The sequence below is a fragment of the Fodinicola feengrottensis genome, assembly GCF_010993775.1.
GTDB classification, from domain to species: domain Bacteria; phylum Actinomycetota; class Actinomycetes; order Mycobacteriales; family HKI-0501; genus Fodinicola; species Fodinicola feengrottensis.
In genome coordinates this window covers 112638-169276 of sequence record NZ_WOTO01000003.1, presented here as the reverse complement: position 1 = coordinate 169276, position 56639 = coordinate 112638, and the positions used below count along the sequence as shown (strand labels likewise).

The 56639-nt window shown below is 67.8% G+C and carries 53 protein-coding genes and 16 pseudogenes (2 of these 69 cut by a window edge); 21 read left to right on the top strand and 48 right to left on the bottom strand.

The window, feature by feature from the left end; all coding sequences use genetic code 11:
- On the bottom strand, positions 1-65 hold the start of the coding sequence (locus tag GNX96_RS48530; RefSeq protein ID WP_279579271.1) for a hypothetical protein. The gene continues 472 nt to the left of window position 1, outside the view; the window shows 65 of its 537 coding nt (coding positions 1-65); the start codon lies at positions 63-65; its stop codon lies beyond the left edge, outside the window.
- Positions 66-725: 660 nt separating this feature from the next.
- Here GNX96_RS48530 and radA point away from each other — a divergent pair.
- Together radA and disA are read left to right on the top strand one after the other, a co-directional pair.
- Positions 726-2122: pseudogene (gene radA, locus GNX96_RS67045) on the top strand (DNA repair protein RadA).
- A 437-nt stretch (positions 2123-2559) separates the two neighbouring features.
- Positions 2560-3637 (top strand): annotated as a pseudogene (gene disA / locus GNX96_RS03655) (DNA integrity scanning diadenylate cyclase DisA).
- Between the two features lie 161 nt (positions 3638-3798).
- Here disA and GNX96_RS03650 read toward each other — a convergent pair.
- Positions 3799-4503, bottom strand: coding sequence for a hypothetical protein (locus GNX96_RS03650; protein WP_163566995.1), 705 nt, complete (start codon positions 4501-4503; stop codon positions 3799-3801).
- A gap of 57 nt (positions 4504-4560) precedes the next feature.
- On the opposite strand from GNX96_RS03650, the pseudogene GNX96_RS03645 reads away from it, so the two are divergent.
- The 5 genes and pseudogenes from GNX96_RS03645 to GNX96_RS03625 all read left to right on the top strand — a co-directional run bounded on the left by GNX96_RS03645 (position 4561) and on the right by GNX96_RS03625 (position 9021).
- A pseudogene (locus GNX96_RS03645) lies at positions 4561-5475 on the top strand (A/G-specific adenine glycosylase).
- Positions 5472-6116, top strand: a complete 645-nt coding sequence (locus GNX96_RS03640; RefSeq protein ID WP_163566994.1) for a hypothetical protein — start codon at positions 5472-5474, stop codon at positions 6114-6116. Before GNX96_RS03645 ends, GNX96_RS03640 begins: the two are co-directional and overlap by 4 nt.
- A complete protein-coding gene (locus tag GNX96_RS03635; protein ID WP_163566993.1) occupies positions 6083-6727 on the top strand; it encodes a polysaccharide deacetylase family protein in 645 nt (214 codons plus the stop codon). The genes GNX96_RS03640 and GNX96_RS03635 overlap by 34 nt, the downstream gene beginning before the upstream one ends.
- A gap of 173 nt (positions 6728-6900) precedes the next feature.
- Positions 6901-7737: a polysaccharide deacetylase family protein gene (locus GNX96_RS03630; protein ID WP_163566992.1), complete on the top strand. Its 837-nt coding sequence runs from the start codon at positions 6901-6903 to the stop codon at positions 7735-7737.
- Positions 7738-7842: 105 nt separating this feature from the next.
- Positions 7843-9021, top strand: a complete 1179-nt coding sequence (locus tag GNX96_RS03625; protein WP_163566991.1) for a polysaccharide deacetylase family protein — start codon at positions 7843-7845, stop codon at positions 9019-9021.
- Here the strand turns inward: GNX96_RS03625 and GNX96_RS03620 are convergent.
- From GNX96_RS03620 to lysS, 4 genes and pseudogenes are all read right to left on the bottom strand, one after another.
- Positions 8979-11531 (bottom strand): annotated as a pseudogene (locus tag GNX96_RS03620) (ATP-dependent Clp protease ATP-binding subunit). The gene GNX96_RS03625 and the pseudogene GNX96_RS03620 overlap by 43 nt on opposite strands.
- A 347-nt stretch (positions 11532-11878) precedes the next feature.
- Positions 11879-12229, bottom strand: coding sequence for a histone-like nucleoid-structuring protein Lsr2 (locus tag GNX96_RS03615; RefSeq protein ID WP_163567080.1), 351 nt, complete (start codon positions 12227-12229; stop codon positions 11879-11881).
- 304 nt (positions 12230-12533) lie between these two features.
- Entirely contained in the window at positions 12534-12959 is a 426-nt protein-coding gene (locus tag GNX96_RS03610; protein WP_279579270.1) for a hypothetical protein, read from the bottom strand.
- Positions 12960-13298: 339 nt separating this feature from the next.
- Positions 13299-14822 (bottom strand): annotated as a pseudogene (gene lysS / locus GNX96_RS03605) (lysine--tRNA ligase).
- A 51-nt stretch (positions 14823-14873) separates the two neighbouring features.
- Between lysS and GNX96_RS03600 the strand changes: the two are divergent.
- Positions 14874-15659, top strand: a complete 786-nt coding sequence (locus tag GNX96_RS03600) for a class I SAM-dependent methyltransferase (RefSeq protein ID WP_163566989.1) — start codon at positions 14874-14876, stop codon at positions 15657-15659.
- Positions 15660-15767: 108 nt separating this feature from the next.
- Here the strand turns inward: GNX96_RS03600 and GNX96_RS03595 are convergent, their stop codons facing one another.
- From GNX96_RS03595 to GNX96_RS03575, 6 genes and pseudogenes are all read right to left on the bottom strand, one after another.
- On the bottom strand, positions 15768-16532 hold the full coding sequence (locus tag GNX96_RS03595) for a type III pantothenate kinase (RefSeq protein WP_163566988.1): 765 nt from the start codon (positions 16530-16532) through the stop codon (positions 15768-15770).
- Positions 16533-16546: 14 nt separating this feature from the next.
- Positions 16547-17407 (bottom strand): pantoate--beta-alanine ligase, encoded by an 861-nt coding sequence (panC, locus tag GNX96_RS03590; RefSeq protein WP_313885573.1) that lies wholly within the window; start codon positions 17405-17407, stop codon positions 16547-16549.
- A 208-nt stretch (positions 17408-17615) separates the two neighbouring features.
- Positions 17616-18302 (bottom strand): annotated as a pseudogene (locus GNX96_RS03585) (Rossmann-like and DUF2520 domain-containing protein); the annotation flags it as partial.
- A gap of 283 nt (positions 18303-18585) precedes the next feature.
- Positions 18586-19560 (bottom strand): sensor histidine kinase, encoded by a 975-nt coding sequence (locus GNX96_RS03580; protein ID WP_279579269.1) that lies wholly within the window; start codon positions 19558-19560, stop codon positions 18586-18588.
- The gene (locus tag GNX96_RS48525) at positions 19557-20009 is read right to left on the bottom strand and encodes a hypothetical protein (protein WP_279579268.1); all 453 of its coding nucleotides are present in this window, start codon (positions 20007-20009) and stop codon (positions 19557-19559) included. Before GNX96_RS48525 ends, GNX96_RS03580 begins: the two co-directional genes overlap by 4 nt.
- Positions 20006-20701: a response regulator transcription factor gene (locus GNX96_RS03575; RefSeq protein WP_163566987.1), complete on the bottom strand. Its 696-nt coding sequence runs from the start codon at positions 20699-20701 to the stop codon at positions 20006-20008. The genes GNX96_RS48525 and GNX96_RS03575 overlap by 4 nt, the downstream gene beginning before the upstream one ends.
- A 92-nt stretch (positions 20702-20793) precedes the next feature.
- Here GNX96_RS03575 and GNX96_RS03570 point away from each other — a divergent pair, with 92 nt between their 5' ends.
- The 5 genes from GNX96_RS03570 (at position 20794) to GNX96_RS03560 (ending at position 23835) form a co-directional block, all read left to right on the top strand.
- The gene (locus GNX96_RS03570; RefSeq protein WP_279579267.1) at positions 20794-21636 is read left to right on the top strand and encodes a LolA family protein; all 843 of its coding nucleotides are present in this window, start codon (positions 20794-20796) and stop codon (positions 21634-21636) included.
- The gene (locus tag GNX96_RS48520; protein ID WP_279579266.1) at positions 21633-21998 is read left to right on the top strand and encodes a hypothetical protein; all 366 of its coding nucleotides are present in this window, start codon (positions 21633-21635) and stop codon (positions 21996-21998) included. Before GNX96_RS03570 ends, GNX96_RS48520 begins: the two co-directional genes overlap by 4 nt.
- Entirely contained in the window at positions 21995-22591 is a 597-nt protein-coding gene (locus tag GNX96_RS48515; protein WP_279579265.1) for an ABC transporter ATP-binding protein, read from the top strand. Before GNX96_RS48520 ends, GNX96_RS48515 begins: the two co-directional genes overlap by 4 nt.
- Before the next feature lie 32 nt (positions 22592-22623).
- Entirely contained in the window at positions 22624-22989 is a 366-nt protein-coding gene (locus tag GNX96_RS48510) for an ATP-binding cassette domain-containing protein (RefSeq protein ID WP_279579264.1), read from the top strand.
- Positions 22990-23085: 96 nt separating this feature from the next.
- Positions 23086-23835 carry an ABC transporter permease gene (locus GNX96_RS03560; protein WP_279579263.1) on the top strand — a complete coding sequence of 250 codons (750 nt, stop codon included), beginning with the start codon at positions 23086-23088 and terminating at the stop codon, positions 23833-23835.
- A 344-nt stretch (positions 23836-24179) separates the two neighbouring features.
- Here GNX96_RS03560 and GNX96_RS03555 read toward each other — a convergent pair whose 3' ends face one another.
- The 5 genes and pseudogenes from GNX96_RS03555 to hutH form a co-directional block, all read right to left on the bottom strand.
- Positions 24180-25490 carry a hypothetical protein gene (locus GNX96_RS03555; protein WP_163566986.1) on the bottom strand — a complete coding sequence of 437 codons (1311 nt, stop codon included), beginning with the start codon at positions 25488-25490 and terminating at the stop codon, positions 24180-24182.
- Positions 25420-26052 (bottom strand): hypothetical protein, encoded by a 633-nt coding sequence (locus tag GNX96_RS03550; RefSeq protein WP_163566985.1) that lies wholly within the window; start codon positions 26050-26052, stop codon positions 25420-25422. Before GNX96_RS03550 ends, GNX96_RS03555 begins: the two co-directional genes overlap by 71 nt.
- An 86-nt stretch (positions 26053-26138) precedes the next feature.
- Positions 26139-27334, bottom strand: a pseudogene (gene hutI / locus GNX96_RS03545) (imidazolonepropionase).
- A pseudogene (hutU, locus tag GNX96_RS03540) lies at positions 27331-28973 on the bottom strand (urocanate hydratase). Before hutU ends, hutI begins: the two co-directional pseudogenes overlap by 4 nt.
- A gap of 10 nt (positions 28974-28983) precedes the next feature.
- Positions 28984-30543: pseudogene (gene hutH, locus GNX96_RS03535) on the bottom strand (histidine ammonia-lyase).
- A 107-nt stretch (positions 30544-30650) separates the two neighbouring features.
- Between hutH and GNX96_RS48505 the strand changes: the two are divergent.
- Both GNX96_RS48505 and GNX96_RS48500 read left to right on the top strand, forming a co-directional pair.
- Positions 30651-30920: a helix-turn-helix domain-containing protein gene (locus tag GNX96_RS48505; protein ID WP_279579262.1), complete on the top strand. Its 270-nt coding sequence runs from the start codon at positions 30651-30653 to the stop codon at positions 30918-30920.
- Between the two features lie 157 nt (positions 30921-31077).
- Positions 31078-31416 (top strand): IclR family transcriptional regulator domain-containing protein, encoded by a 339-nt coding sequence (locus GNX96_RS48500; RefSeq protein ID WP_279579261.1) that lies wholly within the window; start codon positions 31078-31080, stop codon positions 31414-31416.
- A gap of 139 nt (positions 31417-31555) precedes the next feature.
- Here the strand turns inward: GNX96_RS48500 and lysA are convergent.
- The 10 genes and pseudogenes from lysA to GNX96_RS48485 form a co-directional block, all read right to left on the bottom strand.
- A pseudogene (lysA, locus tag GNX96_RS03525) lies at positions 31556-32893 on the bottom strand (diaminopimelate decarboxylase).
- Complete coding sequence (locus tag GNX96_RS03520) at positions 32890-33219, bottom strand: Lrp/AsnC ligand binding domain-containing protein (RefSeq protein WP_163566984.1); 330 nt, start codon at positions 33217-33219, stop codon at positions 32890-32892. Before GNX96_RS03520 ends, lysA begins: the two are co-directional and overlap by 4 nt.
- A 216-nt stretch (positions 33220-33435) precedes the next feature.
- Positions 33436-33630 carry a helix-turn-helix transcriptional regulator gene (locus tag GNX96_RS03515; protein ID WP_163566983.1) on the bottom strand — a complete coding sequence of 65 codons (195 nt, stop codon included), beginning with the start codon at positions 33628-33630 and terminating at the stop codon, positions 33436-33438.
- The gene (locus GNX96_RS03510; protein WP_163566982.1) at positions 33627-34007 is read right to left on the bottom strand and encodes a hypothetical protein; all 381 of its coding nucleotides are present in this window, start codon (positions 34005-34007) and stop codon (positions 33627-33629) included. Before GNX96_RS03510 ends, GNX96_RS03515 begins: the two co-directional genes overlap by 4 nt.
- Before the next feature lie 10 nt (positions 34008-34017).
- On the bottom strand, positions 34018-34542 hold the full coding sequence (locus GNX96_RS03505) for a YhfC family glutamic-type intramembrane protease (RefSeq protein ID WP_279579260.1): 525 nt from the start codon (positions 34540-34542) through the stop codon (positions 34018-34020).
- Positions 34543-34903: 361 nt separating this feature from the next.
- Complete coding sequence (locus GNX96_RS62380; RefSeq protein WP_390623896.1) at positions 34904-35581, bottom strand: NAD(P)/FAD-dependent oxidoreductase; 678 nt, start codon at positions 35579-35581, stop codon at positions 34904-34906.
- Positions 35582-35591: 10 nt separating this feature from the next.
- Positions 35592-36011 (bottom strand): annotated as a pseudogene (locus GNX96_RS62375) (NAD(P)/FAD-dependent oxidoreductase); the annotation flags it as partial.
- A gap of 54 nt (positions 36012-36065) precedes the next feature.
- Entirely contained in the window at positions 36066-36476 is a 411-nt protein-coding gene (locus GNX96_RS48495; protein WP_279579259.1) for an aldehyde dehydrogenase family protein, read from the bottom strand.
- Positions 36473-37009 (bottom strand): aldehyde dehydrogenase family protein, encoded by a 537-nt coding sequence (locus tag GNX96_RS48490; protein WP_279579258.1) that lies wholly within the window; start codon positions 37007-37009, stop codon positions 36473-36475. The genes GNX96_RS48495 and GNX96_RS48490 overlap by 4 nt, the downstream gene beginning before the upstream one ends.
- The gene (locus tag GNX96_RS48485; protein ID WP_279579257.1) at positions 37006-37599 is read right to left on the bottom strand and encodes an aldehyde dehydrogenase family protein; all 594 of its coding nucleotides are present in this window, start codon (positions 37597-37599) and stop codon (positions 37006-37008) included. The genes GNX96_RS48490 and GNX96_RS48485 overlap by 4 nt, the downstream gene beginning before the upstream one ends.
- Before the next feature lie 274 nt (positions 37600-37873).
- Between GNX96_RS48485 and GNX96_RS03490 the strand changes: the two genes are divergently transcribed.
- The 3 genes from GNX96_RS03490 to GNX96_RS48475 all read left to right on the top strand — a co-directional run bounded on the left by GNX96_RS03490 (position 37874) and on the right by GNX96_RS48475 (position 39966).
- Positions 37874-38380 carry a PadR family transcriptional regulator gene (locus GNX96_RS03490; protein WP_279579256.1) on the top strand — a complete coding sequence of 169 codons (507 nt, stop codon included), beginning with the start codon at positions 37874-37876 and terminating at the stop codon, positions 38378-38380.
- Positions 38381-38600: 220 nt separating this feature from the next.
- Positions 38601-39524 carry an FAD-dependent oxidoreductase gene (locus tag GNX96_RS48480; protein ID WP_279579255.1) on the top strand — a complete coding sequence of 308 codons (924 nt, stop codon included), beginning with the start codon at positions 38601-38603 and terminating at the stop codon, positions 39522-39524.
- Between the two features lie 10 nt (positions 39525-39534).
- Positions 39535-39966 carry an FAD-dependent oxidoreductase gene (locus GNX96_RS48475; protein WP_279579254.1) on the top strand — a complete coding sequence of 144 codons (432 nt, stop codon included), beginning with the start codon at positions 39535-39537 and terminating at the stop codon, positions 39964-39966.
- Here the strand turns inward: GNX96_RS48475 and GNX96_RS03480 are convergent.
- From GNX96_RS03480 to GNX96_RS03440, 10 genes and pseudogenes are all read right to left on the bottom strand, one after another.
- Positions 39963-40616: a hypothetical protein gene (locus GNX96_RS03480; protein WP_163566980.1), complete on the bottom strand. Its 654-nt coding sequence runs from the start codon at positions 40614-40616 to the stop codon at positions 39963-39965. The two genes, GNX96_RS48475 and GNX96_RS03480, sit on opposite strands and share 4 nt — an antisense overlap.
- Before the next feature lie 97 nt (positions 40617-40713).
- A complete protein-coding gene (locus tag GNX96_RS03475; protein ID WP_163566979.1) occupies positions 40714-40956 on the bottom strand; it encodes a hypothetical protein in 243 nt (80 codons plus the stop codon).
- Between the two features lie 120 nt (positions 40957-41076).
- Positions 41077-41634 (bottom strand): thioredoxin domain-containing protein, encoded by a 558-nt coding sequence (locus GNX96_RS03470; RefSeq protein ID WP_163566978.1) that lies wholly within the window; start codon positions 41632-41634, stop codon positions 41077-41079.
- A complete protein-coding gene (locus GNX96_RS03465; RefSeq protein ID WP_163566977.1) occupies positions 41631-42173 on the bottom strand; it encodes a MauE/DoxX family redox-associated membrane protein in 543 nt (180 codons plus the stop codon). Before GNX96_RS03465 ends, GNX96_RS03470 begins: the two co-directional genes overlap by 4 nt.
- Positions 42174-42175: 2 nt before the next feature.
- Positions 42176-42508 (bottom strand): hypothetical protein, encoded by a 333-nt coding sequence (locus tag GNX96_RS03460; RefSeq protein ID WP_163566976.1) that lies wholly within the window; start codon positions 42506-42508, stop codon positions 42176-42178.
- A 20-nt stretch (positions 42509-42528) separates the two neighbouring features.
- On the bottom strand, positions 42529-42687 hold the full coding sequence (locus GNX96_RS03455) for a twin-arginine translocation signal domain-containing protein (protein WP_163566975.1): 159 nt from the start codon (positions 42685-42687) through the stop codon (positions 42529-42531).
- A 297-nt stretch (positions 42688-42984) separates the two neighbouring features.
- Positions 42985-43494: a glycine betaine ABC transporter substrate-binding protein gene (locus GNX96_RS48470; RefSeq protein WP_279579253.1), complete on the bottom strand. Its 510-nt coding sequence runs from the start codon at positions 43492-43494 to the stop codon at positions 42985-42987.
- A gap of 142 nt (positions 43495-43636) precedes the next feature.
- Positions 43637-43942 (bottom strand): annotated as a pseudogene (locus tag GNX96_RS48465) (glycine betaine ABC transporter substrate-binding protein); the annotation flags it as partial.
- Positions 43943-44142: 200 nt separating this feature from the next.
- A complete protein-coding gene (locus GNX96_RS03445) occupies positions 44143-44856 on the bottom strand; it encodes an ABC transporter permease (protein WP_163566974.1) in 714 nt (237 codons plus the stop codon).
- A gap of 22 nt (positions 44857-44878) precedes the next feature.
- Complete coding sequence (locus tag GNX96_RS03440) at positions 44879-45610, bottom strand: ABC transporter permease (RefSeq protein WP_279579252.1); 732 nt, start codon at positions 45608-45610, stop codon at positions 44879-44881.
- 3 nt (positions 45611-45613) lie between these two features.
- Here GNX96_RS03440 and GNX96_RS60815 point away from each other — a divergent pair, with 3 nt between their 5' ends.
- Both GNX96_RS60815 and GNX96_RS60810 read left to right on the top strand, forming a co-directional pair.
- The gene (locus GNX96_RS60815; protein WP_313885572.1) at positions 45614-46111 is read left to right on the top strand and encodes an ATP-binding cassette domain-containing protein; all 498 of its coding nucleotides are present in this window, start codon (positions 45614-45616) and stop codon (positions 46109-46111) included.
- Positions 46111-46623: an ATP-binding cassette domain-containing protein gene (locus GNX96_RS60810; protein WP_313885571.1), complete on the top strand. Its 513-nt coding sequence runs from the start codon at positions 46111-46113 to the stop codon at positions 46621-46623. The genes GNX96_RS60815 and GNX96_RS60810 overlap by 1 nt, the downstream gene beginning before the upstream one ends.
- A 45-nt stretch (positions 46624-46668) precedes the next feature.
- On the opposite strand, the gene GNX96_RS03430 is transcribed toward GNX96_RS60810, so the two are convergent.
- Entirely contained in the window at positions 46669-48042 is a 1374-nt protein-coding gene (locus tag GNX96_RS03430; RefSeq protein WP_279579251.1) for a serine hydrolase domain-containing protein, read from the bottom strand.
- Positions 48043-48292: 250 nt separating this feature from the next.
- Here GNX96_RS03430 and GNX96_RS48460 point away from each other — a divergent pair, with 250 nt between their 5' ends.
- Positions 48293-48721, top strand: coding sequence for a hypothetical protein (locus GNX96_RS48460; RefSeq protein WP_279579250.1), 429 nt, complete (start codon positions 48293-48295; stop codon positions 48719-48721).
- Here GNX96_RS48460 and GNX96_RS03420 read toward each other — a convergent pair.
- The 10 genes and pseudogenes from GNX96_RS03420 to GNX96_RS03375 all read right to left on the bottom strand — a co-directional run.
- Positions 48637-49356, bottom strand: coding sequence for a 4'-phosphopantetheinyl transferase family protein (locus GNX96_RS03420; RefSeq protein ID WP_163566973.1), 720 nt, complete (start codon positions 49354-49356; stop codon positions 48637-48639). The two genes, GNX96_RS48460 and GNX96_RS03420, sit on opposite strands and share 85 nt — an antisense overlap.
- Positions 49340-49498: a DUF3180 family protein gene (locus GNX96_RS48455; protein WP_279579249.1), complete on the bottom strand. Its 159-nt coding sequence runs from the start codon at positions 49496-49498 to the stop codon at positions 49340-49342. Before GNX96_RS48455 ends, GNX96_RS03420 begins: the two co-directional genes overlap by 17 nt.
- Complete coding sequence (locus GNX96_RS48450; protein ID WP_279579248.1) at positions 49495-49869, bottom strand: DUF3180 domain-containing protein; 375 nt, start codon at positions 49867-49869, stop codon at positions 49495-49497. Before GNX96_RS48450 ends, GNX96_RS48455 begins: the two co-directional genes overlap by 4 nt.
- Positions 49866-50248: pseudogene (folB, locus tag GNX96_RS03410) on the bottom strand (dihydroneopterin aldolase). The gene GNX96_RS48450 and the pseudogene folB overlap by 4 nt, the downstream one beginning before the upstream one ends.
- Positions 50184-51046 (bottom strand): annotated as a pseudogene (gene folP, locus GNX96_RS03405) (dihydropteroate synthase). Before folP ends, folB begins: the two co-directional pseudogenes overlap by 65 nt.
- 40 nt (positions 51047-51086) lie before the next feature.
- Positions 51087-51694: pseudogene (gene folE / locus GNX96_RS03400) on the bottom strand (GTP cyclohydrolase I FolE).
- A 37-nt stretch (positions 51695-51731) separates the two neighbouring features.
- Positions 51732-53817, bottom strand: a pseudogene (gene ftsH, locus GNX96_RS03395) (ATP-dependent zinc metalloprotease FtsH); the annotation flags it as partial.
- 278 nt (positions 53818-54095) lie between these two features.
- Positions 54096-54641: a hypoxanthine phosphoribosyltransferase gene (gene hpt / locus GNX96_RS03385; protein WP_163567075.1), complete on the bottom strand. Its 546-nt coding sequence runs from the start codon at positions 54639-54641 to the stop codon at positions 54096-54098.
- 77 nt (positions 54642-54718) lie between these two features.
- Positions 54719-55672, bottom strand: a complete 954-nt coding sequence (gene tilS / locus GNX96_RS03380) for a tRNA lysidine(34) synthetase TilS (RefSeq protein ID WP_163566971.1) — start codon at positions 55670-55672, stop codon at positions 54719-54721.
- Positions 55644-56639: the 3' portion of a zinc-dependent metalloprotease gene (locus GNX96_RS03375; protein WP_163566970.1), read on the bottom strand. The gene runs 66 nt beyond the window's last position; only the last 996 of its 1062 coding nucleotides appear in the window; its start codon lies beyond the right edge, outside the window; it ends in the stop codon at positions 55644-55646. The genes tilS and GNX96_RS03375 overlap by 29 nt, the downstream gene beginning before the upstream one ends.

The following is a 56639-nucleotide window of genomic DNA, read 5'->3' as shown; positions in this document are numbered from 1 at the left end:
ACGCTGACCTTCCAGAACGCCGGCGTGGTGACTCTGCAGCTGCCCTTCGAGCCCGGCGACCGCACTGCCCCGTACGCCCGTGTCCGGGTTCGCTCCCGACAACGGCTGATTCCTCTCTTTTCCTGGTTAAAGGCAGTGTGTGGTGCGGAAGTGAGCGCCTTGGTTAAGGGCGTTTACTGCGGAGGTGAGCGTCCTGGTTAAGGGCGTTTGCTGCGAGGGTGCGGCGTCTCGTCTACCAGGCACGAGAAAACCCCACCCCGACACCAAAAGACGGTGTCGGGGTGGGGTTTTCTCGTGCTTACTGCCGATTCGCCCTGTGTTTCTGGCGCCTTCGGCGCGGGGCGCCGTCGACTACGGCTACGAGAGTCCGCCTTTGTAGGCCCGCAAAGACCGCGGGCCTACAAAGGCGGACGCTCCTGCCGGAGGGGCGACTATCGGCCTGGCGGCCGATGCGCCGGACGGGGCTGGGTCCGTCTAAGTGTGCCGACTCTGGTTTAGAGGTGACGGTCTCGCACGGGGTGAGAACACGGGGCTGGGTCTCGCACGGGTGAGGACACGGGGCTGGGTCTCGCACGGGGTGAGGACGCCGGGGCTGGGTTTCGTCGAAGTTGGCCGACTTTGGTTTAGAAGTGACGATGCGCACGGGGGTAGAACGTGGGGCTGGGTTCCGTGCTGGTGGGCGCGGCGGGGGTGGGAGCGTCGTACCTGGTGGCTACGGTCGGGTTATGGCTAGAGAGCGCACGGCGTATCACTGCGATCAGTGCGGGTTCGTGGTGCCCAAGTGGGTGGGGCGGTGTCCGGACTGCAAGGCGTGGGGGTCGGTCGTCGAGGCCGGGCCCACCGCGACTCGGAAGGTGCCGGCTGGGCCAGTCTCGGCGCCGGCGTTGCCGATCGCGCAGGTCGAGGTGGAGGCGGCCCGGGCGCGGCCGACCGGGGTGGCGGAGCTGGATCGGGTGCTCGGGTCCGGGCTGGTGCCGGGCGCGGTGATCCTGTTGGCCGGCGAGCCCGGGGTGGGCAAGTCGACGCTGCTGCTGGAGGTGGCGCAGTCGTACGCGTCGTCCGGCACTGGCCGAGCGCTGGTGGTGACCGGTGAGGAGTCGACCGCGCAGGTGCGGCTGCGGGCGGAGCGCACGGGCGCGCTGTCCGAAAAACCTCTACCTGGCGGCCGAGACCGAACTGACCGCGGTGCTGGGCCACCTCGACGACGTTTAAGCCGGGGCTGTTGATCCTGGACTCGGTGCAGACGTTCGCGGCGCCCGGCATCGAGTCGGCCGCCGGCGGGGTGACCCAGGTGCGGGCGGTGGCGAGCGCATTGACCGCGGTGGCCAAGGCCCGCGGGATGGCGGTCGTGCTGGTCGGGCACGTCACCAAGGACGGCAGCATCGCCGGGCCGCGGGTGCTGGAACACATCGTGGACGTGGTGCTGCAGTTCACCGGTGAACAGCATTCGCCGCTGCGGTTGGTGCGGGCGGTGAAGAACAGGTTCGGCGCGGCTGACGAGGTGGGTTGCTTCGAGATGCACGAGGGCGGCATCCGTGGGCTGGCCGATCCGTCCGGGCTTTTCCTGAACCGGCACAGCGAGCCGGTGATCGGCACCTGCGTGACGGTCACCATGGAGGGCCGCCGTCCGCTGCTGGCCGAGGTGCAGTCGTTGGTCGCCGCCTCGACGCTGCCGTCGCCGCGGCGGGCCGTGAGCGGCTTGGACCACGCGAGGGTGGCGATGACGCTGGCCGTCGTCGAGCGGCACGCCGAGTGCGTACTGGGCAACAAAGACGTCTTCGCCGCCACCGTCGGCGGTCACCGCATCACCGAGCCGGCCGCGGACCTCGCCGTCGCGATGGCGGTGATGTCTTCCGCCTTCACCCGGCTGCTCCCGCCGGATCTGGTGGCGGTGGGCGAAGTAGGCCTGTCCGGCGAGCTCCGCCGAGTCAGCGGCGTCGGCCGCCGCCTCGCCGAGGCCTACCGCCTGGGCTTCCGGCACGCCCTCGTACCAGCCGGCTCCGAAGACCTCCCCCCCCGAAATGAAGGTCTACCCGGTCGCCGACCTCCCCGCCGCCATCGCCGCCGTCCGCCACATGAACATCCAGGACGGCCGCCCCCCATCCGCCCCCCCGCCCCCTAGAAACACCAACCCTGCCGCCCCACCACGCCCCCACGTCACACACCAAACGCGAGCCCCCGCCAGCCAACAACGCAGCCCAGCCCAGCAAAACTCGGCCCCGGCCGAGCTGCCGTCAGGCAGCGGCCGCGCGAGGCACTCGCGCCACGGCACCGTACTCGCGCCATGACACCGCAGCCCAGGCACGGCACGGCACGGCCGAGGCGCCGAAGGCGCCCGCGGGCCCCACGGCGGTGGGCCGCCCCGGTCTTGGGGGCGTCCCGGCGACGTGGGTGCACCGGCCCGTCCCAGCGGCCGCCAGGCCGCTGGATATGCGGCGGTAGGCCCGCCCGGTCTTGGGGCGGGTCTGGCGACGCATATGCGTTGGGACGCGCGGCAGGCACTGCCGCAACGAACTCAGTACACTGCTGTTGTCAACGCCGACGCTTTCGGGAGGACGTGTGCCGCCGGACCGCGAGGACCGTCTTCGGTCCACTTTGGGTCTTGTCGCGCCAGGCACCGCCCTTAGGGACGGGTTGGAACGCATTCTGCGCGGAAACACTGGTGCTTTGATCGTGCTGGGGTACGACAAAGTGGTGGAAACGCTTTGTACGGGCGGGTTTCCGATGGATGTGGAGTTCGCCGCGACGAGGCTTCGTGAGTTGGCCAAAATGGACGGCGGCGTGGTGCTGTCCACTGATGGCGCTCGGATCGTCCGGGCGGCTGTGCATTTGGTGCCAGATCCGAGCATTCCGACGGAGGAGTCCGGGACTCGGCATCGGACCGCGGAGCGGGTCGCTCGGCAGACGGGTTTCCCGGTGTTGTCGGTGAGCCAGTCGATGCGGATCATCAGTTTGTACGTGGCCGGGATGCGTTATGTGCTGGACGAGTCGTCGGCGATCCTGTCGCGGGCGAACCAGGCGCTGGCCACTTTGGAGCGATACAAGCTCCGGGCTGGACGAGGTTGCCGGCACCCTTTCCGCGCTGGAGATCGAAGACCTGGTGACCGTCCGGGACGCCATGGCGGTCGTGCAGCGGCTGGAGATGGTGCGCCGGATCGCCGACGAGATCTCCGGATACGTGATCGAGCTCGGCATCGATGGGCGGCTGCTGTCTCTGCAGCTGGACGAGCTGATGGCCGGTGTCGACGAGGACCGCACGTTGATCGTCCGGGACTACGTGCCGACCGGGCGGCGGGCCCGCTCGCCGGAGGACGTGTTGGCCGACCTTGACGAGCTGTCCAGCCTGGATTTGCTGGACCTCACGCTGGTGGCCCGATGTTGTGGCTTCCCGCCCACTCAGGACGCGCTGGAGGCGGCGGTCAGCCCGCGGGGCTACCGGCTGCTCGCCAAGGTGCCCCGGCTGCCGGGCACCGTGATCGACCGGCTGGTCGAACATTTCGGTGGCCTGCAACGACTTCTGGGCGCCACCGTGGACCACCTGCAGGCCGTCGACGGGGTCGGCGATGCCCGCGCCCGGAGCGTACGGGAAGGCCTTTCCCGGCTCGCCGAGTCATCCATCCTCGAGCGGTATGTCTAGTGTCCTGCGCCCGAGGTTCATTACTTTCTCCGGCGCCCAGACAGCGATCTGAAAGCATCGGAGAATCGCCCACATACGCACCGGTATGAGGGCGATCCTCCGGCGCACTCAGATCACCGCCTGGATCACCGGATAAAGCAACGAACCTCAGACGCAGGACACTAGGACTTCTTCGCCGCGATGGTGAAGGGGGCCGGCTGGCTCAGGATCGTCGACCACAGGGTGACCAGCTGATACTGCCCCGGGCCGACCCGGGTGCGCTGGCCGGCGCAGTTCCGGGATGAGCTCAGGCCGGACCAGGTCAGGGTGAAGGCGTACGCCTTGCCGGGTTGCAGCAGAGCCGGCTGGGTGCCGCGGTCGGGCTGGCAGTCCGACGAGGACCACAGCCACGATCCGCCGCCCATCACCCGGAATTCGCGCTGTGTCGCGCCGAGGTCGCCCTGGCAGGCGGTGGTGCCGTGGTTGATGACGGTCAGTTTCAGTCGCGGGCTGCTGCCTACCGTCCACTTGGTCGCGTCCAGCGCGGCCGTCACCTGCACCACCGCGGCCGTACAAGCGCCCGGCGCCGACGGGTTGGCCGTCGCGGCCGCGCCGACGGCCGGCGCGCTGGGGCTGGGGGGCGAGGCGGGCGGCAAGCTGGGTGACGGCGTCGGAGCGACTGTTGGGCTGGGCTTGGCGACAGCACTGGGCGAGGCCTTCGGGTGGACCGTGTCGGCCGCCTGCTGGGCTTTGGGAGAGCCGCCACCGAAGGCGCATGTGGTGAGCGTCACCAAAAGCACCAGGATGACGGCAGCGACCAGCCCCCGTCGCCGCCAGTAGACGACGGGTGGGAGCGGCCCGACCGTCAGTTTCATGGTGATTCGCACGGTAACGCGCCGTGGCGCGGCAAAGCGGGAGGACGCGCCGTGCGACCATGTCACGCGATGAACACGCCCTCTGCTCCGGAAGGCGATCGGCTCCCGATCGACGCGTTGCTGGAGTGGTACGACACCAACGCCCGCGACCTGCCCTGGCGCGCTCCTGACGCGTCCCCCTGGGCGGTCCTGGTCAGCGAGTTCATGCTGCAGCAGACCCCGGTCAACCGGGTGTTGCCGGTGTACGAGTCGTGGCTGCGACGCTGGCCGGCGCCGGCCGCGCTGGCCGCCGAACCGGCCGGCGAGCGCGATCCGGGAGTGGGGCCGGCTCGGCTACCCGCGCCGGGCGCTGCGGCTGCACGCCTGCCTGCGCCGGCACGCTCGTGGAGCTGCATGGCGGCGAGGTCCCCGATGACGTGGACGCGCTGCTGGCGTTGCCCGGCGTCGGCACGTACACCGCGCGGGCGATCGCCGCCTTCGCCTATCGCCAGCGAGTGCCGGTCATCGACACCAACGTCCGCCGGGTGCTGACCCGAGTTTTCGACGGAGTGGCTGATTTCGAGCGCTAATGTCACGAATTTAGATCTCGATCGTGCAAAATCTTTGCTGCCGCTACAACCGGAGAGGGCTGCTCGGACGTCTATCTCGTTGATGGAACTCGGAGCCCTGAACTGTGTAGCCCGTACGCCCCGGTGCAGCGATTGCCCGCTGGCGACGCAATGCCGCTGGTTGCTGGCCGGATTCCCAGACAACGCCGGACCGGTCCGCCGGCCGCAGGCGTTCGCCGGGACCGACCGGCAGGTCCGTGGCCTTTTGATGGCTGTCCTGCGCGAATCACCGGCCCCGGTGCCGGCCGGCGATCTCGACGTGGTCTGGCCGAAGGCGGCGCAACGTGCGCGGGCCTTGGACGGGCTGGTCGCCGACGGCCTGGTCGATCCGCTGCCGGACGGCCGCTTCGCGCTGCCAGGCGTGGTGACCCGGTGACCCGCGGTCAGGCACCGGCCGGCGACCCGATGCCGGCCGACGGCGAATCGCTGAACGACTACCTGTTCGACGCGCCGCCGAACGGCCGCCCAACCACCGCCCTGCCGCAGGTCGACGCGGTGCCGACCCCGCGCGGACGGCACGAGCAACTGGCGCCGAACGGTGCGCCGGCGCGCCCGGATCCGCTGCTACAAACCCCGTTGAACGCCGGTGACGAGGCCTTCGCCGCGTACGACCAGAACCCGCTCAACCAGAACCCGCCGCACCAGCGGCCCCTAAACCAGGGCCCGCTCGGTCAGAGCCCGCTCCGGCAGGGCCCACCGGCGCCGCCGAAAGGCCCACCGATCCAGGGTCCGCCGGATCGCCGGCCGCCGCGCCGGCGTGGTCGCCGGGGCTGGCTGATCGCGACCGTGCTGGGCGCGGTGGCGGCCGTCGCGGCGGTGCTTTTCGCGGTCGTGCCGGCGAACGGCACGGGCGGCGACACTCCGCCGCCGCCCAGCGGCGGCAAGGTCGTCGCGCCGATCACCCAGCCGGCTGGCGGCGAGGATCCGGGCATCTGGCCACCGCCGCGGTCCCCAACGTGTCGGCCACCGGCCCGCTCCCGGTGGTGCCACTCGCACCCCCGCCGGACGGGCCGCTGAAGCTGGACCAGTCCGGCCCGTACGCGCCGCTGGTCACCCGGATCCCGACCGACAAGAAGATCGTGTTCATCACGATGGACGACGGCACCACGCAGGCGCCGGTCGCGCAGGACCTGTTCCGGGAGAGCAAGCTCCCGGTCACGATGTTCCTGATCAGCCACACCGCCGCCAGCAACCCGAAATACTTCAAAGGTCTGGTGCAGAAGGGCGCCCGGGTCGAGGACCATACCGTCACCCACCCGATGATGAACTTGAACAAGCGCTCGGCGCTCTATCAGAAGAACCAGATCTGTGGCGCGAGCAAGCAGTTGAAGGGCATCTTCGGCATCCAGCCGACGCTGTTCCGGCCGCCGTACGGGCTCTACAACGAGACCACCCTGAAGATCGCCCACGACTGCGGCATCCACGCCGTGGTGATGTGGGAGGGCTCGATGATTGGCGGCGGACTGTTCATCAACCAGCACGAGGTCGGGCCGCGCAACCCGCTCAAGCCCGGGATGATCCTGCTGATGCACTTCACTCCGCACTTCAACGAGGACTACCGGGTGCTGCTGGCCGCGATAGCCAAATCCGGCTACTCGGTCGGCCGGCTCACCGACTACCTGCAGTAGGCCAGGTGTCGGTTGGGTCACAATTGCCCGACCAGCCAACTCAGCGGGTCGGTCGACCGTCTTTGCTGTGAAGGGCCTGTGCGTTGTTCGCAACGCCCCGTTGCTTGCGTCCGGCGCAGGCAACGGGCGTTGCGGACCACCATCCATCGCAGGGAACGCCCGGAAAGGGATCCGTGTACCGTCACCGCGCCGTCGCCGCCGCACTCGTGTCCATCTGCCTGCTGGCCGCCGGTTGCGGCGCCACCAAGCCCAGCGGCGGGGGTACGCCCAGCGGCAGCGCTGCCGGCCAGCCCACCGTGCAGCCGAGTCCCACGCCCAGCCGGGCCGATCCCGGCTCCACCGCCGACGGGCTCCCGGCCGTACCAGCCTTCGACCCGGCCCCGCCGGCGCAGCCGACCAAGCTGACCGCGCCGCCCGGCGAGGTGCCGGCGCTGCACGAGATCACCACCACCCAGAAGGTCGCGTTCATCACGATGGACGACGGGGCCGTACGAACCCCGAAGGCCGCCGCGATGCTGCGCAAGGCCGGCGTGCCGGTGACGCTCTTCCTGATGGGCAACGACGTCGATCCCGATCCGGCCTATTTCCGCGGCCTGCAGGACGCCGGCGCCCGGATCGAGGACCACACCCAGACCCACCCGGAGATGCCGAAGCTTTCGGCGGCCCGACAGAAGCAGGAAATCTGTCCCATCGCGGACAAGTATCAGAAACTTTTCGGCAAGCGCCCGACGCTTTTCCGGCCGCCGTACGGCGACTACAACTCGACCACCCAGAAAATGGTGGCCGCCTGCGGGCTGAGCTATCTGGTGCTGTGGCGGGAAACCACCGACAACGGCAAGGTCTTCTACCAGCGACCGGACCAAAAGGTGCATGCCGGCGACATCATTCTGATGCACTTCCGGGTCGCCTTCGTACGTGACTTCGCCGCGGTGTTGTGGGCAATCAAGAAAGCCGGCCTGACGCCAGCCGTTCTACAGGACTACCTGCCAGTCCCCGCAAAGACTCCGTGAGCGCTGCGTATCATCGCGAGAAACGAAACTCCATACCGGAATGGCAGTGAATGTTTTGGTGACTATTCTTTTACCGCCCGGTGCCGACAAACAATGCGGCCGGAAATGACGCAACCGCCGGCCGCCTCGCCGCGACGGAAAATGCGGCCGGGCTGGTGGGTCGCCATCGCGGCCGCTCTCGCAGCGGTCGTCCTGGTGGTCGCGGTGCCGCTCACCTCACACCTGCGGCATCCCGGCGAGGCCGCGCAGACCCCGTCGGCCGAGCCGCCCCCAGCGGTCACGTATCCGGCTCTCGCGCCGCTGCCGACGATCCCGTTGGCGGCCCCGCCGCCGGCCGCGATCCGGCTCAACGACAGCGGGCCTGAGGTGCCGGTGGTCACCCGGATCCCGACCGACAAGAAGATCGTTTTCATCACGATGGACGACGGCACCTTCCCGAACCCGGCCGCGCCGCGGCTGTTCGCGGCCACCAAGCTGCCGGCCACGCTGTTCCTGATCAGCAAGACCGCCGCCAAGACCCCGCTCTACTTCAAGAGTCTGGTGGCCGACGGCGCGCGGGTCGAGGGCCACACCGTGAACCACCCGTACGGCGGCCTCAAGGGCCGGTCGGAGAAGGTGCAGCATTCGGAGCTGTGCAACTCCGCGGTGCAGCTGAAGCAGATCTTCGGCAGCACCCCGAAATGGTTCCGGCCACCGTACGGGACGTACGACCAGACCACCCTGCGGACCGCGAAGCAGTGCGGCTACCAGGTGTCGGTGATGTGGGAGGCGTCGGTCATCGACGGCGTGCTCTGCATCGCGCAGCATCAGTTCGGGGCGGGCAACCCGTTGCAGCCCGGGATGATCCTGCTGATGCACTTCACCCAGAACTTCGAGCACGACTACCGAACGTTGCTGGCGGCGATCCAGCAGTCCGGCTACTCGGTCGGCCGGCTCAGCGACTACCTGGACCAGACCCGAGCCCCCAAGACCGGCCCGCACCCGTCCCTGGTGGTGCCCAAGCCGGTGACCCCGATATCCGGCCCGCTCTGCCCGGACGTCGCCGCCGCACAGGCGTCCCAGTCCGCCGCGGCCGCCGCGGCCGCCGCCCAAAGCGCATGCCTCCCCGACGACGACCGCCAAGGACTAGCACTTCTTCGCGAACCCGACATTCTCGTCGTGCGGCCGACGACAACGTCGAGTCCGCTGGGGTTGCTCGTACGCAGAAAGGCCGGGCCCTCGCGGACCCGGCCTTTCTGCTGTCAAGCGCGGATTACTCGGTGCCGGTCGCCTTGGCGACGCTGACGGCTGGTTTGTCCTTGGCCGCAAACCAGTTCCTTCTCGGCCGGCTTGTCGCCGGTCGCGAAGGTGAGCTTGGCCTTGTCCGGGACCTCCGGGTCGCCCTCGACATCGATGGTGATGTTCTGTCCGGGCTGGACCTCGCCGAACAGGATCTTCTCGCTCAGCGTGTCCTCGATCTCGCGCTGGATGGTGCGACGCAGCGGCCGGGCACCCAACACCGGGTCGAAACCCTTCTTGGCCAGAAAGGTCCTGGCGTTCTGGGTCAGCGTGAGCCCCATGTCCTTGTTCTTCAGCTGAGTCGAGACCCTCGCGATCATGATGTCCACGATCTGGATGATCTCTTCCTGGCTCAGCTGGTGGAACACCACGATGTCGTCGATCCGGTTCAGGAACTCAGGCCGGAAGTGCTGCTTGAGCTCGTCCTGGACCTTCTGCTTCATCCGCTCGTAGTTGCTGGCCTGGTCGTTGCCCGACTGGAAGCCGAGGCTGACGGCCTTGGAAACGTCCCGCGTCCCGAGGTTGGTGGTCATGATCAACACCGTGTTCTTGAAGTCCACGATGCGACCCTGACCGTCGGTCAGCCGGCCGTCCTCCAGCACCTGCAGCAGCGTGTTGAAGACATCCGAGTGGGCCTTCTCGACCTCGTCGAACAACACCACGCTGAACGGCTTGCGGCGGACCTTCTCGGTCAGCTGGCCACCCTCGTCATACCCGACATACCCGGGAGGCGCACCGACCAGGCGGGAGACCGTGTACCGGTCGTGGAACTCGGACATGTCCAGCTGGATGAGCGCGTCGTCGTCGCCGAACAGGAACTCCGCGAGCGCCTTGGACAGCTCGGTCTTACCGACACCGGACGGGCCGGCGAAGATGAACGAACCACCGGGACGCTTGGGGTCCTTCAGGCCGGCGCGCGTACGCCGGATGGCCTGACTGACGGACTTGATCGCCTCCTGCTGGCCGACGACCCGGCGGTGCAGCAGCTCGTCTTCCATGCGCAGCAGCCGGGAAGTCTCCTCCTCGGTCAGCTTGAAGACCGGGATGCCCGTCCAGTTCGCCAGTACCTCGGCGATCTGCTCGTCGTCGACCTCGCTGACCACGTCGAGGTCGCCGGACTTCCATTCCTTCTCCCGCTGGGACTTCTGGTTCAGCAGGGTCTTCTCGTTGTCCCGCAGACTCGCGGCCTTCTCGAAGTCCTGCGAGTCGATCGCGGACTCCTTCTGCCGGCGTACGTCCGCGATCTTCTCGTCGAACTCACGCAGGTCCGGTGGCGCGGTCATCCGGCGGATCCGCATCCGGGCGCCGGCCTCGTCGATCAGGTCGATCGCCTTGTCCGGCAGGAAGCGGTCCGAGATATACCGGTCGGCGAGGCTCGCGGCGGCGACCAACGCGGCGTCGGTGATCGACACCCGGTGGTGCGCCTCGTACCGGTCGCGCAGGCCCTTCAGGATCTCGATGGTGTGCGCCAGCGACGGCTCGGCCACCTGGATCGGCTGGAACCGGCGCTCCAGCGCGGCGTCCTTCTCTCCAAATACTTGCGGTATTCGTCGAGGGTGGTCGCGCCGATGGTCTGCAGCTCACCGCGGGCCAGCATCGGCTTGAGGATGCTGGCGGCGTCGATCGCGCCCTCGGCGGCACCCGCACCCACCAGGGTATGGATCTCGTCGATGAACAGGATGATGTCGCCGCGGGTACGGATCTCCTTGAGCACCTTTTTCAGGCGCTCTTCGAAGTCGCCGCGGTAGCGGGAACCGGCGACCAGCGCGCCGAGGTCCAGCGAGTAGAGCTGCTTGTCCTTCAGCGTCTCGGGCACGTCACCCTTGACGATGGACTGGGCCAGCCCCTCCACCACCGCGGTCTTGCCGACACCCGGCTCGCCGATCAGCACCGGGTTGTTCTTCGTACGGCGGGAGAGCACCTGCATCAGGCGCTCGATCTCCTTCTGCCGGCCGATCACCGGGTCGAGCTTGCCCTCGCGGGCGGCCTGGGTGTAGTTGCGGGCCGAACTGGTCCAGCACCAGCGAGGTCGACGGAGTGCCCTCGGACGACGGGCCGCCACTGGACTCCTTGCCGCCCTGGTAGCCGGACAGCAGCTGGATGACCTGCTGCCGCACCCGGTTCAGGTCGGCGCCGAGCTTGACCAGCACCTGCGCGGCGACGCCCTCGCCCTCGCGGATCAGGCCGAGCAGGATGTGCTCGGTCCCGATGTAGTTGTGGCCGAGCTGCAAAGCCTCGCGAAGGCTCAGCTCCAGCACCTTCTTCGCCCGCGGGGTGAAGGGGATGTGCCCGGACGGGGCCTGCTGACCCTGCCCGATGATCTCCTCCACCTGCTGGCGTACACCTTCCAGCGAGATGCCGAGGGACTCCAGCGCTTTCGCGGCGACGCCCTCGCCCTCGTGGATGAGCCCGAGCAGGATGTGTTCGGTCCCGATGTAGTTGTGGTTGAGCATCCTGGCTTCTTCCTGCGCCAGGACGACAACGCGACGTGCGCGGTCGGTAAATCTCTCGAACATCCCTCGTGCTCCTCACATGCCAGCCGGCACCTTGCACCGCATAGCGCCTGTCGTGCCCATCGGCACTGCGTGCCCGTCTGGCCACCCCTCGGCAGTGCGTCACTGCCGCGCCGGGAGGTGCGCCTGTCGGCACCGTGTGGCCGCCGAACCCCTGTGTGGGGCCCGTCTTGAACACTCTAGTCGGGGGTTGGATACCAAACTCGTCAGAACAGTCATTTGCGACCGGCAACCAGCCGATCAGACAGGCAATCGCGAGCCCGTCACCGGGAACAACGTCGTTCTGGGCCGTTCCCATCCTGACTGCTGTACGCCGTCAGCGAAACCGGCCGGACAGACCACAAGTGCGGTCAGGACTGCGAGTGATACTGCTCGATGATCTCGGCCGGAATCCGGCCGCGGTCGCTGACCGCGAGGCCCTTCTTCCTGGCCCAGGCCCGGATGGCCTGGTTCTGCTCGCGGTCCGCGGTCACCGTCGGAACAGTCGGCGCCGGGCGTACGGCTGGGCGGGTCGGGGCGCGCGCCTTGCCGGCCTTACGGGCCACGCTGACATACGTCGCGAGCTGGTCACGCAGCTTCGCCGCGTTCTTGTTGGACAGGTCGATCTCGTACGCCACCCCGTCGAGCGCGAAGCGGATGGTCTCGTCGGCCTTCCCGCCGTCGACATCGTCGATGAGGATAATTTCGGTACGCTGCGCCACCGCGTTGATTTCCTTCCCCGCAGGAATGTCCGGCAATGACTGCTTCTTGAGGACATTCTCATCCTTGGAACACCTGCCTGGCAGGGCCGCCGGCCTCAACCGCCGGTCGAGTCAGGTCTCACGCCGGGTGAGCGACGCATCCAGGCCCAGCGGGTCCGCGTCATGGCGCGCGTCCCGACTCGGTAGCACCGCCCGCCGACGGAGCTTACCCCTGCCTGCGTTTACCACCTGCAGCGACGGGCCGGGCACGGTCAGCGGCCCCACCCGGATCGGGCGAGGGCCGCAGAATCTATACAGAATCCGTTTACAGACCGTTGGAACGGTTGATCAGGTCCTGAGCGGTGCCCTGCGCCTGGTCGTACCGGTCCGGGAAGGCGGACCGCTGCACGCTCTGGGCGACCCGGCCGGCCGACCAGCCGGGGTTGTTGGCCGCGTTCGGGATGGCCTGGTCGAGATACTTGTTGGCGGCGTGCGCCACGTCCAGGCAGTTGTTGCGGTCCTCCGGGCACCAGAACCGTGGGATCTGTTGGAAGACGCCAATCGAGTCGCCGGTGCCACAGTTCAGGTTGTTGGCATGCGACTCCACCCACGCGGTTTCGAAGACGGACAGTCGTACGCGACCGTCGACGCCCCGCTGGTTGCTCACGTCCCGCAGGATCCGCAGCACGTTGTCGTCCGCGTTGCCCGGGATGGACCCGCAGTTCTTCGGTGTCACCACGGACGCCGGCACGTGGGTGCCGGGCGCCAGCAGATCACTGGAGTTACTCGCAGTGCCACCGTAAGCCGCCGGTGCCGCCAGCAGCGCGGCGCCAACCGCCCGCCGCCGCCAACGACATCCTGACGCCCCGCCGGATCGCTGTCCTGCTCATCGGAAGTTCCTCTCGGTGCTGGGGGGTTGTGACCTGGAACACCGCGGCTGTGTCGGTCGGGAACTTCCTACCTCGTGCTAATAGGTGTTGTAAATGACTTTCGCCAAAAATCGCCCAAGCCGCATTAAATGGGTAGTGGGTATCGACGACACCCGGTAAAACCGGGCGTACGGGTGATAGGGCGACAGCGGGTAGCGGGACTACTCAGGTCGTACGAACGGGAAAAGGATCGTTTCCCGGATTCCTCGGCCAGTGAAGACCTGAAGCATCCGATCGACGCCCATTCCCATCCCGCCGGTCGGCGGCATGCCGTATTCGAGGGCCCGAATGAAGTCCTCGTCCAGCTGCATGGCCTCGGGGTCGCCGCCAGCCGCGGCCAGCGACTGTTCCAGCAGGCGCTGCCGCTGGATGACCGGGTCGACCAGCTCGGAATAGCCGGTGCCGACCTCCATACCACCGATGTAGAGGTCCCATTTCTCGGTGACTCCCGGCTTGCTGCGATGCGACCGGGTCAACGGCGAAGTGTCCAACGGATAGTCCCGGACGAACACCGGGTCCTGCAGTTGGTCGTCGCAGAGCGCCTCCAGCAGCTCCTCCACCAGCTTGCCGTGGGTGGCGTGCGGCGGGATCTGGACGTCGAACTTCTCCGCGTACGCCCGAAGGGTGTCCACCGAGGTCTCCGGCGTCACCTCGTCCTGCACCGCGGTGGACACCAGCTCGTACAGCGACAACGACGGCCACACGCCGCCCCCAGATCCAGCTCGGTGCCGTCCAGCCGGGTGACCGTGGTGGAGCCGAAGACGGCCTGCGCGGTCTCCTGGTAGAGCTCGCGGGTGAGGGTGCCGACCGTGTTGTAGTCGCCGTACGCCTCGTAGACCTCAAGCATGGTGAACTCGGGCGAATGGGTGGAGTCGGCGCCCTCGTTGCGCAGCACCCGGCCGAGCTCGAACACCTTGTCGATGCCGCCGACCGTGCAGCGCTTGAGGAACAGCTCCAACGCGATGCGGATGTAGACATCCACGTCGAAAGCGTTGTAGTGGGTGGTGAACGGCCGCGCGGTGGCGCCGCCGTGAACCGCCTGCAGTAACGGGGGTCTCCACTCTATGAAGCCGCGGCGGTGCAGCGAGTCCCGCAGGCCGTGCACCGCGGTGGACCGGATGTGGGCCATCGAGCGGGCGTCCGGCCGTACGATCAGGTCCACATACCGCTGGCGGACGCGGGAGTCCTCGCTCATCGGCTTGTGCGCCACTGGCAGCGGCCGGAGCGCCTTCGCGGTGATCGCCCAGCTGTCCGCCAGCACGCTCAGCTCGCCGCGCCGAGACGTGATCACCTCGCCCTGGACGCCGACGTGGTCGCCGATGTCGACCAGCGACTTCCAGTCCGCGAGGGCCTGCTCCCCGACCTTGGCCAGAGATCATCATCATCACCTGCAGCTCGGTGCCGTCACCGGCCCGCAGGGTGGCGAAAGCAGAGCTTGCCGCCGTTCCGGAAGAAAATCACCCGGCCAGCCACCCCGACGGTGTCGCGGTCGCGGTGTCGGTCGCCAGGTCGGCGTACTTTCGCCGCAGCTCACCCAGGGTGGTGGTGAGCGGGAAACCGACCGGATATGGCTCGACGCCTTCGGCCAGCATCCGCTCCCGCTTGTCCCGGCGCACCCGCAGCTGCTCTGGCAGGTCGTCGGCTTCGGAAATGGGCTGCTCAGTCACGTACTCGAGGGTAGCCATCGGCCGTCTCGAGCCATCCCACCGGCCTCCGATGACCTCTAGGGTGTGGAGATGGACCGTCAGGGATGGGATCGTCGTCGGCTGTCCTTCGGCGCTGTTGCGCAGCTCTACCAGCGGACCCGGCCCGACTATCCGGCCGAGGCGGTCAAGTGGATGCTCGCGACCGTGCCCGCCGGCGGGACCGTGCTGGACCTGGGCGCTGGTACGGGCAAGCTGACCCGAGTGCTGGCCGGCCTCGGCTTCGAGGTGGTCGCGGTGGAACCCAGCACCCCGATGCGGGAGGCGCTCGCGGCCGCGCTGCCCGGGACCCGGGTGCTGGAAGGGGGTCCGCGGAGAGCATCCCGCTGGACGACGGCGCGGTGGACGCGGTGGTCGTTGGGCAGGCTTACCACTGGTTCGACCCGGACATCGCCAACCCGAGATGGCCCGGGCCGGCGGGTGCTGCGGCCGGGCGGGGCGCTCGGGCTGATCTGGAACCTGCTGGACGAGCGGACCAGCTGGATCGCGCAGCTGGGCAGCGAGCTGGACGCGTACGACCGTACGAGCAACGGCTTCAACGGCAACGGTTTCAACGGCGCTGGCAGTGAGCGGGACCTGGGGCCGTGGTTCAACGTTCCCGAACACGAGCGCTTCCATCACCAGCAGCGGCTGACCATCACCGACCTGCTCGACCTGCTTCGGTCCCGATCGACGGTGGCCACCCTGGACACCCCACAGCGGGACGCGCTGCTGGGCCGCGTACAGACCCTGGTGCTGCGCAACGCGCCCGTCGACGCGCAACAACAACAACTCGACCTGCCGTACATCGCCTCCACGTACCGCTCCACCCGCACCTGACGGAGAGTTGCGCTCGGCTGGCGTCGAGTGCGGGACTTTAACCCACACTCGACGTCGAGCGCGGAACAAAGTCCCACACTCGACGAAAATCCATGCGACTTCAGGAGGCTACGGAGAGTTGCGGTCGTAGACGAGGCGGAGGCCGATCAGGGTGAGAGCCGGCTCGTGGTGGGTGATGGTGGCGCTCTCGGAGACGACCAGCGGGGCGAGGCCGCCAGTGGCGACGACGGTCGGGATCGGGGTGCCGAGTTCGGCGGCGATCCGGGTGACGATGCCGTCGACCTGGCCGGCGAAGCCGTAGAGCATTCCCGACTGGAGCGCCTCGACGGTGTTCTTGCCAATCACCCCGCGGGGTGCGACCAGTGGCACTTTCAGCAGTTGGGCAGCGCGAGAGGCCAGCGCGTCCAGGGAAATCTCGATACCAGGCGCCAAAGCGCCGCCGAGGAACTCTCCTTTTCGTCCTACCACGTCGAAATTCGTGGACGTACCGAAGTCCACCACGATCGCCGGGCCGCCGAAGAGGGTGTAGGCGGCGAGGGTGTTGACCACCCGGTCGGTGCCCACCTCGCGCGGATTGTCGACGTTGAGCGCGACACCGGTGCGTACGCCCGGCTCCACCACCAGCGTCGGAATGTCCTGGTAGTAGCGGCGAAGCATGACATTGAGCTCGCGATGCAGGGCCGGCACGGTTGAGCAGGCACTGATTCCGGTGATGTCGACGCTGTCCGCCGCGAGCAGGCCGCGAAAGGTCAGTGCCAGCTCGTCGGCGGTGAGGCGCGCGTCCGTACGCATCCGCCACGAGTGCACCAGTTTCGCGCCGTCGAAGGTGGCCAGCACGATCTGGGTGTTGCCGACGTCGATGCAGAGCAGCACTTAGCGCCCCAGCTTCAACGCGGTGTGTTGTCGATCAGCCGGGTGGCGCCAACCTTGGCGGCTATCAGCAATCGCGCCGGCCCTTTCGCTGGCGGCGGGCCGAGCGATGGATCGGTCAACTCGCAGTAGTCAACGTCCACAGTGGACTCGGCGGCCAACACCGCGGTTGCGGCCGCCAGCACTGCGACCGGGCCCTGACCGGACGCCGCCACGCCAGCCCGCAAGGCCGCTGACAGCGCTAAACCGGAACGGCGTTCGCGGGGCGACAGGTACGCGTTTCGGCTGGACAGAGCCAAACCGTCCGGCTCGCGTACGATAGGCACCCCGACGACTTCAATGTCCATGCTCAGGTCAGTGACCAGCTGGCGGACCATCATCAGCTGTTGATAGTCCTTTTCCCCGAAAAACGTGACATCGGGAGCGGTCAGATGCAACAGCTTGGAGACGACTGTCAGGACACCGCCGAAAAATCCGGGACGAAAGGCGCCTTCCAGGATTTCCCCACGCGGACCCGGCTGCACCCGGACCTGCGGCGGACCGGCCGGATACATCACCGCGGCGGTCGGCGCGAAAACCAGATCAACCTGTTCCCGCACGCAGATTTCCAGGTCGGCTTTCAGCGTACGCGGATAGCGGTCGAGGTCTTCGGTGGGCGCGAACTGCAGTGGATTGACGAAAATCGTGGCGATCACCGAGGCTGCCCTGGCCCGCGCCTGGCGCAGCAAAGCGGCATGGCCGGCGTGCAGGGCACCCATCGTCATCACCACCGCCACCGGACCCGGCAGCCGGTCGCGGGCAGCCGCGAGGGCGTCCCGATCGCGTACGACCGGAGGCGTCAGCAACCGTTCCGCCGGCGCACCGATCTGCCCGGTCACGCGCGGGCACCGTTGGACCGGGCGGCCAGCACATCCAGCAGCCGCTCCGCGTCCTCGGGCGCGAGCCGGCCGGACGCGATCGCCCGGTCGGCCGTCCGGCGGGCCATCGCCACATAGCCGGCGAGCGTCTCCGGCGCGTGCGCGGCCAGCGTGTGTCCAGATGCGTGCGCACGGTGTCGGCGTCACCGCGGGAAACCGGCCCGGTCAGCCCCGCGTCGCCCAGCCGCAGCCCGTTGTCCAGCGCCGCGCCCAGCAACGGGCCGAGCAGCCGCTCAGGCTGCCCAACGCCGGCTCGGCGGAGCAGGTCGGCGGCCTCGGTGACCAGCGTGACCAGGTGGTTCGCGCCGGTCGCCAGCGCCGCGTGGTAGAGCGGCCGGAACTCGTCCGCGATCGGGATCGGCTCGCCGCCGATCTCCAGCACCAGCGCCTCGGCGACCGGCAGCACCGGCTCCGGAGCGGTCACCCCGAAAGCCACTCCGTCGATCTTGTCCACGTCTTCGGGTCGCCCGACGAACGTCATCGCCGGATGCAGCGCCATCGGCAGTGCCCCGGCCCACGCGGCCGGCGCCAACACACCAAGCCCATGCGCCCCGGACGTGTGCGCGACCAGCCGGCCCGGCTGCCACCCACCAGTCTCGGCCAGCCCGGACACCAGCCCCGGGAGCACGTCGTCAGGGACCGTCAGCAGCGCGAGATCCACGTCGGCGACCACTTCCGGGACCGGCAACAGCGGTACGCCCGGCAGGAACTGTTCGGCTCGCCGCTGGGACGCGTCCGAGACTCCGGAGGCCGCGACCACGTGGTGGCCCACTCGCATCAGCGCCGCGCCCAACGCCACTCCGACGCGGCCGGCTCCGACGATGCCGATCCTCAAATGGCCCGGCGGTTCAGTCATGGCGTGATCCAGTCCGTTCGTTCCGGGTACCGGTCAGGCCGCCAGTATGCGCGGGCCGTCGCCGATCGCAACACCCACTCGTACGTGCGGCGTGTCACAACCCGATCGCGAACTCGACCTCTCTTCCGGGAGCGTCGAAGGTCAGACCTTTGCGGCGAAGGCGGTGACCAGGTCTCGGGTGGGAGCGGGCCGCTCCATGAAGGGCAGGTGACCGGCCTTCTCGACGGCCGCGACAGCGAGCCTCGTCCACCCGCCCGCACACCCTGACCGCTGCGACCACCCGCTAGCGGCGGCTTCGGGTCGTACGTTTGCGGGGCGGCTCGGCCTCGGTCGTACGGAACGGGATGCGTACGGTCGCGAGCAGCCCCGGCGTCCCGTCGGTCAGCGACACCGTGCCGCCATGCCCGCGTACGAGGTCGGCCACGATCGCCAGACCCAGGCCCACTCCACCGTCATCGCGAGCGCGCGCGTCGTCGAGACGGGTGAAGCGTTCGAAAACGCGTTCGCGGTCGGCGGCCGGGATGCCGGGGCCGTCGTCGGCGATCCGGACGATCACCGAGCCGTCCTCGGCGACAACCGACAACCCGACGCGCGTACGGGCATGCCTCACGGCGTTGTCCAGCAGGTTTCCGATCACCCGGGCCAGCCGGTCGCGGTCGCCAACCACCAGCGGCAGGTCGCCGGGAGCCGGCGCGACCACGACCGGCACTTGGCCGCCGTCGTACCGCTTCGCCACCCCGCGGGCCACCTCGCCGAGGTCCACCTCGTCCTGCCGGGCCGGCGCGGCCATGCCGGCGTCCATCCGGGCGAGCAGCAACAGGTCGTCCACCAGCCGGGACAACCGGTCGATCTCGGCCAACACGTCTTCGGTGCTGAGCTCCGGCGACCGACGGGCGGCGATTTCCAACTGGGTGCGCAGGCTCGCCAGCGGGCTGCGCAGCTCGTGGGCCGCGTCCGCAACGAAAGCGCGCTGCCGGTCCTGAGCGACCTCCAACCGCGACAGCATGTCGTTGAGCGTGACCGCAAGCCGTTGGACCTCGTCGTGCGCGTCCGGGACCGGCAGTCGCCGGGTGACCCCTTTGCCGGTGATTTCGGCGGCGCCCCGGCGCAGCGACTCCACCGGGCGCAGGGTCGCGCCGACCACCAGCCAGCTCAGCATCGCGAGCACCGCCAGCAGCACCGGGAAACCGACGCCCACGGCCGTACGCACCACCTTGCCGCCGTCCAGCACCTCGCGGATGTTCGCCGCCACGATCACGTAGCGACGCCACCGCCCGCGTCCACCTTGCTGACGAACACCCGAAGCGGCCCCTCCCGCCCCGGCTCCTCGCCCGCGATGACCATGAGTTTCCCCTGGTTGGCAGCGGCAGTCAGCTGCCCCAGCGGCATCATCGGCACCACCTGGTCGGCGGCGGCGGACGCGGACAGCACTCCGCCGCGGGCGTTGACGACCTGCACCAGCTGCGCCGGCCCGGCGGTTGGTACGGGGTTGGGCAGCTGCTTGGTCTTGACCAGCGTCACGACGTCCTGGCTGGTCTGCATGACGCTGGAGTCCACGCTGGTGAAAAGCGCCGCCGACACGGTGATCACCAGCAGCGACCCGCCGGCGCCGAGACCGACCGCGAGCACCGCGGTGGCCAGTAGCGTCAGCCGGGCTCGAAGGCTGAGCCGCCAGATCCACCGGTACGCCCGGTGGCCGCCGATCATCGGTCCTTCGTACGGGCCAGGTCGTCGACCACTCGGTAACCGGCACCGCGGACCGTACTCAACGTCTGCCGGCCGAACGGCACGTCGATCTTGCGGCGCAGATAGCCGACGTAGACCTCCACGACGTTCGGGTCGGTATCCGCGGCCGCGTCCCACACGTGGTCGAGCAGCTCGGTCTTGGAAACGACCTCGCTCGGTCGGCGCATCAAATACTCCAACAGCGCGAACTCGCGGGCGGTCAGGTCGATCGACTGCTCGCCTCGAGTGGTCTGCCGAGTGGCCGGATCCAGCGTCAGGTCCCCGACGCTCAGCCGCACCGGACGCGGTCTCACGCCCCGGCGCAGCAGCGCGCGTAGCCGAGCCAGCAGCAGCACCACGTACGAGAAGGGTTTGACCAGGTAGTCGTCGGCGCCGACATCCAACCCGTCGGCCTGGTCGTACTCGCCGTCCTTGGCCGAGAGCATCAGCACCGGCACCCAGTTCCGGTCCGTCCGCAGCGCCTGGACGATCCGGTAACCGGACAGCCCAGGCAGCATGATGTCCAGGATCACCAGGGTGTACGAGCCGGCCCTGGCCATCGCGAGGCCGGTCGTGCCGTCGTGCGCGAGGTCCACCACGAAGCCGTCGTCGACCAGCCCGGCCGCCAACGCGCGGGCGAACCGCACCTCGTCATCGACCAGCAACAACCGCATCGCCATCCCCCAAACTCGGAACTCTCAGTCTGCTCACAGCATGCCCTGTGGAGGATGTGAAACAGCTGAGTGAACGCCAAGGAGGTATGGGCATGTCAGCAGAAGATCAGGAAACCGGTTCAGAAAATCCCCCCGGTCGCCGCAAGCACGTGCTGCGGTGGGCCGTACCGGCCGGCATCGTGGCGCTCGCGCTCGCGCGTCCCGTCCGCCGGTGCCATGTTGCAGGCGGCACCCGAGCCGAGCCTGCCGGCGATGAGCGCACAGCAGTTGCTCGCCGCCATCCAGACCGCGAAGGTCAACGGACTTTCTGGCACTGTCGTACAAACCGCCGACCTGGGGTTGCCGAGCCTGCCGGGTCTGACCTGACCGGCACCGGCGCGCCGAGCACCGGCAGCTCGTCGCTGTTGTCGATGGTGTCCGGCAGCCACACGCTGCGGGTTTGGTACGCCAGCCCGGACAAGGGCCGGGTCGCGCTGCTCGGCCAGCTGGGCGAGTCGGACATCGTCTACAACAACCACGACCTGTGGACGTGGTCCAGCAGCGACCACACCGCCACCCACCGGGTGGTTCAGGCACCTGCGCGGAAGTCCGGCACGCCGTCGGCGGGCAACGAGAGCGGGCTCGCGAGCGGTACGCCGCAGGAGCTCGCCGCGCAGTTGCTGAAGGCGGTCGGCCCGACCACCACGGTCAGCACCACCGGCAACACCACGGTCGCCGGTCGCAAGGTTTATGAGCTGCTGCTGCAGCCAAAGGACACCCGGTCGCTGGTCGGCCAGGTGCGGCTCGCGGTGGACGGCGAGACCAAGCTGCCGTTGCAGGTGGAGGTCTTCGCATCCGGTGCTGGTACGCCGGCGATCAAGGTCGGCTTCACACTCAGGTCAGTTTCAGCACGCCGACCGCGGACAACTTCAAGTTCGCTCCGCCGCCCGGGGTGAAGGTCACCGAGGACAAGGCGTCGGCGCCGGACCCGAAGAAGCTCGCCCAGACGCATAAGCCGCAGCTTGATGGGGTGCGGCCGAACGTGGTCGGTCAGGGCTGGACTTCGGTGCTGGTCGCCAAGCTGCCGGCGAACGCGCTTAGTCCCAATAGCAGCGCACAGCCGGACGCGAAGAAGCCCGGTGGCGGCGCCAGCATCAACCCGATGGAACTGCTGTCGTCCCTGCCGCGCGTCTCGGGCACCTGGGGCGGCCGGTTGTTCTCGTCGGCGCTGGTCAGTGCGCTGATCACCGATGACGGCAGGGTGCTGGTCGGATCAGTGCAGCCGAGTCTGCTGTACGCGGCCGCCGGACAGAAGTGACGGCTGCTACCACCTCGTCCACCGAGCCGCGCCAGGCCAGCCAGCCTGGCGCCGGCTCGGCGGCCATCCAGACTCGTGGGCTGACCAAGCGCTTTCGCGGCGGGCAGGTGGCCGTCGACCATCTCGACCTGGACGTGCCGGTGGGCAGCGTTTTCGGCTTCCTGGGCCCAAACGGCTCTGGCAAGACCACCACGATCCGGATGCTGCTCGGCCTGATCAGCCCGACCGCCGGCAGCCACAGCCTGCTGGGCCTCGGGATGCCACAGCGGGCCAGCGCGGTGCTGCCGCGAGTCGGCGCGCTGGTGGAGGGCCCGGCTTTTCATCCGCACCTGAGCGGGACCGACAACCTGCGCCGGATGGACGCCGCCGATCGACCCGCCGATCCGCGTACGAGCAAGGCCAGGATCGGCTCGGCGTTGGAACGGGTGGGGCTAACCGCCGCCGCTCGCAAGCGTTATCGCGCGTACTCGCTCGGCATGCGGCAACGGCTCGGGATCGCCGCCGCCCTGCTGCAGCCGCGCGAAACTGCTCGTACTGGACGAGCCGACGAACGGCCTGGATCCGCAGGGGAACCAGGGAAATCCGGCACCTGATCACCGATCTGGCCGCCGACGGCACCACCGTGATGCTGTCCACTCACCTGCTGTCCGAAGTGGAGCAGGTCTGCTCGCACGTCGGTGTGATGCACGTCGGCAAGCTGGTCGCCAACGGCACGCTGGCCAGCCTGCGCTCATCGCTGGCGCCACGAATTGTGGTGCGTACGAGCGAAACCACCGACGCCGCGGACACGCTGCGCCGCCGGCTGGGGCTCGCTGACATCAAGTCCGGCGACGGCGAAGTTTCGGCTCTGCCTGGGGAAAGCGCGCCGGAGCAAGTGCTCAGGACGCTGGTTTACGACGGCGTACCCGTCACTGGTTTCGAGGTGGCCCGCGCCGACCTCGAGGAGGTTTTCGTCGCGCTTACCGGGGAGGGTTTCGATGTCAGCGGCTGACGCGGTCCTGGACCGTCCACAGTGGAGCGTACGGCCGGTGAGCACCCGCCTGCTGCGCTCGGAACTGTCGCTGGTGTTCGCCGGCGACGCAACCAGGTGATCCTCGCGGTGCTCGCGGCCGTACCGGTGCTGATCGCGGTCGCCGTCAAGATCAACAGCTCCGACAACGGTCGCGGTCCGGTCTTTTTCAACAGTATCGCCGAAAATGGCCTCTTCGTGTCCTTGGCCGCGCTCTTCGCGATCACCCCACTCTTTCTGCCGCTCGCGGTGGCGGTGGTGTCCGGCGACGCGATCGCCGGCGAATCCAACCAGGGCACACTGCGGTATTTGTTGACCGTACCGGTCAGCCGGATGCGTTTACTGGCAACGAAATACGCCGCCTCAGTGCTCTATTGCTTCGCCGCCACCCTGATTGTCGGGGTAGTCGGCGCGGCGATCGGACTGATCCTTTTCCCGAGCGGATCGGTGTTGCTGCTGTCCGGCAGCTCAACATCACTGCCGGCCGCGCTGCTGCGAATCCTGCTGATCTGCCTGTATCTAGGCCTCAGCATGGCCGCACTCGCGGCGATTGGCCTCTTCATCTCCACCCTCACCGACTATCCGGTCGCGGCCATGGCCGCCACCGCCGGCCTCGCGGTCGCCAGCGAGGTCCTCGACGCGATCCCCCAACTGGCCGCCATCGCCCCCTGGCTGCCGACCCACTGGTGGTTCTCGTTCGGCGACTTCCTGCGCGACCCGATCACCATGCAGGACTCGTCAACCGGAGTGGTGTCCGCGCTCGTCTACATCGCCATCTTCACGTCCCTGGCCTGGGCCCGCTTCGCCGGCAAAGACGTGTCCAGCTAGCTGGCTGCGCCGAGTTCAGCTCTACCCGGGGTGCGGGTCCTCAGCCCGGAGGCTCCTCGCAAGGGGCGGCTCCTTAGCTGGGGTGCGGCGCGAAACTGTCGTACCCCTCCGGCAAATTTGCCCCCACCCAGTGACGGGTGGGGGGCGGGTTCGAGGACCAATGTTCAACCAAAAATTAAAGTCCACCTCTCAACCCACCCCCCGCCCGTTCAAAGGGAGGGGGAAAGAAAAAAACAGACACCTACGACAATTTCGCGCCGCACCTGGGTAGATCGCTCCAACAAAGTCGAGATTCTTCTCGCCACAGACCGCCGTCGATGGCCGGACTCGCCGAAAAGCGGGAATTAGTACGCGGAGCTGTCGCCGCGGGAGTGCCGGCCAGAGCCCGATGCGGGCGGCTGAGAGTGCCGGCCCAGCACGTCGGTGCGGGACGAGGTGCTGCTGCTGTGGCCACCACCGTACGCAGCGGATCGGCGGCCGCCGGAGTAGCCGGTGTCGTTGTCGGCGGCGCGGCGGCGCGCGCGCGCGCGGGGTTTCTGCGGGCTCGTAGTCATAGCGGTTCTCCACGGCGAAGCCAGACGAGATCTCGTTGTCTGTCCGGGCGGCCGGAAGCAGCGGGCGCAGGGTGACCGGCTCGGGCGCTGGCTCGGCTGGGGGCTCCCAGCCGGAAGGGCGCCAGTCGGTGGCCGAGCCCGCGGTGCCGAAGCCGAGGGAGGAAGCGTTCGCGGCCGCGGCATGGCGCCGAACAGCGGGTCGTCGTTGTCGGCGGGGCGGTCGATCTCGGCGCGGTCCACCGAGTACGAGTCCCACTGCGGCATCGCGCCGCCGTTGATCGAAGCCTGGTCCATCGATGCGGCCGGTTCCTGCCGCCGGCCGTTGGACCCGGTGCCGCCGGACCCAGTGCCGGCCGAACCGTATGTCCGGCCCGTCTGCGGCCGTTCGCGCGACTCCAGCCACTCGTCCAGCTGGCCCACCAGCTCCGGATCGCGGCCACCGACCCGGGCCGCGCCGCCGGTACGTTCGGACCGCCGCGGCGCCTCGGGCACGTCGTCCAGCATTGGCATCATCTCGGTGCGGTCGGCGGCCGGTACGCGGGACCGGCCACCAGTCACCGGCACCGAGCCACTGCGCCCGCCGCTGACCGGCCGGGCAGACCCACTCCGGCCACCACTGACCGGCGCATCCGCCCTGCCGACACCGTCTGCCCGGCCACCATTGACCGGGACCGAACCGCTGCGATCGCCACCCATCGGCACCTCAGCCCGGCCGCCGTTGACCGGCACCGAACCACTGCGACCACCACTCACCGGACGGGCCGAGCCACTGACCGACCCCGTACGACCGCCACTGAGCGGCACTTCGGCACGACCGCCGTTCACCGGCACCGAACCACTGCGACCGCCACTCACCGGCCGAGCGGACCCACTGACCGAAGCACCACGGCCGTTCACCGGCACCTCAGCCCGGCCGCCATTGACCGGCACCGAACCGCTGACCGAACCACTGCGACCACCGCTCACCGGCGCCGAGCCGCTGACCGAACCGCTGCGACCACCGCTGACCGGCCGGGTGTGCTCCTCGTACTCAGCGCGCGCGCGGCACCCGCTCGGAAACGGTCCGCTGCGAGCACTCGAAATCCCGGCGCTCGGCGGCATCGCGGGTGACCTGGGCCGACCCGCGAGGAGCGGCCGGCACGTCGGCGCGGCCACGGGAGCCCACCGGAGTACGCGGGCCGCCACGGCCCCCGCGACCCGCGCGGTCGGGATCGCGCTCGGACTCACCCGGCCCGTTGGAGACCGGGGCGCTGGGCAGCGGCACGGTGGCGCGGCCGGGCGTACGCAGGTCCAGAACAGTGCCTTCGCCGCTGGCCACCGGCCGGTTGCTCTGTTGTCCGCTGCGCTGCCTTCGGGACCGTTCCAGCTCGGCCCTCACGGTGTCCAGCTCGGCTCGCAGCGATCGCTCGACATCGCGGCGCACTCCGTCGACCTCGTCCCGGACCTGATCCACCTCACGCTGCAGCGAGTCGGTGATCTCCTCAGCGAGGTCGGCCGGCTCCGGCCGGAGCACCACGGCCAGTCCGATCAACACCACCGCGACCAGCGCGAGCACCGCCGCGATCCGCAGCGGGCTGCTGCCCTGCCCGAAGGCGAGCAGCAACGCGGCTATCGGAGCGAAGGCGACGCCGATCCACAAAAGCCAGCCGGAACGCGCGCGCAACGCACCCATGAAGCCAGATGGGGAACGAGCGGGCATACACCACAGGCTAGCGCCGTCGCGACCCGAATTTCGTCCCGGGTCACTGATCACACACCGCGAGCAAGCTCCCGCTCAGTCGAAACTTTTGCGCCATCCCGTATAACTGTGCGTATTAATGGCACCCCTGGGCGATATGCGAGATGTTCGTAGCGCGGCGTGTCGAGCACGATCGCGTCGCCGCGAAAGCCGGGTGCCAGTCGTCCCACGTCTGATCGGCGCAGCGCCTCGCGCGCCGCCGGAAGTCGCCGCAGCGACCGCCTCCGCGCAGGTCAGTCCCATCTCCCTGACCGCCAGAGCGATGCAGAACGGCATGCTCGAGGTGTACGAGGTGCCCGGGTTGCAGTCGGTGGCGAGGGCGATCCGGACGCCCGCGGAGAGCAACCGCCGGCCGTCCGGAAAGGGAGAGCGCGTGGAGAACTCGACCCCGGGTAGCAGAGTCGCCACCGTGCCCGAATGCGCCAACACGCGTCGACATCATCGTCCGACAGGTAAGTGCAGTGGTCCGCGCTCGCCGCGTCCAGCTCGACAGCCAACTGAACGCCCGGCCCTGGCCGCAGCTGGTTGGCGTGCACACGCAGCTCCAGACCCGCGTGCTTGGCGGCCATAAGGACCTTGCGGGCGGCGCCCACGTCGAAGGCGCCCTCCTCGCAAAATACGTCCGCCCAGCGCGCGTACGGCGCACAAGCAGTCAGCATCTCGCCGGTGACGAGCTGAACGTACTCGCCGGGATCGGAGCCCGCCGGAACCACGTGTGCGCCGAGGAACGTCGTCTCGGTGGTGAACTCACTGGCGATCCGCAGCGATCGCACCTCATCGGCCACGTTCAGCCCGTAGCCACTCTTGATCTCGACCGTCGTCGTTCCCTGCCGAAACATCTCGGCAGTCAGGCGGGCGACGTTGGCGCGCAGCTCGTCGTCGGTGGCCGCGCGGGTGGCGGCCACCGTCGTACGAATGCCGCCCGCCGCGTACCGCTCACCGGCCATCCGGGCGGAGAACTCGTCGGTACGGTCGCCGGCGAAGACGAGGTGCGCATGGCTGTCCACGAAGCCCGGCAGCACGCAAGCGCCGTCGGCGTCGATCGCGTCGTCGCCGCCGCGCGGCGCGCGCCGCTGTCCCCCACCCACGTGACGACGCCGTCGTCGATCACCACGGCAGCGTTCGTACGGGTGCCCAGCAGCCCGTCGCCCAGCGCCGGCTCGCCGGTGACCAGCTGCCCGATGCCGCGGATGACCGTCGAGGTCACTGGGCGTCCATCGGAATCGGTACGCGCTGCGCGTCGGCGACCTCGCGGGCCAGCGGGTAACCGGCGTCGACGTGCCGGATCACGCCCATGCCCGGGTCGTTGGTGAGGACACGTTCCAGCTTCTGCGCGGCCAGCGCGGTGCCGTCCGCGACGCTGACCTGGCCGGCGTGAATGGACCGGCCGATGCCGACCCCACCGCCGTGGTGGATGGACACCCATGAAGCCCCGGAAGCGGTGTTGACCAGCGCGTTCAGCAGCGGCCAGTCGGCGATCGCGTCGGACCCGTCGGCCATACTCTCGGTTTCCCGGTACGGCGAGGCCACGCTGCCACAGTCGAGGTGGTCACGGCCAATCACCACCGGTGCGGAAATCTCACCGCTCGCGACCATTTCGTTGAACCGCAGGCCGGCCAGGTGCCGCTCGCCGTAACCGAGCCAGCAAATCCGCGCCGGCAGACCTTGGAACGCGACTTTCTCTTGTGCCAGCTTGATCCAGCGGCTCAGTGACTCGTTTTCCGGGAAAAGCTCAAGAATCGCGCGGTCGGTGGCCGCGATGTCCTTCGGATCGCCGGAAAGTGCGGCCCACCGGAACGGGCCCTTGCCCTGGCAGAACAGCGGACGGATGTACGCCGGCACGAAACCCGGATAGTCGAAGGCGCGCTCGTACCCACCTTCTCGTGCCTCACCACGCAAAGAGTTGCCGTAGTCGAAAACTTCCGCGCCAGCGTCCTGGAAACCGACCATCGCCTCCACGTGCTTGGCCATCGAAGCCCGCGCGCGATCGGTGAACTCCTCCGGCTTCTTGGCCGCGTAGTCGGGCGCGTCGCCCGGGTCGATGCCTTCCGGAATGTACGACAGCGGGTCATGCGCGGAAGTCTGGTCGGTGACGATGTCGACCTCCAGACCGCGCCGGAGCAGCTCCGGTACGAGCGTCGCCGCGTTGCCGAGCAAGCCGACCGACAGCGGCTGCTTGTCCCGCTTTTTGCCTTGGTGGCCTTGGCAATCGCATCGTCCACATCGGACGCGATGAGGTCGAGATAGCAGTGGTCCACGCGCCGCTGCAGCCGGGTTTTGTCCACATCGATGCAGATAACAGCGCCACCGTTCATGGTGACCGCGAGCGGCTGCGCGCCGCCCATCCCACCACAGCCGGCGGTCAGCGTGAGAGTGCCGGCGAGCGTGCCGTTGAACCGTTTCTCAGCGATCGCCGCGAAAGTCTCGTACGTGCCCTGCAGGATGCCCTGGGTGCCGATATAAATCCACGAACCCGCGGTCATCTGCCCGTACATGGTCAGCCCGAGGTGCTCCAACCGGCGGAACTCCGGCCAGTTGGCCCAGTCCGGTACGAGGTTGGAGTTGGCGATCAGGACTCGCGGCGCCCATTCGTGCGTACGCATGACGCCAACCGGCCGTCCACTTTGGACCAGCATCGTCTCGTCTTCGCGAAGATCGGTGAGGGTGCGTACAAGCGCGTGGTAACTCGGCCAGTCGCGTGCGGCTTTGCCCGTACCTCCGTAGACAACCAGATCGTCAGGGCGCTCGGCGACCTCCGGGTCGAGGTTGTTCTGCAGCATCCGTAGCGGCGCCTCGGTCTGCCACGACCGGGCCGTCAGGGTGGTGCCACGGGGTGAGCGGATCATCGGAGCTCCTTTATTCCAGCGGGCCGGTGACGGATTCGGCGGCGGACAGCAGCGAGCCGTCCTGCACCGCGGCGACGGTTTTGTCGATGTCGGGGGAAAGCCAGCGATCCGGGCCTGGCCCGTCCACTGTGGACCTGAGCGCCTGAACCACCGCTTTCGTTGCTGGGGCTGGCGTCAGTGGCGCGCGAAGGTCGAGAGCGCGGGCCGCGGTGAGGATCTCAATCGCCAGTACGCGTCGAAGTCCGTCGATCCCGCGGCGGAGTTTGCGGCCGGCCGCCCAGCCCATCGACACGTGGTCTTCCTGCATCGCCGAGGTCGGGATGGAGTCCACACTGGCCGGGTTGGCCAGTCGCTTCAGCTCGGAAACCACCCCGGCCTGAGTGTAATGCGCGATCATATGGCCGGAGTCGACGCCGACCTCGTGGGCCAAAAATGGCGGCAGTCCATTCGAACGGGCTTTGTCCAGCATCCGGTCCGTACGCCGCTCGGACATGCTCGCCACATCGGCCAGCGGAATGGCCAGGAAATCCAGCGCATACGCGACTGGTGCGCCGTGGAAGTTGCCATTCGATTCGACCCGGCCGTCCGGAAGTACGGCCGGATTGTCCACAATGGACCGCAGTTCGCGACCAGCGACCGTGTTGACGTAGTCAAGCGTGTCGCGGGCCGCGCCGGCCACCTGCGGAGCGCACCGCAACGAGTAGGCGTCCTGCACTCGCGTGCAGTCCGGGCCGCGGTGGCTTTCCATGATCGCCGAGCCGGCGAGCAGCGCGCGCATGTTCGCGGCGGCCGCGGCCTGGCCCGGATGCGGCCGCAACTCCTGCAGGTCCGCGGCGAAAAAACCGGTCGGTGCCCAGCAGCGCCTCGACGCTCATGGCGGCCGCGATGTCGGCGAGTTTCAGCAACTCACGCAGGTCGTCAGCGGCCATCACGAGCATCCCGAGCATGCCGTCGGTGCCGTTGATGAGTGCGAGGCCCTCCTTGGCGGCCAACTCGACCGGCACCAGATCGGCAGCTTCCAACGCGTCCGCGGCCGGCATTTGCTGGCCGTCCCGATCGCGTACCGCGCCCTCGCCCATCAGCGCCAACGCGACATGCGACAACGGCGCCAGGTCACCCGAGCAACCCAGGCTGCCGTATTCGCCGATGATCGGCGTGATGCCCGCGTTGAGCAGTGCGGCCAACAGCTGCGCGGTCTCCGGGCGTACGCCCGTGCGCCCGGAAGCCAAGGTCCGCAGTCGCAACAACATCAACGCGCGTACGACCTCGCGCTCCACCTCGGCACCGGAACTCGCCGCGTGCGAGCGGATCAGTGACCGCTGCAGGGCCGAACGCCGCTCGGCCGGAATGTACGTCGTCGCCAACGCCCCGAAACCGAACCGGTCGAGACACCGTAATGCGGGGTGCCCTCGTCGCTGGCCAGGTCGTCGATGACCTCGCGAGAGGAACGCATCGCCTTCAGCGCCTGCTCAGTCAGCGCCACCGGCACCTCCCGCCGCGCCACCGCCAGCACGTCGGCCGGCGCCAGCGGCTCGATCCCCACCTGCACATGGTCCGTCATGGGAACCATTCCACCGCTCAACGCACTTTCCGCCGCCCCTGAGCGGATGATGGTGTCTCGTATCCGAGACTATACCGGTTGGCGGGGTCTGTTGCGGGTGGTAATAGATTGGCGCTGTGCAGGACCAGATCCCGGCCGTACGGCGTGCGCTGGAGGTGCTGCGCCTGCTGGCGGCCCGGCCGGGGCCGTTGCCGGCCAGCGCGATCGCCCGCGAGCTGGGGTTGCCGCGGTCCAGCGCATATCACCTGCTTTCGGTGCTCGCTGACCAGGGATTTGTCATTCATTTGCCGGAAGAACGCCGGTACGCGCTGGGGGGACGGCCTTCGAGATCGGCTCGGCCTACCTGCGTACGACCCCGCTGGAGCGGCTCGGCCGGCCGCTGCTGACTCGACTGGTCGCGGACATCGGCTTCACCGCCCACCTGGGCGTGCTGCACGGCCGGGAGACGCTCTACGTCATCGAGACCCGTCCACCGCGAGCGGAACCGCTGGTCACGGACGTGGGCGTACGCTGCCGGCACAGCTGACCGCCTCCGGTCGAGCGATGTTGGCGGCGCTGCCGGCCAACCAGCTGCGGGCGCTGTTTCCTACTGCCGACACACTCGTCGACCGGACCGGCGTTGGCCCGCGAACGTTGACCGCGCTGCGCCGAATCCTTACCTCTGAACGAAAAACCGGCTACGCCGAGGAGGACGGTGAGGTGACCACCGGCTATGCCTCAGTCGCTGTCGCGGTTCTGGACCACACCGGCCGCCCAGCGGCGGCTGTCGCGACAACTTTCCGTTCCACCGCGGTAGATTCCGCCGGACGGGCCGACATCGCCCGTTTCGTCCGCAAAACCGCCGCCACCTTCACCCGCCGCCTCGGCGGTCAGCCACGTTGAACCCTCGCGCCAGATCCCGCGGTGTGACACCTCTGCGGCCGCCACACCTACCGAGTGCGGGACAAAACCCCACACTCGACGCCGAGAGTGGGACAATTCCCCTCTCGACGAATGACGGACAACGAATGGCGTCGTGCCTCTACTCGCCTACGTCTCGGACGAGCAGGTCGTTGATGGTTTCTCGGCGGATCAGGACTCGGGCGTCGCCGCCGCGGACGGCGATCAGGGGTGGGCGGCCGACCAGGTTGTAATTGGAGGCGAGCGGGAAGTGGTACGCGCCGGCCGCTGGCACCGCGACCAGGTCGCCGGGGCGTACGTCGGCCGGCAGCGGCACGTTTTCGGCGAGGATGTCGCCGGCCTCGCAGTGTCGGCCAACGACGGTCATCGGCTCCTGGGCCGCGTCCGCCTTCCGTCCTAATAGGACAACGCTGTAGTGCGCGCCATAAAGCGCCGGCCGCGGATTGTCGCTCATGCCACCGTCGATGGCCACCATCCGGCGGCCGCTGGCGGCCCGTTTCACTGCCACCACGTGATAAATCGCGACCCCGGCGCGGGCCACGATGGCGCGGCCGGGTTCCACCGTCAGCCGAGGCACCGGCAACCGGTTCTGCTGGCATTCGAAACCACCGCGCGGATGCGGGTGGCGAAGTCGTCCAACGCGAAACTGTCGTCGCCGTCCACGTACGCGACCGCGTGCCCGCCGCCGATGTTCAGTTCCGGCACGGTGATTCGGTGTTCGTCGTGGATGCCCGCCAAAAAAACGCGACCAGCTGGCGGATTTCCTGTTCGTACGCACCGAAACGACTCACTTGCGAACCAATGTGCGCGTGTACGCCGGACAAGGTCAAGGGCTTCTGGCCAAGCACTCGGCGGACCGCCTCGGCGGCATCGCCGGTGGCCAGCGAAAGTCCGAACTTCTGGTGTTCGGTGCCGGTGGTCAGCGCCGCGTGGGTGTGCGCGTCGACGCCCGGCACGATGCGCAACAGCACCCGCTGCGGTTCCGGTGCCTCGGCAGCGATCCGGGCGATCTCGCCGAGCGAGTCGATCACGATCCGGCCTACTCCGTAGTCCCGAGCGAAAGCCAGATCCGCCGGAGTTTTCGCATTACCGTGCAGGATCACTCCGCAGCCGGGAATCCGACGGCCCGCGCGACGGCCATTTCGCCGGCCGAGCAGACATCCAGCGAGAGGCCCTCCTCGCCGATCATCCGGGCCACCGCCCGAGTCAGCAGCGCCTTCCCCGCGTACGCGACCTCTTCACCGGCGAAGGCCCGCCGGTATTCCTGGCAGCGCTCCCGCAGGTCGACCTCGTCCAGCACGTACGCGGGCGTACCGAACCGGCCGGCGATGCTGGCGAGGCTGACACCGCCGATCTGGATGTCGCCGCCAACCCGGCGGGTGGTGCGCGGCCAGATGATCGGGGCCAGCTTGTCCGGCAGCGACGAGCGCAACGACGGAATGAGTTCCCTGAGGGTCATGACCGAGCCTTTCCACCAATAATGCCGATCAGACGGCGGCCGCCGAGACCGTGGACTGGTCGCAGGATGAGGTTGATGGTGGTTTCGGCGGCCGATTTCTCCGCGCGCAACCGGGCCAGGAAAGCGCCCAGCGCCGGCCGATCCGTGCAGCTGAGCCGAAACTCGATGTCCACGTCACCGGCCACGTGCCAGGCCTGCTGGACCGACGGCTCCCGGCAGAGGAAGTCGTCGAAGTCCTCCCAGCGAAACCGCGGGTCCAGCCGTACGCCGATGATCGCGTCCACAGTGGACGACTGGACGACCGGCGCCGGGTACGGGGCGCTCATCGCCCGATCCAGTAGAGACCGCCGGCCAGCAGCGCCACCATCAGCACGATGACCAGCCAGGCGAACTGCTCGGAGGTCAGTCGCGGCGTCCGGTTCGAGGTATGGGCCATACCCGCAATGCTGCGTCCGAAGTCTGCCTTGTCCTAGATGTCCTAACGGATTCCAAACGCCGGATGCCCACTTTTGACGCCGGCTTGACGGTCGCTGTGCCAGCCGTCACGCTTCCGGGTCGAAAACGTCCTCAATGGTGAGCTGGAAGACCCGGGCAATGGCAAAAGCGAGCGGCAGGCTCGGGTCATAGCGGCCGTTCTCGATCGTGTTCACCGTCTGCCGGGAAACCGCCAGCCTCTCGGCCAGGTCCGCCTGCGACCAGCCGTGTTCGGCGCGCAACACGCGCAGCTTGTTTTTCAACGGTTCAGCCACATTTTGCGGGCGATCACGCCGACCAGCCACAGTGCCATGAAACTCAGGAAGAGAACCCAGGCCGGCAGGTCGGTCAGTACGACGTAAGTCCCGACGCCGAGAATCGTCACGATGGCACTGAAAGCCATCGCCTCCAGCTGAATGCGCCGCTCCAGTTCGTCGGCCTGGCGGAGCCAGCGGACGTACGCGATCGCCACCCCGGCGACCGGCACCGCCGGAAGGATGGCGATCACGTACCGAAGCGGCGAGTGTGCGTCGTCAGGCGCGATCAACCGTACGAGCACCAGCAGCGCCGGGTAGACGACCACCATCAAGATCAGCACCTGGACCGTGTAGACCACCGACCTGCGCTGCGGCTTTCTCATCCGCCCATCCTCACGCAGCGGCGGCCGGCGCCGCCTCCAAGGTGGTCCGCTCCTGCGCGGTCCAACGCCGGCGGACAACCACCAGCAACGCGATCGACAGCGCTGCCCAACCGGCGAACAGCAGGTCCGGGAGGGGGCTGCTGGCCGGCAAAATGCCCTGCAGACTGAAAACACTGGCGTCCACCGCGAAATGCGCCACGATCGCGACCGGCAGGAAGAGCTGGGACTTTCGGTACGCGAGCACCGCCAAAGTGGCGAAGCCGAGGTGGGCGGTGATCGCCAACACCCGGCCGAGGGTGAACTCCAGGTAGTAGCCAGGGCCGCCGTGCAGGATCGTGTTCGGGTCGCCGCCGTTGGCGATGAACGCCCGCGGCGCGAACACCGCGGTCGCCACGCTGGCGATCATCGCGAGCGTGAAGAACATCGACTCGGCGCCACCGTGTCCGAGCCCGGCCATGATCGCGCCGTTGGGCGTACGGTTGCCGCGCATCGATTTCCCCACCCGGAAGCTGAAAAATCGGAGGACCTCCCTCACACACCGCGTAGACAGCCGGCGCGATCAGTCCGGTCATCAGCAACCCGGTGGCATGCGTAGTGGCCCGAATGCCCAGAAAAATCGGCTGCTGGACGATCAGGTTGAGCACGTAAAAGCCAGCCGCCACAACGAAAATCACCAATGGCACCCGCAGCCGCTTCCGCAGCACAAACGCCACCACCAGCGCACCCAGTCCGGCGATCAGCGCCGCGACCGCCAACGCCACCAACGCTCCTGTGTTCATTTCACATCCCTCTCAGACGTACAGCTCACTTGACAAGATGTACAGCGCCCTTGACTTGATGTCAAACGACCTTGTCATACGGGAACGTGTGTGTACGCGGGAGGTGTTGCTTAAAACTCAAATGATGTGCAGTTCGGAGCGGGTGGCGCCGGCGACGAAGCGGTCGGTGGACATCGCTGAAACGTCAACGAAAGGCTGCCGGCGCAGGTAGAGATCACGGACGACCTCGCCGACGGCGGGTCCCATCAGGAAGCCATGGCCGGAAAAGCCACACGCGTAGAGGAAACGGGACACCCCCCACACTTCGCCGATCAGCGCGTCGTGGTCCGGGGTGACTTCGTAGAGGCCCGCCCAGGTGTGCGCGATGCCCACGTCGGCGAGGGCCGGTGCGCGTACGGACACCGCCTCGGCGAGCCCGGACAGCCAGCGGTCATCGGTACGCGTGTGAAAGCCCGGCTCTTCGTCCGGCGACATCCCAAAAAAAAGCAGTCCCGGACCTTCTCGATGGAAGTAGAACGTGGACGAATAGTCCAACGTCATCGGGAATCGCTCTGGCAGAACGGAAACCGGCTCGGTGACGGCGATCTGCCGACGTACCGGCGTGACCGGCAGCGCGGTGCCGGCCATCTCCCCCACCGACCGCGACCACGCGCCAGCGCAGCAGATCACCGTGTCCGTACGCACAAAGCCCGCACTGGTGTGGACACCGACGATCTCGTCGCCGGACTTTTCGATCGAGGACGCACAAAACCCCGGTGACCAGCCGAGCACCATGCCGGCGGGCCGCGGTGGCATAGCCCGCGACCGCGGCCTCGGGTGTGCAGTAGCCGTCGCCTGGCGAGTACGCGGCGCCGACCAATCCGTCGGTGACCACCAATGGATTGAGTCGCAGGACCTCGGCCGGGTCGATTATCCGTGATTCCAGAGCAAAATCGGCCTGCACTGCGACAGCTTCCGAGAAGCCGCGCAGATCGTCCTCAGTGGACAGCAGGAAGAGATATCCAACCTGCTCAAGGTCAATCTGCCCGCCTGGACGGTCCGCGAAAGTGCGCCAGGTCCGCAAAGACCGGGCGCCGAGCGCGATGTTCGCCAGCGTGGAAAACGACGCCCGTACGCCGCCGGCGGCCTTGGAGGTCGAACCGGCGCCGAGAGAATCCCGCTCTATCAACAGAACATCTCGCACACCGGCCTCGGCGAGGTGGAATGCCGTGGAAACCCCGACAATCCCCCCGCCGATGACGACAACCGAAGCCCGCCCGCTCGGGCAGCGTACGGACCACTAGACGCGGAAGTCGAGATCGGCGGGCAGCACGGTGGTGTCCATCTGCGCCTTCTGCAGCTTGCCGGAGTAGTCCCAGTTGAGAGACTGCCACTGGGTCACCGCATCGAGCACCCAAATGCCGGACTGGCGCGAGCCGTTGCCAGACTTTCCGTTGCCGCCAAAGGGAAGATGCGCCTCAGCGCCGGACGTGGAGTTGTTCACGCTGGTCATGCCGGCGCTGATGCCGTTGGCGAAGGTGAAGGCCGTCCGCGGGTCGTTGGTGTAGATCGCGCTGGACAGCCCGTAACCGTGCCCGTTCGCCAGTTCGATCGCCTCGGCGATGTCGGTGTACGTGCCGACGCCGACCAGCGGCCCGAAGGTCTCCTTCGCATAGAGCTCGTCGCCGGGCTTGATGCCGTCGACGATCACCGGGTGCGCGTAAAAACCGTCACTCGGGTCGCCGACGAAGCCGCGCCGCGGCGCGTCCGCGGTGCGGTGCTGCCGGAGCCGGAAACCTTGTGGTGGTCGGCGATCCAGTCCAGGAACGCCTCGTAGCGGTGCAGATACGTCTCAGAAATCATCGGTCCGTAAAGGACGTTCTCCGACGGGTCGCCGATGACGGCGTTCTCTACGGCGGCGCTGAACCGGCTGAGGAACTCGTCGTGTACGTCCGCGTGCACCCAGATCGTGCCGGTCGACGTGCAGCGCTGGCCGGCCGTACCGAAACTGCCGAAGAGCGCGCCCTCCACCGCCAGGTCGAGGTCGGCGTCAGCGGCCACCACCAGCGGGTTTTTGCCGCCCAGCTCCAAAATCGGGGTCTGCAGGTAACGGCCGGAGAGCTCGCTGATCTTGCGGCCGGTCTCGGTCGAACCGGTGAAGCCGATCTTGTCGAGCGTGCCGGCCTCCAACGCGGCTGCCAGGCCGTCGGACGTACTCGGACCGTCGGCGTGTACGAGGTTCAACACACCCCCGCCGGCACGCCCGCGCGGACCATGATCTCGGCGAAGGCGTCGCCGATCGCGGGGGTCAGCTCGGACGGCTTCCAGACGATCGAGTTGCCGGCCAGCAGCGCCGGGATGATGTACCACGACGGAACGGCGATCGGGAAGTTGGACGCGGTCACGATCGCGATCGTGCCCACCGGCCGGCGGAAGGTGAACAGCTGCTTGTCACCAACCTCGCTCGGCACGGTCTGGCCGTACAGCCGGCGGCCCTCGCCGAGGAAGAAGTCGCAGGTGTCGATGACTTCCTGCACCTCGCCGAGCGACTCCGCGTACGGCTTGCCCATCTCGCGGGTGACCAGCCGGGACAGCGCTTCCTTGTTGGCCCGTACGAGCTGGCCGATGGCGCCGATGACCTGGCCGCGCACGGGAGCCGGCACGGCCGCCCAGCCGGCCTGCGCGGCGCTGGCCACCCGGCACGCGTCGACGAAGGTCTCGGCGCTGGCCATCGGGAACCGCGCCACCACGTCGGTGCGCTGGGCCGGGTTGGTCGAGTCGAGCAGCTCGCCGGTCGCCGCGACTCGCTGGCCGCCGATCAGGTGGGAGAGCACACGGGTGTCAGAACTAGTGGAGGGCATAAGGGCACCGTAATTTCTCGGACCCTGCGGAATCAACCCGGGCTCCGTGTGAAAGTCTTCCTGCTTTTTGGCAGTGACGCCGGATGACCTCCGGTCGACTCGGCAATATTACGACAAACAATCGCGACCTTCCCTCTTAGTTGTCTACATCTAGTTGCCAAGACACTAGATGTGTGCGTATAGTTGCCAACGACTAAGGAGGTGGTCATGACCCAGCGCAGGATTTCCAACCCCACTCGCGCTCGCGGTGCTCGGCTTGCTGTTCGAGAAACCCCTGCACCCGTACGACATGGTCGCCACCCTCCGCGACCGGGAGAAGCACGACAGCATCAACATCAAGTACGGGTCGCTCTACACGGTCGTACGGGCGCTGGAGCGGGACGGGCTGATCGTCGGGGCCGGGACCGTACGCGAAGGGCGTTATCCCGAGCGGACGCTGTACGAGATCACCCCGGCCGGGCGGGTCGAGTTCCACGACTGGCTCGCCGAGCTGATCGGCACGCCCCAGCAGGAGTTTCCGCAGTTTCTCGCCGGTCTGTCGTTGCTGCCCGGGCTGCCGCCAGCCGAGGCAGCCAATCTTTTGGAGGCCCGCGCGGAAAAAACTCGCCGCCCGAGTGGCCGAGTTGCGGACCCAGCTGGCCGAGCGGCCAGCGGATTTCTGGGAGGTGTTCGTGATCGAGGACGACTACCGGCTCACCGTTTTCACCGCCGAGCTGGACTGGGTCCGGCGGCTGGCCGCCCGCATCCGCAGTGACGACCTCAGTGGCATCGCCGAGCTGCGCGAGCTGCACCGACACCACGGAAGCGGCCCGATGGAGTGAAACGAGACGGTCCCCGGGCGATGCGGCAACACCGCGCCGGAGACCTGGATGGCACATCCCGGCCGAGGCCTGAGACCCGCGTCCCCCCCAAACCGCACGGTATCAGGGCGCCTCGGTAGTTCGTACGTCCCTGATATCCCGAGGAGTTTTGCTGTGTCTTCACCACGTGTTCTCGTCATTGGCGCTGGTACGGGCGGTCTCGCGTTGGCCCACGGGCTCAAACGCGCCGGCATTGCGGTCACCGTTTTCGAGCGGGACCGCACTCGTACCGACGGCCTGCAGGGCTACCGGGTCGGCATCTCGCCGGATGGTAGCCGAGCCCTGCATGACCTGCTGCCGCCCCAACTGTTCGACATCTTCGTCGCGACTACCGCTCGCGGGCCGATCTATTTCAATCAGTACACCGAAAAATGGGGTGAGCTGCTGTCGATGGGGCCGGAGTCCTCACCCACCCCGGCACCGGCACCGGCACCGGACGCGGTCGCCCAGGACCGCTCGGTCAGCCGCATGACGCTGCGCCAGGTTTTGTTGACCGGACTGGAGGATGTCGTCCAGTTCGACAAGGTTTACCAACGGTATGAGCAAAACGTCGACGGCACCGTGACCGCCTATTTCGAGGACGGCAGCACCGCGACCGGCGACGTGCTGGTCGCCGCCGACGGCACGAATTCGCGGGTACGCCAACAGTATCTGCCGCAGGCGAAGATGTTCGACACTGGTTTGGTCGGTATCACCGGGAAAACTGCTTTGAACGACCGCACCAGAGCGCTGCTGCCGGAGAAGGCGCAGCGTGGGGTGTCGATGGTCTTCGCTCCCCGGCGGCACCAGCTGCATCGTGCACGTGATGGAGTTTGGCTGGGACGAGAACGGAAAACCGAAGAACACCATTGGCGGCAGCGATGCCGAACTGCTGGCCGGCTGGCCGGGGCTGCAGTGGGACAACACCCGCGACTACGTGATGGTCGGTTTTGGTACGGCCGCACGACTGTTGCCGACGAATATCATGCAGATGCGTGGACAGGAGCTAAAAGACCTGCTAGTTGCCCGTACAAGCAGCTGGCACCCGCACTTACGTGAGCTGTTCTCGGTGATCGACCCAGGCAGCTGTTTCCCGCTGAACATGCGCACTACCGAACGACTTCCGCAGTGGCCGACCACGAATGTCACGCTCATCGGCGACGCGATCCACACCATGACCCCGGGCCGCGGAGTCGGCGCCAACACGGCTCTGCGGGACGCCCGGCTGCTGTGCCGGATGCTGGTCGCCGCCCGCGACGGTGAGGTCAAACTGCTCGACGGCATCCGGTCGTACGAAACGAAAATGATCGACTATGCCTTCGACGCAGTCGAAAAGTCGCTGTCCGGGATGACCGTCGACCAGCCGATGTTCAAGCCGGTGATCGGGCCGTTGGCGATGGCCGGCATGCGCACTTCGATGCGGGTCATCAACCGTGTCCCGGCGCTGAAACGCAAAGTGGCCCGCTCGTACGCCGACGTTCGCGACCAGGACGACGACTAGAGCCTCCCGAGCTGGACGTTTTCGCTGTCAGTTTCGACAGCGAAAACGTCCAGTTCACGGAAAGGCACTACGCAAGATAGCCGGACCATCGTCAACGGCAGTGCGACGAGCAATGTCATGCCGGCCAATTGCACGCCCCGCAACGGCCAGCCATCGGGTCGAGCGTAGGTCTCGGGTTCCGGAAGCATCACGGCCACCATCAGCGGCACCCCGAAGAAGGCGCCGTACGCGAAGCCGCTCCACTGCGGCGCGACGTTCAGAAACGCGCTGAGCAACAGGACCCACGACGTGCACGAGACCCGGAAGGTGCTCCAGATCAAACCGGTGTCCAGGCCCCAGAGCAGCGGAGTCACCCACCAGGGGCGGTCCGGATCATGTCCGAGGACCTTCGCGGTCTGCCGCTTGAGCCCGACCGTGTACGTGTTGCGAACCACCGCTCGTACGTCGACACAGATGGCTACCACCGCGGCGAGCGCGCAGATCGCCACCGCCAGCGGACGCGCGACGTACGAGCTGACCACCGTGCCGACCTGGTAAACGACCGCGACGACCAGCGCCGCCATCGCGATGTGCGCACTGGCGAGCACGGCCGGGTAGGCGAGCGCTCGACGGTGGGTGACTGGATCCCCTTGCACGAAGGGGCGGATCACTCCGATGAAGGATCGGCCTCAAGGACTGAACAGCTGCGCGAAGCCCGCGGCCGCCGCCACCGCGAGGGCCCACACCGCAGGCCATGGCACCGCCGCGCTACCAGCGGAACCAGATGGAGCAGTTGAACGGCCCCTGCCAGCAGGTCGACGCGTTCCCCGAGCATTCGCCACAGCCCCAGGTGAAGCCGCCGGACGTACACGTCCACAGCACCCGGTGGTAGCCGGACGGACAGGTGTATCGGTCGCGGCTGACCTGGTAGTAGCACCACGTACAGGTGGCGAGCGAGCAGCACGGCGAGCCGAGGCAGTCAGCCGCGGCGGCCTTGGAGTCCAGCAGCACGGCGAGCCCGGCGATGAACGCCGACGACGCCGCCAGCAGGCCGAACCGGCGCGCCGGCCGGAGATCGTCTGCTCGATCTCCTCGGTCGCCTCGGGAGTGACGCGCATTCCAGGGACGCAGTCATGTCCGGACCGTTCCTTCCTTCATCACAGAGCGCGGCATGGTGTGCGGCGACAGCAACGGGGTCAGCTGCCGGAACGACGGAATGGTCTGGGCCAGCAGCGGCTCACCGTTTCGGTAAATGGCGACCGACGGGATCACATCGATTTCCAGCGCGACCGCGACATCCCCGCTGACGTCGACCGTCGACCGGTCCTGGGCGATCCCCATGTTCGCCAGCCACTGTGCGCCTTCGGCCTCGGAATGGGCCTGTTGCAGGACGACCCACAGGTTCGACGAGTTCTGCTTGCGCAGTCCGTCGGCGATCGAACGACAGGTCGTACAGGAGGTGGACAGGAACAGCAGGACGAGATAGGGCTCGCTGTCCAGCTCTGCTGGCAGACCGATCGCCGACGGCGCGATCAGCCGGTCGACCGGCAGCTGGATCGGCTCCGGGTTGTCCTCCAGTTTCAGTCTGGCCCGGATCAGCTCCAGAGTCCGGTATTGGTCGACCAGCGCGAGCAGACAGACCGCCAGCAACAGACCGAGAACGGCGATCGCTATCCAGACAAACGTCATGGCATCTCCTGGTTCTTGCCGGCCGCCTGTGTCTGCAGGACCCGCAGGTACGCGCGGTTTCGCAGCATGGGGGCCAGAAGTTGCGTTCCGGCGACCACCACCGCGAGGGCGAGCGTCAGGCCGGCAAACTGCCCGATTCCCGACCAGGCGTGGTCGGGAGCCAGAAAGCTGTCGAGCGCGACGACCAACCACAACGGCAGCGCGGCGAGTTGACGCCAGCCGAGGGTGGCGTCACCGGTGCTGCCATAACACGCGCACCGGATACGCTCACCGCGCGACATCGCGACCACGGCCGCACCGGCAAACGCGAATCCCAGCGCGGCCACCAAAGCCGCGGAGCCGCCGGGTGCGACCGTCAATCCGATGGCGGCGGCGATCTCCACCAGTGGAACGACAATCGCCACCGCCGCGGCGAACGGAACCCGCAATGCTTGCAGGGTCTGCCGAAAAGGACGTGGGGCGGCCAGTTTCTGGGTCGCCGCGTACAGCAGGACCAGCGCCGCGCCGAATCGGAGCGCGACGTCCAACAGCGCGATCACGACTACGCCGTGCGGGTGGCCAGAACCTGCGCGGTGGGCAGTTCGGTGTCCAGGATGCAGACCTGGATCCGCTTTTTGCCCATGTTTTCCAGCAATGGCGTCGGCGCGAGCTGGGTGCCGGCGACGCTGAAACCACCGTTGGGCAAGCTCTTGGGCATGCCCTGGATCCAGTGACAAACCGGAATCGCGGCCACCGCTGCCCCTGGCCAGTCGTCGGTCACGGTGACCAGGTCGCCCACCCGCGGCGTGACGTGGGCCGGGAATCCCGCGTACGGCACCATTTGCGGCGACGTGACGGGCCGTGCGTTCGCGGTGTTGGACCGCTCAACCAGCAAAACGGCGCCGCCGGCCTGACCTACTCGGCCAAGATCAGCGCGTTTCCCGTTGGCTGATATGGCTCACTTTGCGCGGCATTCGCGGTGTTGTCGACGGCAAGAGTGGTGGCCGTAGCGGCTGCCACCACGGCGCCGACCCTCAGGACCTGGCGACGCGAGATCTGACGGCTGATTGTCATGGAAACCCCCGTTGTCGATGAGCGGGCGTTGTCGATGAGCGGAAAAGGCATAAAAGATGCCTTACTCAGCGTCCTATCGGCCTTACGTGTTGTCAAGGACGAGATGGGATGTCCACGGCCACCAACTCGCTACGTATCGCTCGACGGTAGGTATTTGTCCATTTCAATAGAGAAACGACGCCGCGAATCGGGTCATTTCTCCAGCACGTCAAAATGATTCTTGACCTGAAGTGGTCAGTGGGTGGCCGCCCGCGAGGGTGACGTTGTGAGGCGTCACGACGTCACCCTCGGCGTGGGTCAGCTGCTTGCCGTGAGACCACCGTCGGAGGACAGGACCAGGGCGATGGTGACCTTGCCGGTCTTCAATGCCTGCTTGCTGAGCGGGCCGGCGGCATCCAGCGAGGTGAAAGACCCGAACGACAGGGCGTAGGTCTTCACCAGTCCGGGCACGCAATATGGCCGAGCCGCACTGTTGCACTCCGGCGGACCACCGATGATGGTGGCCTTCCCCGAGCACTTGCTGGCGAAGTCGGACAGGGTCTTCACGCTGTTCTTCTGCGCGAATGCGGTGGTGACGGCGAAAGCGTTCTGGTCGGTGGCGGCGGCCGGCTTGCCGAACGACAGCCCCTTGTCCTTGCCCAGCGCGGTCAGCGCTGCCACCGTCTTGTCAATATCCGGCGTCGCCTGCGGCTTGGCCTTGTCGGGGTTCATGAACTCGGTGAGGGTGGCGGCGTATTCCGGAACCACCTGGATCTCGCCCTTTTCCAACGCCGGCAGGTAAAGCTCGCGGTTGCCGATGGTCTTCACCGAGGAGGTGAAGCCGGCCGACTTGAGCACATCGGCGTAGATGTTGGCCAGCGTGGCTTTCGCTGAAGTTGGCCGCCCCGATCACCACTGTGCCGGAACCCTTTTGCAGGCCATCGCTGAGCTTCTGCGCGGCGATGAAACCGCTGGCCGCGACCGCCGAGGTCTGCCGGTCGATGTCGACCTGCTTGTTGAGCGCGATCAGCGTTTTGCTGTCCAGCGCCGCCGACACCTTGTCCAGTGCCGCGGTCAGCGCGGGGGGGGTGGCGGCCTTGGTGTTGATCGCCGGGATGACGTTGTCCGAGTTCTGCAGCTTCTTGTCGTCGTCCAGCACGACCAGGTCGTTGCCGGCGACCGGTGCGCAGCCGGCCTTGGTGGTGGCCGTGCCGTTGGAGCCCGTGCCGCCGCCGGAGGAGCCGGCCTGCCCGCAGGCGGCCAGCGAACCGGCCATCGCCAGTGCCGCTATGCCCAGAACAATGCTTCGAGAGCGCATGAACGCCCGCCTTCTGTGTCCCGCTGGCAACCCTGCCAACGCGTGTCCGACGGGTCGCATCGCGCGGCCCGCACTTTCCCTAGCAGCGTACTGAAGGCGTACGACAACGCATCCCCAGCCCGAAGATCGGCGTTCCGTACGTACGAGTTTGGCTGGTTTCAGGCTGCCGCGCCGGCTGGATCCGCGGTGATCGGCTTGGTGGTTTTCCGGCGTACGCGGCCCGGGGTCAGCATTCGCTGGGCGAGCGCCAGGATGCCCTCAGTGGCGAGCGCGAGCACCGCCACCAGGAAGCCGCCGGCCAGGATCACGCCACTCTTCTGCTGGCCGAGCCCGAGGTTGATGATGTTGCCAAGGCCACCGCCACCGACCAGCGCGGCCAGCGTGGTGGTCGCCACCACCTGCACCGCGGCGGTCCGGAAACCGGCCGCGATCAGCGGAATCGCCAGCGGCACCTCCACTCGCCACAGGGTTTGACTGGCGGACAGGCCCATGCCGCGAGCCGCGTCCACCACGTCCGGATCGACGCCGCGAATGCCCACATACGTGTTGGAAAGCAGTGGTGGGATAGCGAAAACGGCGAGCGAGATCACGGTCGCTGGCGTACCAAAGAACCACGCTCCGATCGACGACAGGATCGTCAGCAGAGCGAGCGTCGGAATCGCCCGGGAGGCATTGGAGATCACCACCACCGCGTTGCCGCCGCGGCCGGTGTGGCCGAGCCACAGTCCCAGCGACCAGGCGATCGCGCAGGCGATCAGGACGGCCAGGAACGAGATCCACAGGTGCTGGCCGGTGAGCGAGAGGATGCCTTGCGGGCCCTGCCAGTTGTCGGGGTCGTTGAGCCAGACGACGGCGTCGGTGATCGGGTTCACAGAAATGCTCCAGCAATCCGGCTCACGTGGCCCGCCTTCGGGCCCACGGAGACAACATTTTGGTCACAGTTGCCAGCAACACGTCCGCGAAGAGCGCCAGCACCACGCACAGCAGCGAGGCGGTGACGATCTGCGCACGATAGAAGTTCTGGTTGAACCCCTGCAGGATCAGCTGCCCGAGGCCGCCGCTGCCGACCGCCGCACCCACCGTGACGAGCGCCACCGTGGACACCGTCGCGACCCGGATGCCGGTCATGATCGACGGCAACGCGATCGGCAGGTCTACCTGCCAAAACATCTTCCCGGCGCCATAGCCCATCCCGCGCGCGGCATCTCTTACTTCCTCCGGCACGCCGTTCAGCCCCGCGACCGTGTTCCGCACCAGGATCAGCAGCGCGTACATGACCAGTCCGACCACCACCGGTGTGTCGTTCAGGCCAGTGAAAGGCACCAGGGCGGCGAAAAGTGCCAGCGACGGGATGGTGTACATCACCCCGGTGATGCCCACGATAGGGGCCGCCAACCAGCGGACCCGGCTGGCCAGCAGGCCGAGCGGGATGGCGATAACCGTCGCGATCACGATGGATTCGAGCGTTAAGGTGACGTGCTCGAGGAAATGATTAAGGATGGAACCGGCGTTGTCTTGCAGGTACGACCAACTCAACCACGGGTTGGGCGCATCGGCCGGGCTCGCGAGCACGGCAGTGTCACTATGTAACGCGCCGTACCGAATGACCGCCTGGAGATTGGACACGGGGTGGACGCTACCGCGAAGCCCGCGATCCGGCTGGACAATGTCAGCAAGCAGTATCCCGATGGCACGGTCGCCGTCGCATCGCTGACCATAGAGATCCCCGAGGGGGAATTAGTCGCTTTTGTCGGCCCATCTGGCTGTGGGAAATCCACCACACTCCGGATGATCAACCGGCTCACCGAACCGACCAGCGGCACGCTCTGGCTGGAGGGCGAGGACGTCACCCGCGTCGACACCGTTCGGCTGCGCCGCCGGATCGGGTACGTGATCCAGCAGGTCGGGCTGTTTCCGCACCAGGACGTGCGGACCAACGTCGGCACCGTGCCACGGCTGCTCGGCTGGGACGCCAAGCGCATCCGGGAGCGTACGGAGGAGCTGCTGGACCTGGTCGGCCTCGACCCGGCCGTCTTCGGCAAGCGCTATCCGCATGAGCTCTCCGGCGGCCAACGCCAGCGCGTCGGGGTCGCCCGCGCGCGCGCGCGGACCCGGTCGTCCTGCTGATGGACGAGCCCTTTTCGGCCATCGACCCGATCGCCCGCGGCCGGCTGCAGGAGGAGTTTCTGCGTCTGCAGGCCGAAGTACGCAAGACGATCGTGATGGTCACCCACGATGTCGACGAGGCCGTACGGATGGCCGACCGGATCGCGGTGTTCTCCGAGGGCGGCAAGCTCGAGCAGTACGCCGAGCCGGCCACCATCCTCGGCGCCCCGTCATCCTCGTTCGTGGCCGACTTCGTCGGCGGCGACCGGTCGTTGCGCCGGCTCGCCGTCACCCCGGTCGACCTCACGATGCTGGCGCCGCTGTCGGACTTCTCGCTGACCAACCGGGACGACATCCCGACCATCCCGGTGAAGTCGAGCCTCAAGGACGCCCTCGCCGTCCTGCTGGCCGGCGATACCGGCTGGGTGGCCGTACGGGATGGCTCGGAGACTTTGGGCGTGCTGTCCCCGCAGGCTCTGCACCAGACCCTTCGGCACGCCCTGCCTCCCGAAGCCGCGTCCGTCGACGACTGAGGCTTGCCTTGAGATTGGTCGTTGGGTGATTTCCCGCACTCGACGTCATTCGTGGGAGGAGACCGAGCTGAGCGTCACCGGATCGGGGTCGAACTGGACCTTCGGGTCGAACGTGAGTGTTAGTCGACCCGGTTGCCGCTGACAGGTCACCGTGTAGGAGAACGGCGTCTCGACGAACCTCACGGTGGCCACCAACTCGTCTCCATCGCCATGAGCGCTGGTGAGAATTCGCTGCCTGTCCTGAAATTCCTGCCAGTCGCCGGCCGCGCAGACGACGCTTTCACCGTACTGATACTTGCCATCCTGGAAGTCGAGCACCAGGCTGCCGTCGGTTTCCCACCTCGCGGCAGCGAGCTCGACCTGGTTCGGCTCGAACTGGTACGTCCGACCGTCGCCGGCCGGCGGCGTCGAGCCGGTCGGCGGCTCGATCCGCAGCTGGCCAGGCAGAGCGACCTCTCGTACGTCCTCATGACGCAGCGCCGGCAACCCGAACTCCCACACCACGTCCAGCACCGCCTGCATGTCCGGAACCGCGCCGGTCATGACCACGACGGCGTCTTCTGCCGGGAAAACAACGCAGAACTGGCCGAAAGCCCCGTCCCCACGATAAACGCCGTGCCGGCATCGCCAGAACTGGTAGCCGTAGCCCTGCTGCCAGTCGTCGGCACTGTCCGCGCTGCCGTTGGGCACCTGCCGCGCCGTCGCCGCCTCGACCCAGGCCGCTGGTACGAGCTGTTGCCCCCGCCATTTTCCTTGCTGCAGAAGGAACTGTCCAAAAACGGCAATGCTCTCGGTCACCAGGCTCAGGCCGAATCCGCCGAACGTGACGCCTTCCTCGCTGGCGGGCCACACCGCTTCGGTCATGCCGAGGGGCTCGAACAGCCGCGGCCGCAGGTAGTCCAGAAGAAGCTCGCCAGTCACCCTCTGCAGGATCGCTGACAGCATGTAGGTCGCGCCGGTGTTATAGACGAAATATGTCCCCGGCTCGTGTTTGACCTCGGTCGCGAGGAAAACCCGCATCATCCGCTCAGGATCGGCCCGCATCGGCTCGATGGTGTCCTCGTGGTGACCGGTCGTCATCGTCAGCAGGTCACGGATCCGCATCGCGGCCAGGTTGTCGCTCACCGACTCCGGCAGTTCGGCCGGGAAGAACGAGACCACCCGGTCATCGAGCGACAGTTTCCCGTCCTCGATCACCAGGCCGATCGCCATCGACGTGAAGCTTTTCGACAGCGAAAACAAAAGATGCCGCTCATTCAGCCGATAAGGCGCCCATTCCTCCTCCAGTACGACAGAGCCGTGGCTTACCACCATCAGCGTCTGGATTTCCTGTCCGCAGCCGGCCAACGCGCCGACGAACGAGCGCATGGCGGTGCTCGACAGACCCTGCTCTTCGGGCGTACTCCTGGAAAGTCTCACGAACCGAAGCTACCTTAATTCGCAGCGAATTCTCGACGGCTTTGTCGCCGCGGCAGAATTCGGATACTCAGCCTCGCTGTTTAGGGCGTGTCTCCTCATTCCAGGTGGATGAGGGTCGAGATCCAAGCGTCGTCCTGCGAGTGCCGGGCGGTCGCGCTCATACCTTTGTTGTATGGGTGTGATCGTCCGGTGCTCGCAGGACGGCGCTTGGGCTCGGCCCTCGCCGCCTGGGATGAGGAGACACGCCCTAGTGCTCCACGGCCTCGTGTTTGAGCAGATAGTCGATGAAGGAAGCGCGCAGCACCGGCTCGGCGTCGCCAAGACCGTGCCCGGTGAACTCCCGCCAGAGCGCGACGGCGTCGTCGACGGCCAGCCCGATGTCGCCGGTGGAGTTGTCCAGCCGCTCGGTGTCGGAGGCCGCCGGGAGATGCCGCAGAAGGTCGACGAAAAACCGGATGTCGCCGTGGTGCCGGGCGGTGCTGAAGGCGCGCGTTGCCGCAACTCCTCGGTGGGCAGCCCGTCCAGCGCCTGGAACCGCGGGTCGTTCGTCATCGGTGTGCTCCTGTCGTCCGAGTTAGCGTACGAGTACGCAGATCACGTCTTCGCCAGCAGGGCGGACCCATCGTGTTCGGTCACCGTCACGTCCCGGTCCGTCAGGATCGCCACGCACCCGACGTGATCCGGGTCCGGCCGCAGATCGGTCAGCCGTACGAGCGGAGCCGGCCGGCCGGGCACCGTCCAGTCCAGCAGTCGGGCCGGCTCGGCCGGTCCGCTGACCCGCAGCCGGGCCGGACTGATCGCCAAGCCGTCGCCAGTGGCCTTCAGCAGGGCTTCTTTTCGGCACCAGTACGTGAAAAAGCCCTCCGGCGGACCGGCAGCCAGCACTCGTTGCTCGGCTTGGGCGAGGACGGTGTCCCGCAGCGACTCCACGTCCAATGCCCGGTCGATCCACTCGACGTCCACGCCGACCGGATGCCCAGCCGCCAGCCGCCAGCCAGCGCACCGCGACCCAGCCGCCGGAATGCGAGAGCGACGTCTCCCAGCCCGAACCGGGCAGGAGCGGCTTGCCATGGTCGGCGCCGCAGTGCACGCACACCCGGCTGAAGACGATGTCGGCCGGCGGCTGCTCCAGCCGCTCAGCCAGCAGCAACCGGGTGAGGGCGTGTGCGACCAGGTAGAGGGCGCGGTCATTCGCTCGTACGTACGCACGGTGGCGGTCGCGTTCGGCGGCCGGCAGCACCGCGAGCAACTCGTCGCGAGCGTCGGCGGTCCGCGCCCACCACACACCTGGCAGGTGTCAGAACCCGGGAGCATGCGGGTCTTTCGGCTCCGCGACCGGCTTGTCGTCGTCATCGTCCCGCGGCGGGATCCGGCAGGATCGCTCCAGCCACAACGCGGCCGCTATCAGCAGCCCCGCGGTGAGGACGCCACCAGCGGCGATCGGCGTCTCGGTCACCGCGACGTTGAGCCGGCTGGCGGCGGACAGCACGTAGACGAAGGTGCCCCCGCGTACAGGCCGCAGAACAGCGCGCCGGCGATCGACGACGCCTTGGCCAGCACGATCAACCGGGCGGCGGTCAGCGGCGGGATCGGCTCGGTGCCGGGCTTGCGGGCGATCCGGGCCCGGGTGGACCGGGCCGTCAGGGCCTCGATGACCGCGAGCAGAGCGAAGGTGGCCAACGGCAGGGTCGGCACCGCTATATCGCCGTAGAAGCGCTGGACCAGCACATACGCGGCGATGGCCGCGATCACGAAGGTGACCAGCAGGGTCACCGGCCGGGTCGGTCCGATCGACGGCTTCGGCGGCCCGCTCCTGGACTCACTCACTGCGGCCCCTCCCAGCTGGTGCGACGGCTCCGGCGAATCGTGACGGACACGTCGGTGAAGGTGCGCTGGATCGGCGCCTGCGGTTTGTGGATGGTGACGGTGGCCGCGGCGACCCGCGCATCGGTCAGGCACGCGTCGGCGAGGCGGGCGGCGAGCGCCTCCAACAGGTTGACCGGCGGCCGGCGACCACCTCGGCCAGCCGCTCGGCGAGATCGCCATAGTCAATCGTGTCGGTCAGGTCGTCGCTCCTGGCGGCCGCGGTGGTGTCGGTTTCGAGCACCACGTCGACGACGAAGTCCTGGCCGTCCGCCCGCTCATGGTCGAAAACGCCGTGAAAACCGCGCACTCGCAGCCCGGTGAGGCTGATCTGATCGCTCATCGCTGGCCGCTGACCGCCTGCCACACCGCGCGATCGCGTCGGCGGTCGATCGCACGTCATGCACCCGTACGCCCCAAACGCCCGCCTCCAGCGCCAACACGGTGGTGGCGAGGGTGGCGTCCTGGCGCTCCTCGACCTGCCGTGGGGTGCCGTCCGGACCGGCCAGCAGCCGTCCCAAGAAGGACTTGCGGCTGGCCCCGACCAGCACCGGGAAACCCAGCGCGAGCAGCACGTCCAGGTGCGCCAGCAGCTGCCAGTTGTGCTCGGCCCGCTTGGCGAACCCCAGGCCCGGATCGACCACCAGGTTGGCCGGGTCGACGCCGGCCGCGATGGCCGCGTCCGCGCAGGTGGACAGCTCGTCGCGGACCTCGCTGACCACGTCCTCGTACGAGGCCAGCTCATACATGTCCGGCTGGCTGTGGCCGCGCCAGTGCATCAACACCCAAGGGCATCCCGCGTCGGCGACCACCTTGGCCATTTGCGGGTCGGCGAGACCGCCGGACACGTCGTTGACCCAGCGCGCGCCGGCCGCGCGCGCGCCTCGGCCACCTGCGCCCGGCTGGTGTCCACCGACAGTGCGATGCCTTCAGCGGCGAGATCCGCTATCACCGGCACGACCCGTTTGATCTCAGTGTCGGCGTCCACTCGGCTCGCGCCCGGCCGGGTCGACTCGCCACCGACGTCCACCAGGTGCGCGCCCTCGGCGGCCATCCGCCGGCCGTGCGCCAGCGCCGCGTCGACGTTCACGTACCGACCGCCGTCGGAGAAGGAATCCGGGGTGACGTTGAGAACGCCCATCACCGCGGTGCCGCTATCCCGCCGGGCTGCCAGTACGTCATCACTTGCCGATAATCAGGCTCATCGCCTCGGCCCGCGAGGTGGCGGACCGCTCGAAGATGCCGCGCACCGCGGAGGTCACGGTTCGCGCGCCGGGCCGGCGAATGCCTCGCATGGACATGCACAGATGCTCGCACTCGAGGACGACAATCGCGCCCCGAGGATTCAACCGCTCGACCATCGAGTCGGCGATCTGCGCGGTCAACCGCTCCTGCACCTGCGGCCGCCGGGCGTAGCCGTCGACCAGCCGGGCCAGCTTGGACAGCCCGGTGATGCGGCCGTCCGCGCCCGGGATGTAGCCGACGTGCGCGACGCCGTGGAAGGGCACCAGGTGGTGCTCGCAGGTCGAATACAGCTCGATGTCCTTGACCAGCACCAACTCCTGGTGGCCGGCCTCGAACGTGGTGGTCAGCGAGGCCGCCGGATCCATCAGCAGCAGACCGAGAACATCTCGGCGTACGACTTGGCCACCCGGCGCGGCGTCTCCCGCAGCCCGTCGCGGTCCGGGTCCTCGCCGATCGCGATCAGGATCTCGTGCACGGCCGCCGCGATCCGGTCCAGATCCACACGCGGCGGATCCGCCACGGAAACCGTGGCGGATCCGTCCAGATCAGGCCCGTTGCTCCCGGTCAGCTCAGGCTCCCGACGGGTACGGCGGGTTGGTGCCCGGGTTGTGCGGCAGCGGGATCTGCTGGGTCGCTTCGGGGTCCGCGGCCTCGCCGTACGACGGCAGGTCGCCGCTGACCGAGGCCGACTCGCCGTACAGGTCGCCGACCGAACCGTTCGCCGGCTTGCTCATGTTCAGCACCGCCAGCTCGCGCGGGGTCATGACCGGCGGCTTGTCGCTGGGCGTGCGCTTGCCGAAGCCGTTGTACGGAGCCAGCGGCGGACGCTTGACCACCCGGTGCGCGATCCGCTCCAGGTCGGTCTTGACCAGCGTCTCCTTCTCCATCAGCTCCAGCACCATCGCGTCCAGGACATCCCGGTATTCGACCAGGATCTCCCAGGCCTCGTCGTGCGCCATCTCGATCAGGCCGCGTACTTCCTGGTCGATCAGCGCGGCGACGGAGTCCGAGTAGTTGGCCTCGTGACCCATGGTGCGGCCGAGGAACGGCTCACCGTCGGTCTGGCCGTACTTCACCGCACCCAGCTTGGTCGACATGCCGTATTCGGTGACCATCGCGCGGGCCATCCCGGTGGCCTTCTGGATGTCGTCGGACGCACCGGTGGTGGGCTCGTGGTAGACAAGCTCCTCGGCGGCCCGGCCACCCAGCGCGTACGCGAGGGTGTCGATCATCTCGGACCGGGTCTGGTTGTACTTGTCCTCGGTCGGCAGCACCAGGGTGTGCCCGAGCGAGCGGCTGCGCGGCAGGATCGTCAGCTTGTGCACCGGCGCGGAATGCGGCAGCGCCCAGGCGACCAGCGCGTGGCCGGACTCGTGGTAGGCGGTGACCTTCTTTTCCCGGTTCGCTCATCACCCGGGTCTTGCGCTGCGGGCCCCCGATCACCCGGTCGATGGCCTCTTCCAACGTGTCGTTGGTGATGGCCTTCAGGTCCGTACGAGCGGTCAGCAGCGCGCCCTCGTTGATCACGTTCGCGAGGTCGGCACCGGTGAAGCCGGGCGTCCGGCGGGCGATCGTGTCCAGATCCACGTCCGGAGCGAACGGCTTGCCCTTGGCATGCACCCGCAGGATGGCCTTGCGGCCCTCCATGTCCGGGCGGTCCACCGCGATCTGCCGGTCGAACCGGCCGGGCCGCAGCAGCGCCGGGTCCAGGATGTCCGGCCGGTTGGTGGCGGCGATCATGATCACGCCGCCCTTCACGTCGAAGCCGTCCATTTCGACCAGCATCTGGTTCAGGGTCTGCTCACGCTCGTCGTGCCCACCACCGAGGCCCGCGCCACGGTGCCGGCCAACCGCGTCGATCTCGTCGACGAAGATGATCGCCGGCGCGTTCGCCTTGGCCTGCTCGAACAGGTCCCGTACGCGAGAAGCACCGACACCGACGAACATCTCGACGAAGTCCGAACCGGAGATGGAGTAGAACGGCACCGCGGCCTCGCCGGCGACGGCGCGGGCGAGCAGCGTCTTACCGGTGCCGGGCGGGCCGAACAGCAGCACGCCCTTGGGGGGATCTTGGCGCCGATGGCCTGGAACTTGGCGGGCGCGGCGAGGAAGTCCTTGATCTCCTCGAGCTCCTCGATCGCCTCGTCAGCGCCGGCCACGTCCGCGAACGTGGTCTTCGGGGTGTCCTTGCTGACCAGCTTGGCCTTGGACTTGCCGAAGTTCATGACCCGGTTGCCGCCGCCCTGCATCTGGCTCATGAAGAAGAACACCAGAAGCAGCAGCACCGCGCGACCGCAGCAGGCTGATCAGCAGGCTGGCCCAGAAAGAGTCTTTCGTCACCTTGGTGTCGAAAGCGACGCCCTTGGCGCCGGCCTTCCCATTTGGCCAGATGGTGGCGAAAATCGCCGAGGTTGCCTCGGCCGGGTAACTGGCTTCCACCTTGGTGGAGCCGTCGACCGGGTTCTTCAGGTTCAGCTGGAGGACCTGCTCACGGTCCTCGATCGTGGCACTGACCACGTTTCCGCTGGTCACCTGTGAAAGGGCGATCGACGTGCTGACCTTTTTGTAGTCGTCACCATTGGTGAAGAAGGTGGTCAGCACCAGCGCGGCCAGAACCACCAGCACGATCCAGACGATGGGCCGACGGAGTATACGAGTGCGATCCATGCTGCATGCGAGGCGCCATGACGGGCCCCGACCCCTCCTGATCCAACGAATGAAAGCTCGGCGGTAGTGCTCATTGGCCGGACGACAACGCTAAGAGAACATGTCCAGCGGTTGGCGATATCCCTCAAGGCTACCTCCCGCTGTCCGCTGACGCCGACAGACCGAGGTGGGATTGCTTACCTCAAGTTCACACAACAGGGCAACGATGCCACCCGGCCGCACGTTCCGATCAGACTCTCAGCTGACTCTCAGAGTGTGTCTGCACGTACGCGCAATGGCTAGCGCTCGTACACGCTCGGTTTGAGCAGCCCGACGTACGGCAGGTCACGGTAGCGCTCGTTGTAGTCCAGCCCGTAACCGACCACGAACTCGTTCGGGATGTCGAAGCCGACATAACGCACGTCCACCGGCACCTTGATCGCGTCGGGCTTGCGCAACAGGGCCACCACCTCGACGGACGCGGGGTTGCGGGCGGCCAGGTTGCGGCACAGCCACGACAGCGTGAGCCCGGAGTCGATGATGTCCTCGACCACCAGCACGTGCCGGCCGGCGATGTCCGAATCAAGGTCCTTCAGGATGCGTACAACCCCGGACGACGACGTCGACGCGCCGTAACTGGACACCGCCATGAACTCCAGCTGCGTCGGCAGCGGCACCGCCCTGGCGAAGTCGGCCATGAACATGACCGCACCCTTCAGCACCCCCCACCAACAACGGCTCTCGCTCGCCGCGTAATCGGCCGCGATCTGCTTGCCCAGCTCGGCGGTCTTGACGCGAATCTCGTCCTCGGAGACCACCACCCGCTCGATGTCGGATTCGTACAGGGAAGTGGTCCGGGCCCCCCAGCGCGAAGTCACCCAAACAGACTGTCATGCCGCCAACTGGCCAGCCATGAGTGGGGTCAGTCAGCCCTCAGGTGCGCGCCGGAGCGGCGGACACGGACCCCGCCCGGCAACGCGACCGCGCCCTGGCCGCGATAGGACACGATCAGGGCGTCCAAGGAAGCGATATGGCGGCTGGAGAGGTCGTACGGGCGAGGGGTGATCGTCGATGCCCACGAGTGCAGCACACGGCGGCGGATGGGCTCGGGCTCGGTGGCCACGACGGCCACAAGCAAGCCGTCTTTAGAGACCGCCTGCACTGACGCGGCCAGCGAATCGAGCAGGTCGGCGTCGGCGCGGGCCATCTTCGCCGTACGAGCCAACCCGGCGGTCACCCCGGGAGCAGCCTCCTCCAGCGTCGGCAACAGTTTGCGCAGGCGTGAGCGCGCGTACGCGGGATCGCTGTTGTGCGGATCGCACCACGGCTTCAGGCCGGCGGCCGCGCAAGCCGCGGTGGTGGTCGACCGCGGCAGGTCCAGCAGCGGCCGCAGATAGCGGCCGCGCCGGGCTGGCATGCCGGCGGCGGCCCGGATGCCGGAGCCGCGGGCGAGGCCCAATAACACCGTCTCGGCCTGGTCGTCACGCGTGTGACCGAGCAGGACGGCGGCTGCCCCGAGGCGGTCGGAGGCCGCGTCCAAGGCCGCGTACCGGGCCGTACGCGCGGCGGCCTCCGGCCCACCGGGACCGTCGACGGAGACCGTCAGCACCTCGGCCGGGACAAGACCGCACGACAGCGCCCACGCTCGTACGTCCGCGGCCCGCGAAGCCGATCCGTCCTGCAAGCCGTGGTCGACGGTCAGCAAGCCAGCGGGTAGACCCGCTTGGGGGGCGCAGTACGCGAGGGCGTCCGCCAACGCCAGCGAGTCCGGGCCGCCGGAACAGGCGACCAGGACCAGCTCGCCCGGGGACAGCCCGGTCAGCGCCGCGGCGACCGCGGCGCGTACGTCATTCAGCGGTGGCGGCGGGCCGGCCATGGACTCGGGTGACCCACGCGTGTGGGTCGGTCAGCTCGGAGGTGAGCGGAAGTGTCTCGGGCGAGGTCCAGATCTTGTTGAAGCCGGCCATCCCGACCTCGTCCACGATCGCGGCGACGAACTTTCGGCCCTCAGCATACTGCCGGAGCTTCGCCTCCACCCCGAGCAGCCGGCGGACCAGCTTCTCCACCGGATTCGCGCTGGCGCGGCGGGCGTTGAACGCGGACCGGATCTCGGCGACGGTCGGCACCACCTCCGGCCCGACGCCGTCCATCACGTACTCCGCGTGGCCCTCGACCAGCGTCATCAGCGCCGTCAGCCGGTCGATGATCTCGCGTTGCGCGGGCGTCTGGACGATGTCGAGCAGGTTCGAACGGGACTGCGGGTCGTTGACCACGTCCGAGAGCGTCGAGACCGCCCGTCGGACCCGGTCGGCGACCGCTTCCGGATCCAGCTCGGAGGCGTCGATGAAGGCGTTGACCTCGGCAAAGAAGTGTTCGCGCATCCAGGGCACCGCGGTGAACTGGGTGCGGTGGGTGACCTCGTGCAGGCAGACCCACATCCGGAAGTCGCGCGGGTCGGCGTTCAGCTTGCGCTCGACCTCGACGATGTTCGGCGCCACCAGCAGCAGGGGGCCGACGCCGCCGGAGAACACCTCGTACTGCCCGAGGACCTTGCCGGACATGTACGCCAGCACCGTGCCGGCCTGCGCGCCGGTGACCTTCGGACCGACCGTACGCAGCACCGGATTGGCCTGCACCGCCTGCATCCGGCTGGCCAACGGGCCGGTGACCTTGCGCAGGCCGGCGATGTTCGCCTTCGCCCAGTCGCCGCGGTCCACCACCTGCACCGGCGCCGCCTCGACCACCGGCGGCATCTCGGTGAAGGCGGCCACGTGTTCGGCCGCTTCCTCGGTCAGCCGGCGCAGCTCCGAGACCACCCCGGCGGCCTCACTGAAGGTGACCGA

Excerpts from the sequence above, each read along its gene's own strand:
- GNX96_RS03420 (WP_163566973.1), bottom strand. The coding sequence starts at position 49,356 with ATGCTCCCGGGTTCTGACACCTGCCAGGTGTGTGGTGGGCGCGGACCG.
- GNX96_RS03570 (WP_279579267.1), top strand. The coding sequence starts at position 20,794 with ATGTCAGCAGAAGATCAGGAAACCGGTTCAGAAAATCCCCCCGGTCGC.
- GNX96_RS03575 (WP_163566987.1), bottom strand. The coding sequence starts at position 20,701 with ATGCGGTTGTTGCTGGTCGATGACGAGGTGCGGTTCGCCCGCGCGTTG.
- GNX96_RS03455 (WP_163566975.1), bottom strand. The coding sequence starts at position 42,687 with ATGACAATCAGCCGTCAGATCTCGCGTCGCCAGGTCCTGAGGGTCGGC.
- GNX96_RS62380 (WP_390623896.1), bottom strand. The coding sequence starts at position 35,581 with ATGCCACCGCGGCCCGCCGGCATGGTGCTCGGCTGGTCACCGGGGTTT.
- GNX96_RS03470 (WP_163566978.1), bottom strand. The coding sequence starts at position 41,634 with ATGACGTTTGTCTGGATAGCGATCGCCGTTCTCGGTCTGTTGCTGGCG.
- GNX96_RS48525 (WP_279579268.1), bottom strand. The coding sequence starts at position 20,009 with ATGATCGGCGGCCACCGGGCGTACCGGTGGATCTGGCGGCTCAGCCTT.
- GNX96_RS60810 (WP_313885571.1), top strand. The coding sequence starts at position 46,111 with ATGGACGAGCCCTTTTCGGCCATCGACCCGATCGCCCGCGGCCGGCTG.
- GNX96_RS48500 (WP_279579261.1), top strand. The coding sequence starts at position 31,078 with ATGTTGGCGGCGCTGCCGGCCAACCAGCTGCGGGCGCTGTTTCCTACT.
- GNX96_RS03600 (WP_163566989.1), top strand. The coding sequence starts at position 14,874 with ATGGACCGTCAGGGATGGGATCGTCGTCGGCTGTCCTTCGGCGCTGTT.
- GNX96_RS48510 (WP_279579264.1), top strand. The coding sequence starts at position 22,624 with ATGCTGTCCACTCACCTGCTGTCCGAAGTGGAGCAGGTCTGCTCGCAC.
- tilS (WP_163566971.1), bottom strand. The coding sequence starts at position 55,672 with ATGGCCGGCCCGCCGCCACCGCTGAATGACGTACGCGCCGCGGTCGCC.
- GNX96_RS03625 (WP_163566991.1), top strand. The coding sequence starts at position 7,843 with ATGACGCAACCGCCGGCCGCCTCGCCGCGACGGAAAATGCGGCCGGGC.
- GNX96_RS03555 (WP_163566986.1), bottom strand. The coding sequence starts at position 25,490 with ATGCCGCCGAGCGCCGGGATTTCGAGTGCTCGCAGCGGACCGTTTCCG.
- GNX96_RS03520 (WP_163566984.1), bottom strand. The coding sequence starts at position 33,219 with ATGAGCGCCCCGTACCCGGCGCCGGTCGTCCAGTCGTCCACTGTGGAC.
- GNX96_RS03510 (WP_163566982.1), bottom strand. The coding sequence starts at position 34,007 with ATGAGAAAGCCGCAGCGCAGGTCGGTGGTCTACACGGTCCAGGTGCTG.